Source organism: Clostridium sp. KNHs214 (assembly GCF_000744935.1).
GTDB lineage: Bacteria > Bacillota > Clostridia > Clostridiales > Clostridiaceae > Haloimpatiens.
Genome location: NZ_JQMW01000011.1, coordinates 519,043 through 576,713, shown reverse-complemented (window position 1 = coordinate 576,713; position 57,671 = coordinate 519,043). Strand labels below are relative to the sequence as shown.

The window sequence follows — 57,671 nt, the reverse complement described above, 5'->3', positions numbered from 1 at the left end:
TATAGTAAGCATTTAGTAAATTTTTTAAATAGTGAGGGTTTTCATACGGTTTTATGTGGAATTCAACATGAAGCTGGATGGTATTTAGAACATGAAAAAGGGGCAAGTATAATTGGATACAAGGAAAATTTAACTTGTGATAATAGTAAATATAGGCAAGAAGACTTGACAATTTGGGATGGAAAAAATGCAGATAACTTGGATCAATGGATAAATAATTATGATAAAAAGAAACCATTTTTTATATCCTATGGAATGTATTCAACTCATAGAAGATATCCAGATGTTATAGATGAAGAAATTAATGAGAATATGGTACAACCTCCATATCCATTGCCAAATAATGCTGAAACTCGAAAAGACCATGCTCGCTACATGACAAGCGCCAATAATGCTGATAAATGTTTTGGAAAAATTATAGAAAGCTTAAAAAGAAATGGTTTATATGAAGATACAATAATAATATTTACAACAGACCACGGATTAGCTAATCCGTTTAGTAAATGTACTCTTTTTGATAGTGGTATAGCAGTAAGTTTAATTATTAGAGTTCCAAATTCAAAAGCTAAGGGTGAAGTTGTGGATAATTTAGTATCACATATAGACGTATTTCCAACACTTTGCGATTTATTAGCTCTTGATAAACCAGAGTATTTAGAAGGTATTTCTTTTGCAAAATCATTTGAAGATACAAAGGCAATAACAAGGAATGAAATTTTTGCAGAAGTTACTTTTCACACATCTTATGAACCTATTCGTTGCATAAGAACAGAAAGATATAAGTACATAAGATATTACGATACAAAATATTTAAAAATTAATAAATCTAATATAGATGAATCTTTATCTAAGGATTATTTTTTAAATAATGATTTAGATGGACAAATAAAATTTGAAGAAGCTCTATTTGATTTATATTATGATGTTGGCGAAAGAAATAATCTTATTAACAATCCTAAATATGAGGGTATTAAAGAGAAACTTAGAAAAAAATTAGAAAAGCATCTAAAAGACACGGAAGATATAATATTAAAGGGAGAAATTCCAATTGATAAAAAATGGAAAGTGAATAAGAAAGAATGTAATTTGGCAAGTTCAAAGGATGAGAATGATTATGTAAGTTTAGGAAGATAGTGTATAAGTGGAGTGCTAAAATTTAGTGCTCCACTTAAATTATAGCATTTTTTAATGAGGATAGAGGAGGAAAGGATGATAGGAATTTATTTTTTGATTTCATTATTATCAACTACAGTTGGAGCTATGGCAGGACTTGGAGGTGGAGTGATAATAAAACCGGTATTGGATTTATTGGGGAATTATAGTTTAAGTGTAATAAGTGTATTGTCCTCCATTACGGTTTTCTCAATGGCAGTTGTTTCTATAATAAAACAAATTAAATATAAAGTTGCAATTCAATATAAAAAAACTGTACTTATTGGAATAGGGTCTGTTTTAGGTGGATTAATAGGGGAAAAAATATTAAGAATTGTATTGGGTGTTGTGGATAAAAATTTTGTGATAATTATACAAAATGGGATTCTTGCATTTTTACTTATAAATATTTATATTTATATGAATAAAAGAAATAAATTTAAAAGTTATCATTTGGAGAATTCAATAGGTTGTGTTTTAATAGGATTATTATTAGGTATCATAGCTTCTTTTTTAAGTATAGGGGGAGGACCTATTAATGTTTGTATTTTTACTATTTTCTTTTCAATGAATACCAAGGAAGCTGCTGTTAATTCTATTATTACTATATTGTTTTCGCAGTGCTCTAAAATTACAACTATTTTTTTCACTACGGGTTTTAGCAATTTAGATTTATCTATGCTTCCTTTTATGATTATTGGTGGAATTTCAGGTGGGATTATTGGTTCCAGATTTAATAAAGTATTTAGTGGTAATGTAATTTTAGTAGTATTTAATGTAGTAGTTATTTTATTGATACTATTAAACATTTATAATATGGTATCAATGATTAATATTATTAATACATAAGAGGTGAGAAGTTTGAGAAGAAATTTAAGTATGATGATAAAGCCATCCTCTAGTAAATGTAATTTAAATTGTAAATATTGCTTTTATAATTCAATTTCGCATAATAGAAATGTTAAAGATTATGGATTTATGTGTAAAGAAACTATTGGAGAAATAGTTAAAAAAGCAAAGGAATTTTGTAATGGAGGAATTTGTACTATCGGATTTCAAGGTGGGGAGCCCCTTTTAGTGGGAATAGATTTTTATAGGCATCTAGTTGACGAAATAGAAAAAAATAATAATGGAACGAAATTTAATTTGACCATTCAAACAAATGGAACATTAATAAATAAAGAGTGGGCTAGTTTTTTTAAAGATTATAATTTTCTGGTGGGTGTTTCTCTAGATGGAATTGAAGAAGTTAATGATTTAAATAGAGTTAATTATAAGGGAAATGGTACTTTTCATAGGATTATGAGAGGTATAGAATTTTTAAAAAAATATCATGTAGAATTTAATATTCTAACTGTGGTAACAGAAGAGTTAAGCAATAGAATTCAGGAATGTTATGAGTTTTATAAAAGTAGTGGTTTTAGATATATTCAATTTATAACATATTTAAATGCTTTGGAGGAAAATGAGATGGTTGCAAACAGAAATCCATTAACCCCCAAGAAGTACGGAGAATTTCTTATTGAACTTTTTAATATGTGGTATAGGGATGTTAAAAACAATAATTATATAAGTATTAGATTTTTTGATAATATTTTATCCTTGTTTCTGGGATATGAGTATGAAGCCTGTGAAATGAGAGGAATATGTTCCTGTCAAAATATAATTGAAAGTGATGGAAGTGTTTTTCCTTGCGATTTTTATACTTATGAAAAATATTCAGTAGGTAACATATTGAAAGAGAATTTTAAGGATATTCTAGAGAAACAAAAGACAATGGACTTTATAAAAGGGTCAATAAATAGCATTGATAAGTGTCATAGCTGTAAGTACAATGTAGTTTGTAGGGGTGGCTGTAGAAGACGTAGAGAGGATAGAAAAAATTTTAATTATTTATGTGAGTCATATTATAAGTTTTATGACTATTCCTTTTGTAAATTTAGGGAACTTGCTACACTTCAGCATGAATGTATTGAACATTCACATAAGCATACTCCAGATATGCATCATTTACATTCTCATTAGGTAAATGAAAAGAAATAACAAGTCAAATATACTAGCATACTGACTTGTTATTTCTTTGAATGTGCCTTAATAATACTTTAGGAGTAACTGCAATAATTATTTTGTACATGGTAGTTTCCCTTATTCTAAAATAAGAAGGTTGTTTGGAGTTTTCATAAAAGTATAGTATACTCTTATGTGGAAAAATGTATTTGTATGTAGTACATTGGTAATATTTGTGTACATATAGATACTGACAAAAAGAAATAAAATAATATAGGAGTGATAATTTGTGTTAGTTCCAAAATTAGGTACATGCTTAAAAGAATACACTAAGGAACAGTTTGTAAAGGATTTCATTGCGGGAATTATTGTTGCAATCATTGCTATACCATTGGCAATAGCTTTAGCGATAGCATCAGGGGTTTCGCCAGAAAAAGGATTATACACTGCAATTATTGGAGGTTTTATAGTATCTTTACTTGGGGGAAGTAGAGTTCAAATAGGAGGACCCACAGGTGCATTTGTGGTTATTGTATATGGAATCATACAAAAACATGGAATGGAAGGGTTAATAGTAGCAACTATAATGGCAGGTTGTTTTCTTATTATTATGGGACTTTTTAAGTTTGGTAGCCTTATAAAGTATATTCCTTCATCTATAACCACTGGATTTACAAGTGGAATAGCAATAGTTATTTTATCTACTCAGGTAAAAGATCTATTAGGATTGCAGATGAAATCAGTTCCATCTGAATTTATACATAAATGGATAGCTTATTTCAATAACATTAATACAATTAATTTTAAAAGTTTAGTTATTGCTGTATTAACACTAGCAATAATTATTTTATGGCCTAAAATAAATAAAAAGATACCAGGTACGTTTATTGCTATTGTATTAGCTACAGTAGTTACTACAATTTTTAATTTATCTGTGGATACTATAGGAAGTCAATTTTGGGAACTTTCTTCATCTCTTCCTACTTTTAATATACCTAATATAAATTTACAGATGATAAATGAATTGATGCTTCCTGCGTTAACAATTGCAATACTTGCAGGAGTGGAATCTTTATTATCTGCAGTGGTTGCAGATGGGATGATAGTCCAGCTAAGAAATGTCAATAAGAATTAAAAAAATAATTAATATTTTTATTATCTTAAAAAAGGGTAACCTTAATAAACTTTTGTTAGACTAACAAAAAACGGAAATTATATTTATGGAATTATACTACGCAGCGAAGCCGCATTTCGCTTTGAGATAATTCTTTTGGTGTTCTTCTGGTGTAATTATTTCAAATTCTTTCCCATCACGAAGAATGGCAAATAATATGTTACAAACTTTATGCATAACTGCTCCAAGAGCAATCATTTTAGGCTTACTTTGGCACTTTAAAAGATAGTATTCTCGAAGTACTTGATTTTTGGCGGAGCCATCTTTGTTTTTGCTTATGCTGATTAATGCCATAGTGTGAATTACTCTTCTGGCAATTCGAGAGCCTCGCTTTGACATACTGATTTTTGTGCCATTAAAGTTGCCAGATTGCTTTACTGCTGGATCTAAACCAAAATAAGCAAAAAGCTGTTTTGGTGAGTTGAACGCAGAGAAATCTCCGATTTCTCCCATGAGGCTTACAGCAGAAAGAAAACCTGCACCTTTAAATGTTTCAATCAAGTGAATTTGCTTTACAAAATCAGTATTTTCATTTTCATCAACAAGCTTATGCATTTCAGAGAGTATAGAAGAAATCTCTTCATCATACTTTCGAATAAAGCTTATGTATAATCTAATACGCTTAAAATTACTACTTACAGAATAACCGAAGGTCTTTGCATCATTGGCAGCCTTTATAATGGCATTATACTTATTATTAGCATATGTAAGCCCAAAACGAGCTGTAGATCTTATAGAATCAATAATCTCTTCTTTGGAAGCATTTAAAAATGCATCTGGAGATGTGTATGTTTCTAATAAGGTTAATGATGTATTAGTAGTTATTTTTGAAAAAATTTTAAGGTATTCTGGAAATACCATCCGAAGTTCACTTTGAAGTTTGTTCACATAAGCAGAACGGTTGTCCATCAAATCATAATACTCTCTTGAAAGATTTCTTAAATCAAGAGCAAGATCTGATGGCATAAGAGATACTTTTAAATCTGGCTTTAAGCCTATTAAGGCAGCTTTTTTTGAATCAAATCTGTCATTATGCACTTTTCTAATGTTAATGTTTGTGCTATTCTTAGTGATGATAGGATTAATTAGGTTAACATTAAATCCAGTATCACGAAGATAGCAGAAGAGTGGGTAATGATAAATTCCCGTGGATTCTAGGAAAATGCGACTTTCCAAAGAATACAACTCTTCTGCTTCTTTTATTTTAGAAACAGCGAGTTCAAGGGAATCAATGTTTGAATGTAGTATTTTAAAAGGCTTTCCAACAAAGGTCTGGTTAGGAAGTGCGATAGACATCCAACTGAAATCTGCACCAACATCAATACCGACCGAGATAAATAAATTTTTAAATAAAATGTTTGACATGAGCAAAAGCTCCTTTCCGATAGGAATCCATTTCCATCTAATGAGTACACAACCTTGCGAGTTATACAGGTATGGCCTGAGGCTCCCAACCAGCCGAATCATAAAACCTCATTGAATGGACTAATTGACTAAATCACGGGTATGAGTCAGCAGATACTGACTTCCCAAGGAGGAAAACATTATTTGTCCTATCCTTGAAGATTATACTTTATGAAAAGTCTGGAGTCTATATAGGAACCGTCAAGCATGATAATTAACTAAGATAACATCTGATGAAGGAAGAAATCCTTCTTCTGTTATCTATTATAGAAACAATTAAATTGAGATGAGTAGTCTTAATGACTACATCATTATTATACAAGGAGGAAAGCATCGTTCTAATATGGAGTTAATAGCAGAAGGCGTTGCTAATATTTTTTCAGGTGCCTTTGGAGGAATACCAGTAACAGGAGCTATTGCAAGAACAGCAGCTAATGTTAAGAATGGAGGAAGAACTCCTATAGCAGGGATAGTCCATTCCATCGCTATTTTAATTATTATGCTTTTATTTATGCCTTATGTAAAATTAATTCCTATGGCTTCATTGGCAGCAGTGCTAGTTGTGGTAGCCTATAATATGGGTGAATGGGAAACATTCAAGAGAATAGCTAAAGCACCTAAAAGTGACGCTCTTGTATTTATAGTTACATTTGTTTTAACTATTTTCTTAGATCTAGTAGTGGCTATAGGTGTAGGAGTTGTGCTTTCATCATTTTTATTTATGAAAAAAATGGCGGAAATTACAAATGTTAAATACATATTGGATGATATTAATGATGAAGAGGTATGTGAAATAATAGATAATTTAAAAACCTCAAATGATGTTTCAATTTATGAAATAAGTGGACCATTTTTCTTTGGGGCAGCTAACAAATTTGTTAATGCTATTAGGGAAATGGGAACGCCACCAAAAATACTAATAATAAAAATGAGTAGAGTACCGTTTATGGATTCTACTGCGTATCATTCTTTTGAAATGTTACATGATATTTGTAAAAAACATCATACTAGATTAATTATATTAAAACTTCAAGAACAACCCATGGAGATGCTTCAACAGTATGGTTATATAGATAAGATTGGAAAAGAAAATTTCTGTTATAGTATAGATGACGCTGTAGAAAGGTCTAATTCTATTTTGAAAAACCTAAAAGTATGATATAATTTTTAGATGAAATGTTAGTGCATAATTAAAGTGCTAAGGACGAAATGGGGTTGAAATTTCATGATACTTATGTTGAAAGCATTAATAATTGGTATGTTTGTTGCAATACCAGTAGGTCCTTTAGGACTTTTAGCGGTACAAAGGACAATGAGTAAAGGTAGAAAAATGGGATTTCTATCAGGTGTTGGTGCAGCAGCATCAGATATGATTTACTCAACCAGCGCAGTGTTAGGAATGGGATATATTGAACTTTTTTTACAAAGGCATAAATGTTTAATTAATTGTGTGACAGGAGTTCTATTTTTAATAGTTGGGACAAGCATTGTAATGAAGCCTAAAAAACAAAAGGATGAGAAAAAGGTAAATGATAATAAGGCACTAGCAGATGAAGAATTAATTCATCCAGCTTTTACTCATTTTATTATGGGATTGTCCAATCCTATGACATTTTTAGTATTTATGGTGATATTTGCGAAAATGGGTATAGATTCTAGGGGAAATGGAATAGTAAAAAACATGTTATTTATTATCAATATTTTTATAGGTTCATGTCTTCTATGGTTAATTACTACTACCTTTATAAAATATTCGAAGAAAAGTGTCAAACCTAAAAATATTGCATTTGTAGAAAAGTTAATAGGGGTAATAATTATTTTATTTGGTGTTGGAAGCATATTAAAAGGCATATTAAAACTTTAGACTTCATACTAAATTTAATAAAGGTGAGTTCTTTTAGGCTTGAATAAAAGTTAATAAATAATTAAATAGTTAAGTTCAATTTTGTTAATTTAAAAATGTTGACAATAAAAATAATTTATGATAAATTTTAAATGAACATGGTTCAGCTAGGAATTTGAGGTGAGTATTTTGGCTAGAATAATTAAAAATCTAAGAGAAGTGATTTTAGATAAAGCTAGCAATATACTATATAATGAAGGATATTCTAAGTTAAGTATTAGAAGAGTTGCTAAGGAATGTGATATTGCTGTTGGAACTATATATAATTATTTTCCTACTAAAAAAGATCTTGTGGTAGAGATGATGACAAACTTTTGGAAAGAGTATTTTTTTGATATTGGAACTATACTGGAATCACAAGACGAATTTTATGAAAAGCTTAGAAGTATATTTAATTCACTTTCTAAATTTATAAAGAGATTTAAAGATGTGTGGTTAAAAAGTGAGATTTATTCAACTCCAGATTATATTGAAAGTGGTTTAAAAAGAGAGAATATATATATAGATAAATTAATATTAATTATAGAAGAGTTGCTTAAGGAAAAATTAAATAATCATATAATATATAGTAATGAAGCATTAGAACAATTGGATACAAAGAAAATAGCTAGCTTTATTGTTATGAACTTTATAACCATGGTGCAAATGCCACAGTTTCAATATGAATTTTTTGAAAGTATATTAAAAAAATTATTAAAATAATTGTTAATAAAATCATATCTGAATATACAAAGAAGATATGATTTTTATATGAATCAAAGTGAACATTGTTCATTTGAATGAGGGGGATTTTAATAATGAAGTATTTTGAATCAATTTTTAATGTGTTTTATTTGACATCAGTATTTTATATGTCTATTAAAACTATTTCAGCAGGTAAGAACAGCAAACTTGTGAAATTATTTGGTTTAATGGGGCTTACATTGGGATTGGGTGATTCATTTCACTTAATACCAAGAATATATGCTCTACTAACTACTGGATTGGAGGCAAACGCGGCTGCGCTAGGTGTAGGAAAATTTATAACATCTATTACAATGACTATATTTTATGTAATGCTTATGAGAATATGGGAAATAAGATTTAATATAAAGAATGACAAAGGACTTAGGATTTTCGCTGGCATATTAGTAATATGTAGAATAGTTCTTACCTTACTTCCAGAAAACCAATGGACTTTGAGGAAAGCTCCTGCTATTTGGGGAATATATAGGAATATACCTTTCACTATTCTTGGTGTATTAGTGGTTTATTTAATTTTAAAGGAAGCTAATAGACAAAAGGATGTTATATTTAAAAAGATTGGAATAGCAGTATTAATATCTTTTGCATGTTATATACCAGTAGTATTATATTCAAATACTTATAGTTTAGTTGGAATACTTATGATACCTAAAACACTTGCATATTTATGGATAGTGTATATTGGATATAAAGAAAAGAAAAATCTACAGTAAATCTAAAGGTCTTTAAGCAAATAAGGTGCTTGGGGGCCTTTTTTTATCTAATAAATAAGGTTTTATTTCCTTATAGGAATATATTAGAAATTATAGTGCATAATATTTTGTATGATGTTATAATTAGTTTTATAAAATATAATGGAATTGAATTTGTATTATATTATAATATGAATTTATTGGTGTGCTAAGAATCACTGACTTACAGGGGGTGTATTTTGTGAAAAGCTTTTTTAAGGAGTGGATTGTACCGGTTTTAGCGGCATTAGTACTGGCTTTTTTGATAAATAGGTTTGTATTTTTCTTTATATCTGTGCCTACAGAATCTATGTATCCTACAATAAAACCTGGAGATAAAATAGGTGTTACCAGGGTTTATAATAAGGAAAAACTGCAACGAGGTGATGTGGTAGTTTTTTATTCAAAAGAGCTTAAAGTCATGCTAATCAAGAGACTTGTAGGACTACCAGGAGATAAGATAGATGTAGGAGAAGATGGAACTGTATATTTAAATGGTGAAAAAAAATCAGAAACTTATGTAAAGAATCCAGGTGGAAAAGCAAATATTTCATTCCAAGTTCCTAAGGATAAATTCTTATTTATGGGAGATAATAGAGCAAATTCTTTAGATGCTCGTTATTGGAATAATAAATATATAGATAAAGATGATATTAAGGGAAAGGCTCACTTTATTATATTTCCATTTAGTAGGGTGGGAAAATTGAAATGATACAATAAAATGTAAATCAAAGAATTCCTATAGAGTTTCTATAGAATAGTGGCAAGGAAATCACATTTGTTTATGTGAGGTACCTTGCCACTTTTCCATATTTAATATAACATTAAGATATTTTGGAGAGTGGGTACTGGGGATTAGTGATTGCTAAAAAAAATTTCTTTAGCGAACAGAGCAGCTCCAAGGGCTCCAACTATTTGAGGCTCCTCTGGAACAAATATGTTTTGGTCAGTTAGAGCTTCAAGAGATTTTACTATCCCTATATTTTTAGCAACACCGCCAGTCATCATTATTTCACCAGATTTTTGAACCCTATTTACAAGAGAAAGAACTCTTGTAGATACAGATTTACATAGACCGTGAACTATGTTTGCTGTTTCTTGGTTTTCTGCTATTAAGGAAACCACCTCAGATTCTGCAAATACAGTGCACATGCTAGTTATAGTTAAATCTTTATTCCACTTTAGGTAATGAGAACCTATGTCCTCTATAGGTATGTCAAGTATCTTACACATGTTTTCTAGAAATCTGCCGGTGCCCGCAGCACATTTATCATTCATGGCAAAATCTTTTACATTTCCATTTTCATCTAGTTTTATTACTTTACTATCTTGACCACCTATATCGATAACAGTTCTAACATCCTTTTTTAAATGATGGACCCCTTTAGCATGGCAAGTTATTTCAGTTACAGCTTCCTGAGAAAAAGGAATGTTACCCCTACCATATCCTGTGGAAACAATGTATTTTAAATCTTCTTTACTTAGGTTACATTTATATAATGCCTCATTTAAGGACTTTTTCGCTCCGTCTATACTCTTAGGACCAGTTCTAACCACAGAATATGAAATTATATTTCCTTGGCAATCCACTATTACTACATTTGTAGAGGTGGAACCACTGTCTATGCCTGCGAAAAAAGCATTAGAATCTTTAGTACTTGCCATGAGTTCTTCAGTGGTTGTTATATTTTTCTTAATGGTTACTATGTGCTTTTTAGTATTTACTGTTTTTTCAATACCACCATTTATGTTTTGAAGTTTAAGGGACTCTGCAAAGGCTTCTAATCTTGTTTTAATTTGACCTTCACTTTGTATTAAGAAATCCGTATCTATTTTTAAAATAGGTATATCTATATTGTTTTTAAAATAGGTGTAGTCAAAGGAATAATAATCACAAAATTTTATTGTATGATAAATTATTCCTTTAATATTTTCTTTATTTTTCTCTATTAAATTATATCTTTCGTTTATATCACACATTCTCATGCAAGGGAATTGGTTTAATATATCCTTACAGTAATTCATTATCAATGTTTCTTGTGATAAGGTTAGTGATTCTTTTGAGGAAGTCAATGAGTTTTTTAAGGCTAATGTTTCATTTAAAATGGATTGATTATTTGTACAAGTTATATCAAAAATTGAATAACCTTTACTTTTAATAGTTTTTAGTAGATAATTCTCCAGTCTGGCTCCAGCTATCAGTAGAGTATTCTTAGGAATTTCTTTAAAGCTTTGAGTATTGATATTTTTTTCAGCATCCAAAGCCTTTAAAAAACATTCTATGGAAAAAGGTTTATGAAGGTGATTTTCTAAAGAAGATATAAATTTAAAAACTTCATTGTTAAAAAGTCTATAGGAATTATTATTAAGTTTTCTTGGCATATCAATTAAGTATACAAATTTAAATAAAGGATCATTCTTCATTATATCGTACAATCGTCTGATACTGTCGCAGCAGTTCACTAAAACAATTTTATCTATATTTTTTTCATAGCATTCTTCTATTACAGCTTTTACATAGGAACACATATTGTTATGGGTTAAATAATTGCATTTATTAAAAGTGTGTATTTGAGGATTCAATTTATATGTGTATTCACCAAAGCTTTGTATTATGTGAATAGGTGTATATTTGCATAAATATCCTATCATAAAATCACCCCCTAAAAATTTTGCCACATTTCTAAAAAGGCTTCTAGTCTAGTTTTTATCTGTCCAGAAGAACTATTTCGTCTATCTATTCCATCCCCATCTATAGAAATAAAAGGTATGTTTTCTTTCGCAAGAGCATTTTTTAAAAGTTGCACTCCGCCACTGGATTGTTTGCATCCCCATTGACAAAAGTTTATTACTCCATCTGCATTTAGAGATTTATACATTTCTAAAATATTATCAATTTTTCTTTGAAACATTCCGTTATATTGATTGTAAATCATTTTTTTACTTAAAGAAGCTAAAGGGTTTGATATATCCATTTCTTCCATATAGTCGAAGTTTAAGTCACAAGTTAATATTTGATAATCACTGCTAAAATTAAAATAATCCCTTAAAGTTTTGTGATAAAAGGGCAACAAGTGTACCCAAAAAATTCTCTTAGTATTTTTATCACAATTAGGTGAATTCTTTACGTCTTCTAAAAGCATTTCATAGAATTTTAAAGTTTCTTCCCTGCCTATGGACACATGGGAAGCAAAAAGCTTGTACATTTCCATTGTTAATGTATTGGGAAAATATTTATATTTTAATTCTTTATAATGCTCTTTTAAAAGTTTCTTACTTCTATTTTCCCTATCTATAATTTCTTTAAGTAATTCATAATTTAAAGGTTCTCCTAATAAATCTTCCATAAATTCAATTAATTCTTTAAGCTGATCTATTACATATATTTCTGCATCTTTAGAGTACTCATAGGGAATATCTATACTGTAAAATGGAATATTATATTTAGAAGCCGCATATCTAAATGTGTTTATATTGGCATCACATATTATGGAGGAAGCGGTGGAAAATAGGGGTTTAGGTAAAACTTTTGATTCAATTGCTCCTAAAAAGGCTTTATGGTAGCTGCAGAGGGTTTCTCCTAGGCCACTAGCCTCTTCTATATTTATAAAAGTTTCTTCACATTGAAGTCCAGAGAGAAAAGAAGAAAAACCTTCTACAAATAAAGGGTATACTTTCATAGCTTGTAGAATTTCTGTAGGTGCAAATAGATTTACAAAAGCAGATCTATTTGGATTTTTTAGAGGTTCTAATATATATTTTACACAGATAGTGTTTAAGTACTGAAGCGAAGGGGGTAAATTTTTATCAGGAAATAAACGAGTTCTTTTTTCCTCTAGAGTTAATCCAAATTTAATTAAACCTGAAGATAGATTAGGATTAGTTTGTACATTTTTTTTAATTATATTTCCGTAAAAGCTTATTATATCCAATTAAATCGCCCCTTTAGATTAGTATTCATAATATAAAAAAAGGGGGGGAGCCCCTTATTTAAAAATTTGAAAGAGAATTATACAAAACTCTTACAAAATATGAATAACTTCCATTTTATTTTACTATTAATTTTTTGAAATGTCAAAAAATTAATGTAATAGTTTGTATATTCAAATAATTGATTTAAATGTAATTTATGTATTATTTCCAATAATATGCTTGCTATAAAATTTATTTCTTTAAGCAAAATAAATATAAATATGATTAAAGGATAAAACTTAAGTAAGTACAATTTAGAGTATTTTTTATTTTAGAAAAATTTTAATTTGAATAAATAGTTTATAAAAATATTGGATACAAGAAAGACAAAAAAACAAAAATGTTTTGAAATAAAAGAAAAAACTAAAAAAATGACGAAAAAATTAATAAAATAAGTAGTATTTTCAATAATCGACTTATTTCGAGATTGATATTTTGTTAAATTTATGATATTATAAAATAGCTTAAGAACTAGAAATTTCAAGAATATTTCCAACTGATTATTAGTTCTAAAAGTGCTGAAAACAATTACCTAATAAGGGAGGATAAAAGAAATGGAACAAAAGAGAAAACTTTCTCACACTGCTTATGGTGGAATAAAAGGCGAAGATTATGTTCCTTTTGTACCTACTAGTGAAGCAATGCCAGAGACGACTTTAGTTTCTATAGCAATAGGTTGTATATTTGCAATCGTTTTTGCTGCGGCAAATGTTTACTTAGGTTTGCAGGTTGGACTTACAATAGCGGCAGGAATTCCAGCATCGATATTAGGTGCAGGTATGCTAAAAATAGTTTTTAAAAGAAACAATATTTTAGAAGCAAATATGATACAGTCTATAGCATCTATGGGAGAGTCTATAGCCGGGGGTATTATATTTACACTTCCAGCAATTATAATGTGGGGAATGAAATTAAGCCTTACAACTATAGTTGTATGTACATCTATAGGAGGACTTTTGGGTATACTATTTGTTGTCCCTTTTAGAAAATACTTGATAGTAGAACAACATGGGGAATTAGTGTTCCCAGAGGGAATGGCAGCATCAGAAGTTCTTGTTACAGGAATGGAAGGTGGATCAGGCTTTAAGACAGTTATGACTGGTTTACTAGGTGGAGGAGTATTTAAATTCTTCTCTAGTGGTTTAGCATTATGGAAAGAGGCACCAGAATGGACCATAGCACCAATGCAGAATACAATATTTGGGTTTAATGCTATGGCGTCAATAGCTGGTGTTGGATATATAGTTGGTATAGAAGTAGCTTTATACATGTTTGGTGGAGCACTAGTGGCTTGGTTTGGACTTATACCTTTAATAAAATACGTTGGAGCAGGACTTGCAGCGCCACTATTTCCATCAACAGAATTAATAGCAAATATGGATGCTTGGGCAATATGGAGTAAATATATTAGATATATAGGAGCTGGTGCTGTTGCAGCAGGGGGATTTATAAGTCTTGGCAGATCACTTCCTACTATAATAAAATCCTTTAAAACAGCTATGGCAGGAGTAGGCGGAGCACAAGATGAAAATGAAAATATTAAGAGAACAGATATAGATACACCGATGTCTTGGGTATTAGGTGGGGCAGTGTTAGTATTTTTATTATGCTGGTTATTGCCAATGCTAAGATTAGGCATTATTGGATCAATACTTGTAGTGTTATTCTCATTTTTCTTTGCAGTTGTGTCAGCTAGAATGGCTGGTATAATTGGAGTTTCAAATAACCCGGTATCTGGTATGACCATTGCTACATTGCTATTTGTAACAGCAGTGTTAAAAGCTACTGGATATACTGGAAATGCAGGAATGCTTGTAGCTATTACAGCTGGTGCTATAGTTTGTATAGGAATAGCAGTTGCTGGTGGAGCTGCTCAAAGTTTAAAGACAACTTATATAATAGGTGGAACACCAAAAAGAGTTGAGTGGGGTATGTATGCAGGAGTTGTTATATCATCTGCAGCAGCTGGTGGAGTATTATTAATGTTAAATGCTACTTATGGTATGGGAACAAAAGCAATACCAGCACCACAAGCTATGCTTATGTCTATGGTTGTTAAAGGAGTTATGACGGCACAGCTTCCATGGGCTCTAGTATTTGTTGGAGCTATAATAGGAATATTCTGTGCACTAGCAGATCTTCCAATACTTCCAGTGGCATTAGGTTTATACCTTCCAATACATTTAAGTGCAGCAGTATTGTTTGGTGGAATAATAAGAACTCTTGTAGATAAAAAGTTTAAAAATAACGAAGCACAAGGGAAAATTCAAACAGAAAGAGGAATTCTTCTTTCTTCAGGACTTGTGGCAGGAGATGCTCTTATGGGCATAGTTATAGCAGTGTTAACAGCTATAAAAGTTGGAGGAGTTACTATAGCATCAAGGATTATGGTGGGACCAAAGATTATACCTGCTTTTGCAGAAAGTTCATGGACAGCTTTAGTTGCATTCTTGATTTTAGGATTATGGATATATAGATTCTCATCTAAAGTAGAAGAAGTTGCTAAATAATATTATAATGTAAATAAAAGAGCTATTGGCTATAAGGTATAATATTATAGCCAATATGCTCTTTATAATTCATCCCGTAAAACCTCGTACTCTTGTGGCTAGGGCAAGTTTACAATCTTATAATTCGTAATATATAATTACATATGAAAAAATATTAATTCAATTTTTGTGGATATAAAATAAAAATATAAGATTTAAAATGAAGGATAAAACTTCAAAAGGAGTTTTTAAATATAATATTGAGGAAATTCCTTGCGAATTTCAATCTACATTCCGCGTTATATATTGAAGTTACAATCATAAGAGAGGGTATAAATTTTGAATAATAATAATATTATTAATGAAGATAAAAAATTAAATGATAATTTTTTGCTATATATTCCAATAAAAAAACATAAACATTGGGAAAAAAGAAATGGGAATATATATTTAATATTTTATCATAATAAGATAATTGAGAGGTTTTTAAGATGGCTTGTTAAAAAGCCTGCGGTCAGTGATATTAAGTTAGATAAACTTGGAACAATAGTATGGGAATCTATGGATGGTAATAATACTATATATGATATAGGAAAGATATTACTGAATATCTCTGAAATTAAAGCAGAATATAAAAATTTAAATGAAGAGGATTTCAAGGAAACTTGTCATCCTATTTATGAAAGGCTTATAATGTACATGAGATATTTAAATAAAAAAGGATGGATTTATTTTAAAAATTAAAATATATAGGGGGTAATACAGTGGAAATTAATAAAAGAATTGACCAAATGAAAGATGAACTTATAGCATCAACTCAAGAATTACTTAAAATTAAAAGTGTTGAAGGAAAAGCTAAACCAGGAATGCCCTTTGGAGAAGGCCCAGCAAAGGCTTTAGAATGTGCACTTAAAATAAGTGAAAAATTAGGATTTAAAACAGTTAACTTAGATAACTATGTAGGATATGCTGAGTATGGTGAAGGTGAAGATTATGTAGCTGTACTAGGACACTTAGATGTAGTTCCAGAAGGAGATGGCTGGATGTATCCTCCATATGCAGCTGAAATACATGATGGAAAAATGTATGCAAGAGGAACTTTAGATGATAAAGGACCTATAATGGCAGCGCTTTATGGATTAAAAGCTATAAAGGATGCAGGATTAAAATTAAATAAAAGAGTAAGAATAATTTATGGAACAAATGAAGAAACAGGAAGCAAGGAAATTGAACATTATTTAGAGAAGGAAAAAGCACCAGCGGCTGGATTTACCCCTGATGCTCAATATCCAATAATCAATGGCGAAAAGGGAATAACTATATTCAACATAGTTAAAGATTTAAATAACAAATCTACAGGAGATATAGTTATAAAGAACATAAAAGGTGGAAATGCTGCTAATATGGTTCCAGATAAATGTAGTGCTGAGCTTGTAGCTAAAGATACTGAGGCTATAATTAAATCTGTAGAAGAATTTGCTAAAAAAACAGGATATGAAATGACTGTAGAAGTTAATGGAAATAACGTAATAATTAAATCTATAGGTATGTCAGCTCATGGAAGTTTACCACACTTAGGAAAAAATGCTATAATGCAGTTATTTGCATTTCTTTCAACATTGGAATTCGATAAATGTGATGCAATAGATTTTGTAAGATTTATGAATGAAAATGTTGGTATGGAGACTCATGGAGAGTCTTTTGGAATATGCTTAGAAGACGAGGCATCAGGAAAACTTTCATTTAATGTAGGAGTAGTAGATATAACTGAAGAAAAAGCAATGATTACTTTAAATTTAAGATATCCAGTTACTAGCAAGCTAGAAGATATGATGAATCCGTTTAATACTAAAATAGAAGGTACTGGAATTAGAGTAGAAAACTTTGGTCATCAAGAGCCACTATACTTTGATCCAAATCATTCTTTAATAAAATCACTACAAAAGGTTTATGCTGAGCAAACTGGTGAAGAGGCTAAACTTATATCTATAGGTGGAGGTACTTATGCAAAAGAGATGCCTAATATAGTTGCATATGGACCTATATTCCCAGGAAAGCCTGATCTTGATCATCAACCAAATGAATATATAGAAATAGAAGATTTAATTTTAAATGCTAAAATATATGCTCATTCTATATATGAATTAGCAAAATAATGATAAAATAATTAAGGAGTCTATTCGGTTTGAATAGGCTCTTATTTTTATATTTTTCATATTATAAAGCTTGTTTAAAAAATATTAAAAAAAACTAAATACATAGTACATAATATTAGTTGAAAATACAATGAGTAAAAGGTAGAATAGTTTTAGACCGTTTTTAAAAGGGATAGTGTGAGGAGGAGAAAATGATAGATAAGAAAAAGAAATATATAATTGGATATATAATAGGGGCAATATTACTTATAACTATTGGCAATTATATCTTGGATTCTTTAAGAGTTCAAGAAATAGGGTATGATAAGCTATTAAAGTTAGCTAATGAAAATAAAATTGAGAGTGTGAGAATAAAATCAGACAGAATAATGATTGTTCCTAAAAAAGATAGCGGAATAAATAAAGAAATGCTTTATACTGGTAGGATACCAAATTCATCATTAGAAAATACTTTTTTAGAAACTATTGCCAAAAATAAAGACGTTAAATTTTTATCGCCAATTCAAAATAATAGTTTTATAATAGATTTTTTATTGTGGTGGATAGGGCCATTGTTTTTTATCTTCTTTATAGGAAAAATGCTTTTTGGAAGATTAGACAAGAAAATGGGTAATGGAGTTATGTCTTTTGGGAAGAATAATGCAAAGATATATGGAGAAGATGAAACGGGAGTTAATTTTTCGGATGTGGCAGGAGAAGATGAAGCTAAAGAATCTCTTATAGAAATAGTGGATTTTCTTCATAATACTGAAAAGTATACTAAAATAGGTGCAAGGCTTCCTAAAGGAGCACTATTAGTAGGGCCTCCAGGTACAGGAAAAACTTTACTTGCTAAAGCAGTAGCTGGGGAAGCAAAAGTTCCTTTCTTTTCAATGTCAGGTTCTGAATTTGTTGAGATGTTTGTAGGCATGGGAGCTGCTAGGGTTAGAGATTTATTTAAGCAAGCAGAAGAAAAAGCTCCTTGTATAATATTTATAGATGAAATTGATGCTATAGGAAAGAGTAGAGATAATTCTATATCCACTAATGATGAGAGGGAACAAACATTAAATCAGCTTTTAACTGAGATGGATGGTTTTGATTCATCAAAGGGAGTGGTTATATTAGGAGCTACCAATAGACCAGAAATATTGGATAAGGCTCTTTTAAGACCAGGAAGATTTGATAGAAGAGTTATTGTAGATAGACCAGATTTAAAAGGAAGGGAAGCTATTTTAAAAGTTCACACTAAAGATGTTAAAATTTCTTCTGAAGTAGATTTGAATGAAATAGCTAAATCTACCCCAGGAGCTGTAGGGGCAGATCTTGCTAATATGGTTAATGAAGCAGCTCTTTTAGCAGTTAAGAATGGAAGAGAAGAAGTTGCACAGGAAGATTTGCAGGAAGCTGTGGAAATAATAATAGCTGGAAAGGAAAAGAAAGATAGAATTTTATCTGACAAAGAAAAGAAAGCTGTGGCATTCCACGAAGTTGGTCATGCACTAGTGGCAGCTCTTCTAAAGAATACAGATCCAGTGCATAAGATAACTATAGTTCCAAGAACTATGGGAGCTTTAGGATACACTATGCAGCTTCCGGAGGAAGAAAAGTATTTAGTTTCAAAAGAAGAGATGCACGATGAAATAACAGTGCTTTTAGCAGGTAGATCAGCAGAAGAAATACAATTTAATATGGTATCTACTGGAGCATCTAATGATATAGAAAAAGCAACTCAAACTGCTAGAAATATGATAACTGTATATGGAATGAGCGAAAAATTCGACATGGTTGGATTAGAATCTCCAAGTAATAGATATCTTGATGGAAAACCAGTTCAAAATTGTAGTCAGCAAACAGCAACGCTTATTGATGAAGAGACTTTAAAAATAATAAAGGAAAGTCATGAAAGAGCTAAAAAACTTCTGCTTGAAAATAAGGAACTTTTAGAAAAAATAGCAGCAGTACTTCTAGAAAAGGAAACTTTGATGGGAGAAGAGTTCATGGGAATAATTAATGAATATATGGGAATAAGAAAAGATGAACAGGTAATTGTAAGTGAATAAAAAAGTATAAGAAAAATATTATAAACATAAAATGCGACTTTGTCGCATTTTTATTCTATAAATGTTTTTTATCACATATATTGTGAAAGTCAAAATTTATCCAAGGATGTACAGTTCTTATACATAGCATCAAGTAATTCTAATACTCAACGGAGTTTATTTATAAGAAATAGCTCTTGCACTTGAGCGTTAGAATAACTTATTCAGAGGTGTAGTTAAAGCTATTTACTGATTTGATTAAATGCAGAATTATTACGGTAGGTAGGCACAGAATAAGATTTTTACACTTAGGCACATTTAAATAAATAACAAGTCAGTATGCTAGTCTATTTTTCTACATACTGCGTCATCAGAACCCGCCGATAATCCTACCAAAGGCGGAACCTGCTTTCTTGTCTGACACAAAATATACCAGCATCTTTGACTTGTTATTTCTTTTCGTGTATCTAAAGTATTGGAATTAAAGGTATAAGGAGAGGATAGTGTGAAAAAAGAAGAAAAGGCAATAAGAAATGAAATGGATTTGCAGATTGAAAAACAACATGTAGCAGACGTTATTAAATCAATAAGAGAAGAAATATTGAATTATATAAATAAAAGAAATAAGATAACTGAAAGTTTATTAAACTATAGAAAAAAAGTTGTAGAAGAATACAAAGACGATGAAGATAAGTTGATAGAGTATTTTGATCATGAAAGATTTGTAGAGGAAGAGACTTATAAAACTATAGATAAAAAAATAAAGGAAATGTCCATTTTACAAACTTCGCCATATTTCGGTAGAGTGGATTTTTTAGATAAGGAATATAATGAAGAGGATAAAATATATGTAGGTAGATTTGGATTCACTAGGGAAGAGGATTATGAGCCAGTGGTGGTGGATTGGAGAGCTCCTATAGCTTCATTATTTTATGCGGGTAAATTAGGGGAAACAGAGTATGTAGCGCCTTCTGGGAAGGTCCCTGTGGATATACTTAATAAAAGACAATATGTGATAAAACATGAAAATTTAGTAGGCATGTTTGATTCAACTATAGATATAAAAGATGAAATATTGCAAATGGTTTTAAGTAAAAATGCAGAGGAAAAGTTAAAAGATATAATAATGACCATACAACAAGAACAGGATGAAATCATAAGGAAATCTAGGGAAAAAACTGTAGTAGTAGATGGTGTAGCAGGTAGTGGAAAAACCACAATAGCTCTTCATAGAGTTGCTTATTTGCTTTATAACTATAGAAAGTCTCTTCAAGACAAAGTTATGATATTTGGGCCGAATAATGTTTTTATGGAGTATATTTCCATGGTTTTGCCTAGTCTTGGAGAAACGGGAGTTAAACAAAGTACTTTTTCAGACTTTGCTTGTACATTGTTAGATATAAATGAATTGATGGATTTAGGAACTTATATGGAAAAAATAATTAGTGGCAATGAAGAATTTATAAAAGAAGTTAAGTATAAAACATCTTTAGAGTACAAAAACAAGCTGGATTCGGTAGTTGAAGAAATGAACAGAGAGTTATTTAAAGTAAAAGATGTTAAATTAGCTGGAGAAATAGTATTAAAAGAAGAGGAGATAAAAGAGTTATTTTATAAATATTATAAAGATATGCCGTTATTTAGAAGAAGTAAAAAGATAAGAAGAATAATTTTTTCTAAAATAAGAGATGTAAGGGATGAAATAGTAAGGAAAATAAATTTAGAATATAAAAAGTCCATTGAAAAGTTAAATAAAGATCAATTAGAATTAGAAGGAAGTTTTTTAGAACTTAAGAGAAAGATAAAAATAAGACAATGTATTAAGGAAGTAATTATAGTTAAAAAATCATTGAGTTGGTTAAGTACTAGAGATTGCATGGATATATATAATGATATAAATGAAAATAAAGAGTTTACCATAGACGACTTAGCTCCAATGCTTTATTTGAAGATAAAATTAGAAGGTTTTAAGTATCAGGAAGAAGTTAAACATGTGGTTATAGATGAGGCTCAAGATTATAGCTATTTACAATTTATAGTTATAAAGGAATTATTAAATCCAAGTTCTATAACTGTAGTTGGAGATGCTAACCAAAGATTGATACCTGTAGAAGGAGAAATACCTATGGGTAACATAGGACAATTTGTACAAGGATTAGATGTGGAATATTTTAAATTAAAGAAGAGTTACAGGTCTACAGCTAGAATTATGCAATATGCAAATAAATATTTAGGAGACACTAGTATTGTACCTATGGTTAGAGAAGGAAGAATGATAGTGGAGGAAGAATATATTAATAAGGAAGAAATGATGGAGTTACTTATATCTAATATAGAAGAAATTAAAAGTCGAGAGTGTGAAAGCATAGGGATTATATGTAAGGACTTATCAGGAGCTTTAAAAGTATATGATTTATTAAAAGATAAAATATATATCAAATTAATTGATAAGGAAGATAGTATATATAAAGGTGGGGTGGTAATAATACCATCTTATTATGCTAAGGGTTTGGAATTTGATGGAGTAATTTTAGTGGATGAGGGATTAAAACTTAAACAAATGAATAAAATTAAATATGTAATGTCAACTAGAGCTTTGCATGAATTAGTAGTTTTAAAGGAAAAATAGTTAGTTATTTCAAAAAAGAGCTGTATTAATAAAAAAGAAAAAATAGTACAGTTCCTTTTTTTTATGAAACACAGAGAGAAAAATGCAAATAGATAAAGAGACATTTATATAAATGTTAAATAATAATCATTTTTAACGTCTAAAAGAAGTAAAAAGTTTCAAAAAAAATTTTCAGATGTAGAAAAAAATCATATACACATTAAGCTAAATGAATAGTGAAATCTCCAAAAAACTGCATAAATGAAAAGAATTTTAGGGAAAACTGCGTAAAATTCTAAAGAATAAACTCTGAATATTCTGAAAAATGAAATAAAAATATTCTGTTGAATTTGTTAAAAAAATATCTTTTTAGTGTTTCTTTTTTTGAGTAAAAATACTATAATTAAAATGAAAGAATAAAACTAATTTTCAGTTTTGTTCAAAGTATTGTAGAAAATATTTAAGAGAGTGGGGGTAAAACTGTGGAGGAGAAAATATTAAATATTCAAACTGCACAAAATGAATTATTAGAAAAGGCCAAGAAGGATGGCGTAAAGACAGCTTGGGATAGAAAGGTTGATTTAAAAGCACAATGCGGATTCGGTTTAGCTGGAGTTTGCTGTAGAATTTGTGCTATGGGACCTTGCAGAGTTAGTCCAGTACCAGGAAAAGGCGCTGACAGAGGAATATGTGGTGCCACAGCTGATGTTATTGTAGCAAGAAACTTTGCTAGAATGGTAGCTGGTGGAGCGGCAGCTCACTCAGATCACGGCAGAAGTATAGTTTTAACTCTTCTTAACGCAAGTAAAGATGGTGATTTTAAAGTAAAAGACGAAAAGAAATTAATTAAAGTTGCAAAAAGATTTGGTGTTGAGACAGAAGGAAGAGACATTTATGATATAGCTCATGATTTAGCAAAAGCTGGATTAGAACAATTTAGTAAACAAATTGGAACATTGACGTTACCACCTACAGTTCCAGAAAAAAGAGCAGAAATTTGGAATAATCTAAAAATAATGCCAAGAAATATAGATAGAGATATAGTATCTATAATGCATTCAACTCATATAGGGTGTGCAGCAGATGCTGAAAGTTTAATAAAAATGTCAATGAGAGCAGCTATAGCAGATGGCTGGGGGGGCTCTTATATGGCAACAGAATTCAGTGACATCATGTTTGAAACTCCAAAGGAAATAAATACAGAAGCAAACCTTGGAGTACTAGAAGGAAATTCAGTTAACGTAGTTCTTCATGGACACGAACCAACTCTTTCAGAAATGATAATTTTAGCATCAGAAGATCCAGAGCTTATTGAGTTAGCAAAAGCGCAAGGAGCAGATGGAATTAATCTTGTTGGTATGTGTTGTACAGCTAATGAAGCTACTATGAGACATGGACTTAAATTAGCAGGAAACTTCCTACAACAAGAATTAGCAGTAGTTACAGGCGCTGTAGAAGCAGTAATAGTTGACGTACAATGTATAATGCCTGCACTTGCTCAGTTATCAGAAAAATATCATACTAAATTCATAACAACATCTCCAAAAGCAGAAATTACAGGTTCAACTCATATTGAATTTGATGAAGAACATGCATACGAATCAGCTAAGGAAATATTAAAACAAGCTATATTGAACTTTAAAAATAGAGATAAATCTAAAGTTTATATTCCAAATGAAAAGAGTACAGCAGTAGTTGGATACAGTACAGAAAGTATAGTGTCAGCTTTAGATAAAGTAACTAATTCAAATATAGGAGTAGCAGGTACAGTTAAGCCATTGGCAGATTGTATCGTTTCAGGAGTTTTAAGAGGTGCTGCTGGAGTTGTTGGATGTAACAACCCTAAGACACCACATGATAATGGACACGTAGAAATAATTAAAAACTTAATTGCTAATGATGTAATAGTAGTTGCTACTGGTTGTGCAGCTCAAGCAGCAGCTAAGGCTGGATTATTACAAAAAGAAGCTAGAAATTATGCTGGTGCTGGACTTAAAAAAGTATGTGAACTTGTGGATATACCACCAGTATTGCACATGGGTTCATGTGTTGACATAAGCCGTATATTAGAACTTGTAGGAACAGTTGCGAATCACCTAGGAGTTGACATATCAGATTTACCAGTAGTTGGTGTTGCACCAGAGTGGATGTCTGAAAAAGCAGTTTCCATAGGAACTTATGTAGTATCATCTGGTATAGATACATGGCTAGGAGTAGTTCCTCCAGTAACAGGTGGACCAGAAGTTGTAGACATACTAACTAATAAGATTGAGGGCATGGTAGGAGCTAAATTCTTCATAGAAACAGATCCTAAGAAGGCTTCTGAACAAATGGTTGAAAGAATGGAAGAAAAACGTAAAAAACTAGGAATATAAATTCGACATATCGACAGGTGCCTGGCACCTGTCAATATAAAAACGACAAAGTTCGGTAAAGTTCGGTAGGTGCCAGGCACCTATTAAAAAAAGGGGGAATCAATAATGAAAATGAAAATAGCTATAACAGGCAAAGGTGGAGTAGGAAAAACAACTTTTTCTGCAATATTAAGCAGAATATATGCAGAGGAAGGATACAATGTTTTAGCAGTAGATGCAGATCCAGATCCAAACTTAGCATTGGCGCTTGGTTTCCCAGAGGAAATGATAAATGAAATAATTCCCATATCAGAAATGAAGACTATGATATCAGAAAGAACGTCTTCTACTCCTGAAACTTTTGGGAAAATGTTTAAAATAAATCCTAAAGTAGATGATATACCAGAAAAATTCTGTAAAAAGCATAATGGTGTTAAATTGTTAACTATGGGCACTGTGGACAAAGCTGGCATGGGGTGCTTTTGTCCAGAAAATGTACTTTTAAAGAAATTAACATCTCATTTAATCCTTCAAAATAAAGATATAGTTATAATGGATATGGAAGCTGGTATAGAACATTTAGGAAGAGGTACAGCTCAGGGAGTAGATTTATTTATTGTGGTTATTGAACCAGGAATAAGAAGTATTAAGACTTATGAGCATGTTAAGAAGTTAGCAGAGCAATTAGGAATAAATAGGGTTTTAGTTGTAGCTAATAAAGTTAGAAATATGGATGATGAAAATTATGTATTAGAGCATGTGGGAGAAGAAAATTGTTTAGGATTTATACATTACAGAGAAAATGTTGGCGATTCTGACAGAGTTAATCATTCTCCTTACGATTCTGAAGAAACCGTTGGGGAGGTTAAAAAAATAAAAGAGAAATTGGAGAAGGGGGCATAAAAATGGGTTTTAAATCCGATATAGAAATTGCACAGGAGGCTAAGCTAGAACATATTAAAGAAATAGCTGCAAAGTTAGGATTAACAGAAGATGACATAGAATACTATGGAAAGTACAAGGCTAAAGTAGATTACAATTTATTAAAGAAAGACAATGGAACTAAGCCAGGAAAGCTTATATTAACAACAGCTATTAATCCAACTCCAGCTGGAGAAGGAAAAACAACTACAGCTATAGGGGTGGCAGATGCCTTATCAAAACTAGGTAAAAATACAGTAGTAGCGTTAAGAGAACCATCATTAGGACCAGTATTTGGTATTAAGGGTGGAGCTGCAGGTGGAGGATATGCACAAGTAGTTCCTATGGAAGATATAAATCTTCATTTTACAGGAGATTTACATGCTATGACAGCTGCAAACAACTTATTAGCAGCAATGATAGACAATCATATTTATCAAGGCAATAAGTTAAACATAGACCCAAGAAGAATTACTTGGAGAAGATGTATAGACATGAATGATAGACAATTAAGGTTCGTTGTAGATGGACTTGGTGGAAAAGCTAACGGTGCTCCAAGAGAAGATGGATTTGATATAACTGTTGCATCAGAAATAATGGCTATATTCTGTTTGGCAAACAATATTACTGATTTAAAAGAAAGACTTTCTAGAATAGTTATTGGCTATACTTACGCTGGAGATCCAGTTACAGCTGGACAATTAAATGCTCATGGAGCTATGGCAGCTCTATTAAAAGATGCATTAAAACCAAATCTTGTACAAACATTAGAAGGAACACCAGCATTTGTACATGGAGGACCATTTGCTAATATAGCTCATGGATGTAACTCAGTAATAGCTACTAAAATGGCTATGCACTTTGGAGATTATGTAGTTACTGAAGCAGGTTTTGGTGCTGACCTTGGGGCAGAAAAATTCTTAGACATTAAATGTAGAATGGCTGGTTTAAAACCAGATGCTGTTATAATAGTTGCTACAGTTAGAGCGTTAAAATATAATGGTGGAGTTCCAAAGACTGAGCTTAATGAAGAAAACTTAGAAGCTCTAGAAAAGGGCTTACCAAATTTATTAAAGCATGTTGAGAATATAACTAAAGTATATAAGTTACCAGCAGTAGTTGCTTTAAATAGATTTCCAACTGACACAGAAGCAGAACTTAAATTAGTTTCTGAAAAATGTAAGGAATTGGGCGTGAATGTTACTTTATCAGAAGTTTGGGCAAAAGGCGGAGAAGGCGGAATAGAAGTTGCTAAAGAAGCTATAAGATTGATTGACGAAGCTGAAAACAATTTTACATTCTCTTATGAAACTAACCTACCAATAAAAGAAAAAATAAGAGCTGTTGCACAGAAGATATATGGTGCTGATGATGTAGAATTTACAGCTGGTGCATCAAAACAAATAGCTGAATTAGAAAAGAATGGTTTTGGAGATGTTCCAGTATGTATAGCTAAGACTCAATATTCACTAACAGATGATCAAACTAAACTTGGAAGACCAACAGGATTCAAGATAACTGTAAGAGAAGTTACAATTTCAGCAGGAGCTGGATTTGCAGTAGCTGTTACAGGACAAATAATGAAAATGCCAGGACTTCCAAAACTTCCAGCAGCAGAGAGAATAGATGTAAATGAAAATGGAGTAATAAGTGGATTGTTCTAAAATTTTTAGGAGGTAGGAGATATGGAATTAGCAGATAAGACTTGCATGGATTTTACAGAAGTGCTAGCTTCTAAAGAACCAGTACCAGGTGGTGGTGGAGCAGCAGCATTAGTTGGTGCTATAGGCACAGCATTAGGTAGTATGGTTTGCAACTTAACCATTGGAAAGAAAAAATATGCTCAATATGAAGAAGAAATTAAGGGCATATTAAGTGAAGCTGGAGAAATTCAAAAGGAACTCCTAAAAATGATAGATGATGATGCGGAAAATTTTCTTCCTCTTTCAAAAGCTTATGGCATGAAGAAAGATACTGAAGAAGAAAGAAAATTAAAAGAAGAAACTTTAGAAAAAGCACTTAAACAAGCCTGTGAAGTTCCAGTTTCTATAGTAAAAAAGGCTTATGAAGCTATAAAATTGCATGAAAACCTAGTTAATAAATGTTCAAAATTAGCTATAAGTGATGTAGGTGTGGGGGTGCAATGTTTAAGAACAGCCATCATAAGTGCTCAACTAAACGTTATAATTAACATAAATTCTATTAAAGATCAGAATTATGTATCCAAAGTTAAAGAGGAAACTGAAAAACTGGTAAAAGACGGAACGGAAATAGCGGATAAGGTTTATGAAGAAGTGGTAAAAGCTCTTTGTAAATAATATATACATCCTCATGCCCTCATTATTTAATGGGGGCTATAGGAATGTATAGTAAAATAGTATATTCCTTGGTCTTTAGTACTTAGTATTTTTATAAGAGGCTGAGAAATATATAATAATATTTCTATAATAGAATTTATTAAATGAGGAGGCTTTGAAATGGGACAAATTATTAAAGGTAAACCCGTGGCTGATGCAATTACAGAACAGTTAGCAGAAGATGTTAACAAACTTAAAGACATGGGAATAACTCCTAAGTTAACTATAATGAGAGTGGGAGAAAACCCAAGTGACCTTTCTTATGAAAGAGGAGCGTTAAAAAGATACGCGAAGGTTGGAATAGATACAGAAGTTAAGGCTTATCCAAAAGACATATCACAAGAACAATTCATAGAGGAAATTAAAAAAGTAAATGAAGATAAGAAAACTCACGGTATTTTAATTTTTAGACCTTTACCAAAACAAATGGATGAAGATGTAATTAAGCACGTTATATCTCCAGAAAAGGATATGGATTGTTTCAGTCCAATAAATGTAGCAAAGTTAATGAGCGGGGATAAGACGGGATTTCCACCATGTACACCAACTGCAGTTATAGAAATGTTAAAGCATTATAATGTAGAAATGAAAGGTAAAAATGCTGTAGTTATAGGAAGATCCATGGTAGTTGGAAAACCAGTATCAATGCTTTTGTTAGATGAAAATGCCACAGTAACTATATGTCACTCTAGAACAAAAAACATGGCAGAAATAGCCTCTAAAGCTGATATATTAGTAGTTGGAATAGGAAAAGCAAAAATGATTACAAAGGACTATGTAGGTAAAGATGCTGTAGTAGTTGATGTAGGCATAAATGTAGATGAAGAAGGAAAACTATGTGGCGATGTAAATACAGAAGATTGTTTAGAAAGAGCTTCATTAATAACACCAGTACCTGCGGGAGTAGGTTCAGTTACTACTTCAATACTAGGAAAACATGTAATTAAGGCATGTAAAGCTCAAAACAATTTATAATATAAAAACTTTATAGTTACTAATAATTAAATGGGGGAAGAAATATGGTTATTTCAGAAAAAAAGCCTTTAGAAGAAATTCTTAAATACCTTGAAGGTAGTAAAAAAGTAGTACTTACAGGATGTTCTTTATGTGCTAGCTCTTGTCAAGTAGGCGGAGAAGAACAATTAGTAGAGATGAAAGCTAAGCTAGAAGAGAATGGAAAAGAAGTATTGGGATTTAAAGTTTTAGATCCATCTTGCAATTTCCTAAAAGCAAAAAAAGACTTAAAAGAATTAAAAGAAGCTATAAAGGAAGCAGATGCAGTTCTTTCATTAGCATGTGGCGATGGTGTACAAACTGTAGCTAAACTTGTTAAAGTTCCAGTATATCCTGCAAATAACACAAGATTTATAGGAGAGGTCGAAAGAGTAGGCAAATTTGATGAAGCTTGTAGAGCTTGTGGACAGTGCCAACTAGGGTGGACTGGAGGAATTTGTCCAGTAACTAAATGTGCTAAAGGACTTTTAAATGGACCATGCGGAGGCGCAAGGGATGGAAAATGTGAAGTAGATCCAAATAATGATTGTGCATGGATACTTATATATGAAAAACTTAAAGAATTAAATAAACTTGATAATTTAACAGAAATAAGAGAACCAAGAGATTATCAATTAGATATGCATCCATCAAAAATGGATATAAGAAATAGATAAAAGCTAGAGGGGGATTATTATGAGTTTATTACAGCAGGCCTTTGAAAAAAAAGAGTTTGCAATAACAGCGGAGATGGCTCCTCCAAAGGGAACAGACCTTTCTCACTTAATAGAGTGTGCTAAGGCTATAAAAGGAAGAGCTCATGGAGTCAATGTTACTGATTTCCAAGCAGCTACAGTGAAAGCTACATCTTTAGCAACTTGTAAAATGCTCAAAGATGCAGGATTAGAGCCAGTGTTACAAATAACAGGTAGAGATAGAAATAGAATTGCTATAGAGGGTGAACTTCTATCAGCAGGTATTTTTGGAATTGAAAACGTATTAGCTCTAACAGGAGATTATACAGTGCTTGGTGACCACCCAGGTGCAAAACCAGTGTATGACTTAGATAGTGTAGATATACTTAAGGTAGCATCTACTATAAGTTCTGGTGTAGATATGATGGGAAATGAATTAAAAGGAACACCAAACTTCTATTTAGGAGCTTGTGTATCTCCAAAATATGACCCATTAGAACTACAAATATTAAAGATGAAAAAGAAAATTGAAGCAGGCGCAAAATTTTTCCAAACACAAGCTGTTTATGATATAGATACTTTAAGAAAATTTAGAGAAATGACAAAAGATTTAAATACAAATGTGATGGTTGGAATTATACCATTAAAGTCAGCTGGTATGGCAAAATACATGAATGCTAATGTAGCAGGTGTATACGTTCCAGATGAAATTATTGACAGAATGAAGGGTGCAGAAAACAAAGTACAAGAGGGAATAAACATAGCTGCAGAATTCATAAAACAAGCTAGAGAAGAGGGATTATGTGAAGGAGTTCACATAATGGCTATAGGAGCAGAAGAAAATGTTCCAGTAATACTAGATAGAGCAGGACTTTAATTTACAGTAAAATCATAAAATTCAAAAGGTAGACTAGTATTATTAAATAGGGGAATTTTAATTTACGGTAAAACTATAAAATTAATGAGAGAGGCGATTGGGATGAAAATAGTAGTTATAGGTGGAGGCCCAGGAGGATATGTAGCAGCATTAAAAGCAGCTATGAAAGGGGCAGAAGTTACTGTAGTTGAAAAAGAACACGTAGGAGGAACTTGCTTAAATGTAGGCTGTATACCAACTAAAGCATTAATAGCTTGTTCGGAGGCTCTAGAAACTATAAAAAATGCAGATAAATATGGAATAAAAGTAGAAGGGGAAGTAAAGGCAGATTTTGATGCAATTGTAGCAAGAAAACGAAAAGTTACAGACCAATTAGTAAAAGGTATAGAATTCCTTTTTAATGAAAAAGGAGTAAAACTAGTTAGAGGTACTGGTAAAATAGTAGATAAAAATAATGTAGAAGTAGAAAAAAATGATGGAACAAAGGAGATAATTAAAGCAGACAAAATAATTATAGCTACAGGTTCTGTTCCAGTAGTTCCACCAATGTTTCCATACGACGGAAAAAGAGTTATAATAAGTGATGAGGTACTAGAATTAGAAAAACTTCCAGAATCCATGATAATTGTAGGAGGAGGTCCAATAGGTTGTGAAATTGGACAATTTTACAATGAATTAGGAACAAAGGTTCAAATAGTTGAAATGGTAGATCATTTGATTCCATTTGAAGATGAAGATGTAGCTAAAATACTTCAAAGATCATTTAAGCAAAGTAAAATAAAATTCTTTGTTAAAGATGGTATATCTAAAGTAGATGTAAAAGAGGACAAGGTTGTAGCTACTTTAGGAAGTGGCAAAGAACTAGAAGCTGAAATGATGCTAGTTTCAGTAGGTAGAAGACCATATACTCAAGGCTTAGGACTAGAAGAACTTGGAGTTAATATGGAAAGAGGAAGAATAGTAGTAAATGAAAAAATGGAAACAAATGTTGAAGGCATATATGCTATAGGTGATACAGTAAGTACTCCAGCATTAGCTCATGTAGCTTCTAAAGAAGGAATTATTGCAGTAGAAAATGCATTAGGTGGAGATAAAAAAATGGACTACAGAGCTGTTCCAAGATGTGTATTTACTAGTGTAGAAGTAGCAGGAGTAGGGGCAACAGAAAAAGCTCTTAAAGATCAAGGAGTAGAATATAAAGTTGGAAAATTCGACTTTAGAGGACTAGGAAAAGCACAAGCTATGGGTAAATTCCAGGGCTTTGTAAAAGTGATAACAGACATGAACGACAAAATATTAGGAGCTGCAGTTATAGGTCCTAATGCAACAGATTTACTTACAGAACTTACATTAGCAGTACATTTAGGATTAACTGCTGAACAAGTGGGCGATGCAATACATCCACATCCAACACTATCAGAAGCACTAATGGAAGCCGTTCATGATGTAAATAAAGAAAGTGTTCACGCAGTTTAAAGCATAGGGTTTTTCTAACCCTATGCACTAAATAAAGGAGGTTATACTATGGGATATAAAATAGCTGTAGCAGGTAAAGGTGGCACTGGAAAAACTACATTGACAGGATTATTGATGGATTATTTGGTGAAACAAGGGAAAGGCCCTATATTAGCAGTAGATGCAGATGCTAATGCTAACTTAAACGAAGTTCTAGGCGTAGAAGTAGAGGAAACTTTAGGTACAATAAGGGAAGAAGTTAGTCAAATGTCCCTTAAAGGCGACGGCTTTCCAGGAGGAATGCTAAAAGCTGATTATCTAAAATATAGATTAAACACAGGATTAACCGAAGGTAATGGCTTTGATTTATTGGTAATGGGAAGATCACAGGGTGAAGGTTGTTATTGCTACGTAAACGGTGTTTTAAAAAATCAAATAGATACATTAGCTAATAATTACGATTACATAGTTATAGACAATGAAGCTGGAATGGAACATTTAAGTAGAAAAGTTGTAGATGATATTGATTTATTGTTCTTAGTAAGTGATTGTTCAAGGAGAGGAATACAAGCTGTAGGAAGAATAAATAAATTAGTAAAGGAATTGAAATTGAAAGTTTCTGAGACCTACCTTATAGTGAATAGGGCGCCTGAAGAAAAACTAAAGGATGGAATATTAGAAGAAATAGAGAATCAAGAATTAAACTTAGTAGGTGTTGTTCCAATGGATCCTATGGTATATGAATACGATTGTGCAGGAAAACCATTAGTTAAATTACCTGAAGATAGTGTATCCAAGAAAGCTTTAAATGATATATTATCTAAGGTTGGATTAAATAAGTAAAAACAAGGAGGCTACCAGTTATGTTCAAAAAAACAGTACAAAAATACTCAGGTAAAATCAACGAAGTTCAAATGGGAACAGGAGAAAAGGCAATAAAAATAGGAGGACAAAACGCACTTCCTTTTTACACTTTTGATGGGGATACAGGAAATACCCCTAAAATGGGAATGGAAATAATAGATGTATATCCAGAAAATTGGATAGATGCATTAAAAGAAATATACAAAGATGTATGTAACGATCCAGTTCAATGGGCAAAATTTATAGAAGAAAAATATAACCCAGATTTTATATGTTTGAGACTAGAGGGAGCAGATCCAAGTGGAGCAAATAAATCTGTTGAAGAATGTACAAAAATAGCTAAGGATGTAGCAGAAGCTATAAAAATTCCTCTAGCTGTAGCAGGTACAGGAAATCATGATAAAGATGCAAAATTATTTGAAAGCTTAGCAAAGGAATTAGATGGACATAACGTATTGTTATTATCAGCAGTAGAAGAAAACTATAAAACTGTAGCAGCGGCAGGTGCATTAGCTTATAGTCATAAAGTTGGAGCAGAATCTTCAGTTGATATTAACCTTGCAAAACAATTGAATATATTAATAAACCAACTAGGTGTTAAGACTGAAAATATAGTATCAAATGTAGGATGTTCAGCGGCTGGTTATGGTTATGAATATGTTATATCAACTATGGATAGAATCAGACTTGCAGCATTAGGACAAGATGATAAAACTCTTCAAACTCCAATAATAACACCAGTTTCTTTTGAAACATGGAAAGTTAAAGAAGCTGTAGAATCAGAAAAAGATTCTCCACAATGGGGTTCTCAAGAAGAAAGAGCAATATCTATGGAAATAGCTACTGCAACAGGTGTTTTATCAGCTGGAACAGATGCTTTAGTATTAAGACATCCAAAATCAATAGAGACTTTAAGAAGCTTAGTAGAAGGGTTACTAGCATAATTTGTCTAAATACTTAATTTAGTCTAAATTGTTTATAAGTTTTGGTATTTTAAGATGGTAAGATAAAAAATTCGGAAAAATATTTGTAGATAGGTAAATTCGAATTGTTAGAGGAGGATAAAAAATGGCTTTAAAAGGATTAGATATATTTAAATTAACACCAAAAAAGAATTGTAAAGATTGTGGTTTCCCAACATGCTTAGCATTCTCAATGAAAGTAGCTGCAGGAGCGGTAGAAATAAGTAAATGTCCTCATATGGATTCATCAGCATTAGAAAAGTTATCAGAGGCTACTGCACCACTTATGAAAACAATAACAGTTGGAAAAGGTGAAAATGAATATAAATTGGGAGGAGAAACAGTTCTTTTCCGTCACAGTAAAACTTTTGTAAATAGAAATAGATTTGCTATCATGTTCTGTGATTGCATGTCTGATGAAGAAATAGATAGAAAAATAGAAAATATGAAAAAGGTTAATTATGTAAGAATCGGTGAAGAAATGAAAGCTGAAATTGCTGCAATAAACTACAGTGGCAATAAAGATAGATATATAGAAATAATAAATAAAATTAAAAATAGCGGATTAAAAGTAGCTTACATGTTAACTTGTGAAGATGTATCTGTTATGAAAGAAGCTTTAGCACTAGTAAAAGATGAAAATCCTATAGTTTATGGTGCAAACAAAGACAACTATAAAGAAATGGTTGAATTAGTTAAAGCTGATAAGTTAGTTTTAGGAGTTAAGGCTCCATCATTAGAAGAATTATATGCATTAGTAGAAGAAATACACAAAGAAGGTTATAAAGAATTGATACTTGACCCAGGTTCTTCTTCAATTAAAGAAGCTTTCCAAAATACAGTTCAAATAAGAAGAATAAATTTAGATGGACAAGATAGAGTATTTGGATATCCATCAGTGATATTTGCTAATAAACTTGCTAATAATGACAAGTTTATGGAAGTAGCATTAAGTACATTATTTACAATGAAATATGGTTCAATCATTGTACTTGATGATATGGATTATGCAAGAGCACTTCCACTATTTGCTCTAAGACAAAACATATTCACTGACCCACAAAGACCAATGAGAGTTGAACCAAATGTTTATCCAATAAATAACCCAGATGACAACTCACCAGTAATGGTAACAGTTGACTTTGCTTTAACTTACTTCATAGTATCTGGCGAAGTTGAAAGATCAAAAGTTCCAGTATGGATGTTGATTCCTGATGCAGGCGGATATTCAGTTCTTACATCTTGGGCAGCAGGTAAATTTACAGCATCAAGCATAGCTAAATTCGTAAAAGAAAGTGGAGTAGAGGAAAAGACTAAATCAAGAAAACTTATAATTCCAGGTAAAGTTGCTGTACTTAAGGGTGACTTAGAAGAAAATCTACCAGGCTGGGAAATAGTTGTTGGAACTAATGAAGCTCTACACATTCCAAAATTCTTAAAGGAATTTAAATAGGCAATACACTTCTTACATAAAGGGGAGCCCCCCTTTATGTAAGGGTTTAAAATAAAAAAATTGAAAAGGGGAGAAAAGCCATGGAAAAATTCATGATTATAGGGGAAAGAATTCACTGTATATCACCAACTATAAGAAAAGCATTAGCAGAAAGAAATCCTGAACCAATATTTAAAAGAGCAAAAGAACAACTTGATGCAGGGGCTCATTACTTAGATTTAAATATAGGACCTGCTGAAAAAGATGGCGAAGAAGTAATGCCATGGGCTATTCAATTACTACAAAAAGAATTTGACAACGTTCCTCTTGCTTTAGATACAACTAATAAAAAAGCAATAGAAGCTGGAATAAAAGTTTATAACAGAGAAAAGGGAAAACCAATAATAAACTCAGCAGATGCTGGAGAAAGAATAGAAATGATAGACTTAGCAGCTGCTAACGATGCAATGGTAATAGCTCTATGTGCTAAAGAAGGTATAACAAGAGATAACGACGAAAGAATGGCATATTGTACAGAAATGCTTGAAAGAGGTATGTCATTAGGATTAGAGCCAACTGATATGTTATTTGATCCGTTATTCTTAGTTATAAAAGGAATGCAAGAAAAACAAAAAGAAGTTCTAGAAGCTGTTAGATTAATAAGTGAAATGGAACTTAAAACTGTTTGCGGATTAAGTAATATATCTAATGGAGCACCAAAACAATTAAGACCAATAATGGATGCTAATTTCTGTGCTATGGCAATGCAAGCAGGTTTAACATCAGCAATAATGAATCCATGTGATCAAAGATTAATGGAAACTATAAAAACTTGTGATATTATCAATGGAGCAGTTTTATACGCAGACTCTTATTTAGATCTATAAAAGGGGGCAAGGGAAGATGAATTTATTTCAAACCATATTTACAGGCTCAAATCAAGCTTTAGAAGCAGCAAAAGGGATAGTTGCTCAAGCTATAAATGAAAAAGGTAAGGATTGCAAAGTTGCTTTTCCTGATACTGCTTATGGACTTCCAATAATTTTTGCAGCTACAGGAAAGAAAATAACTACTCTTGAAGAATTAGAAGGCGCTTTAGCCGTAGTAGAGAGTTTAATAGTTCAAGAAGAAAGATTAGAAAAGGCTCTAAATGCAGGTCTTGCTACTGCAGTGGCAGCAGAAATAATTGAAGCTGCTAAATATGTATTAAGTGAAACACCTTATACAGAACCTTGTATAGGATTCGTACCAGACCCAGTTATTCGTTCACTAGGAGTTCCTCTAGTTACTGGAGATATTCCAGGAATAGCAGTTGTTTTAGGAGAATGTCCAGATAGTGAATCAGCAGCAAAAGTTATAAAAGACTATCAATCAAAAGGATTACTTACTTTCTTAATAGGAAAAGTGATAGACCAGGCTATAGAAGCTAACGTAAAAATGGGTCTTGACTTAAGAGTTATACCAGTAGGCTATGATGTAACAGCAGTAATTCATGTTGTATCAGTAGCTATAAGAGCTGGATTAATATTTGGTGGACTTGAAGGCGGTAAATTCCCTGACTTCTTAGAATACACAGACAAGAGAATTCTTGCTTTCGTAAATGCTTTTGGACCACTTAGTGAATTAGTAGTTTCTGCAGGAGCTGGTGCTATAGCACTTGGATTCCCAGTAATTACTGACCAAGACGTTCAAGAGGTTCCAACTTTATTATTAACTCAAAAGGATTACGATAAAGTAGCTAAAACTTCACTAGAAGCTAGACACATAAAGATAAAAATAACTGAAATTCCAATACCAGTAGCTTTTGCAGCAGCATTTGAAGGTGAAAGAATAAGAAAAAATGATATGTTTGCTGAATTTGGTGGAGGAAAAACTGATGCTTGGGAACTTGTAATGCAAAGGGAACTTTCAGAAGTTGAAGACCACAAGATAACATTAATAGGACCAGATGTAGATACAATAACAGAAGCACCAGGAAGACTTCCATTAGGAGTATTTATAGAAGTGGCAGGAGCTAACATGCAAAAAGACTTCGAGCCAGTTCTTGAAAGAAGACTTCACTATTTCTTAAACTATATAGAAGGTGTAATGCATGTTGGTCAAAGAAACTTAACTTGGGTTAGAATAGGTAAAGAAGCTTATGAAAAAGGCTTTAGATTAAACCACATAGGAGAAGTTATTTATGCTAAGATATTAGATGAGTTTGGTTCAGTTGTGGATAAATGTCAAGTTACTATAGTAACTGACCCAGATAAATGTGGAGAACTAAGAGAAAAATATGCTATGACAAGATACATGGAAAGAGATGAAAGATTAGAGTCTCTAATAGATGAAAATGTAGATACATTCTACACTTGTAATTTATGCCAATCTTTCGCTCCAGCTCACGTATGTGTTGTAACACCTGAAAGACTTGGGCTTTGCGGAGCAGTTAGTTGGTTAGACGCTAAAGCTACACTAGAATTAAATCCAACTGGACCATGTCAAGCAATACCAAAAGAAGGAGTTATAGACGAAAACTTAGGTATTTGGGAAACAGTAAATGAAACTGTTGATAAAATATCTCAAGGTGCAGTAAGCCAAGTTACACTATACAGCTTACTTCAAGACCCTATGACATCTTGTGGATGTTTTGAATGTATCTGTGGTATAATGCCAGAAGCTAATGGTGTTGTAATAGTAAACAGAGAATATGCTTCAATTTCTCCTCTAGGAATGACATTTGGTGAACTTGCATCAATGACAGGTGGTGGAATTCAAACACCAGGATTTATGGGACATGGAAGACCATTTATATCTTCTAAGAAATTCTTAAAGGCTGAAGGCGGAGTTGGAAGAATCGTTTGGATGCCAAAAGAATTAAAAGAATTCGTTAGAGAAAAATTAAATAAAACAGCTAAAGAATTATATGATATAGATAATTTTGTAGATATGATTTGTGATGAAACTGTATCTACAGAGTCAGAGGGCGTATTAGCATTCTTAGAAGAAAAAGGACATCCAGCATTAACTATGGATCCTATTATGTAATTCTAAATTTAGAATTTAAAATAATAATTGATAGTTAAGATTTAAAAATTGTAATTATGTAGTTAAGTATAGTTATAGTGGGTTTAAATAGTATTTAAATCCGCTATAACTACAAATATGGTAATTTACGTTTAAAATATTTTAGGGAGGGCATATATATGAATCATCCAGAAAATTTATATTACAGCAAAGAACATACTTGGGCAAAAGTTGAGGGAGATACAGCTTATGTTGGAATAACTGATTTTGCTCAAAGTCAATTGGGAGAAATATTGTTTGTTGAAATGCCAGAAGTAGACGATGAAATAACTCAAGACGAAACTTTTGGAGTGGTTGAATCTTCTAAAAAAGCTTCAGATTTATTTGCACCAGTTTCAGGGACTGTATTAGAAATAAATGAAAAGCTAGATGATGAGCCAGAATATATAAATGAAGATGCATATGATGCTTGGATTATAAAAGTTCAATTAAGTGATAAAGGTGAGCTAGATAACTTATTAAGCTCTGCTGATTACCAATCAAGTATAAAATAATATAGTCTTTCTCGGCCTAGGCCGAGAAAGCTTTTATCACAGGGGGTATTGATTTATGGCTAAAGTTAATTTTACTTCTCACGGAGTGCAGGTAGAAGCAAAAAACGGAGAAAGCTTGCTTACAGTAATAAGGGGAGCTGGAATATTTATAGATGCACCTTGTAATGGTAATGGCTCTTGTGGAAAATGCAAGGTTAAAATACTTCAAGGGCAAGTAAATTCAAGTAAAAGTAACCATATAACTGAAGAAGAATTGGCACAAGGCTATGTATTAGCTTGTTGTTCTACTATAACAGGAGATGTGGAAGTGGAAATTCCATCTACTGCTGATGATGCTATGCATAATATGAAAATAGAAGATTTAGGTGGAGAAAAGGAAAAGAAAATATTTAATGAAGCGAGAGAAATATTAAAAAATAACGGCATAGAATTGGGAATAGACATTAAAAAGAGTTTTTTAGAAATTCCAGAGCCAACATTAGATGACAACATATCAGATGTAGATAGGTTAATTAGACAGGTTAGAAACACATTGGGATGTGGGAATGTTCAGTGTGGGCTTTCAGTAATAAAAAAAATACCTCATACTTTAAGAGAATACAATTTTAAAATTACTATAACTTATATTGAAGAAGAAAATAACATAAATATAATAAATATAGAGGGAAATGATAATACAAATAAACTGTATGGAGTAGCTATAGATATTGGTACTACTTCAGTTGCAGCATGTATCATAAATTTAAAATCTGGGGAGATAATAGCTAAAGCTTCCTCAGGAAATGCTCAAATACAATATGGAGCAGATGTAATAAATAGAATAATATATTCAGGAAAGAAAGATGGACTTAAAAAATTAAATGAAGCCATTATAAAGTACACCATAAATCCATTATTGCAAAAGATGTATGCAGAAAGTGACATAGAAGCTCATGAGATTGCATCCTTTGTAGTGGCAGGAAATACTACTATGAGCCATTTATTTTTGGGAATTCAACCAGATTACATAAGAATGGAACCGTACATACCAGCGTTTTTAAGTTCTCCTCACATAAAGGCTTATGAATTGGGAATAAACATAAATCCTGAGACTACTGTATATTTGGCGCCTTCTGTGGCAAGCTATGTTGGAGGAGATATTACAGCTGGAGCTTTAGCATCAGGTATTTGGAATTCAGAGGAAAATGTTTTATTCATAGATTTAGGAACTAATGGAGAAATAGTTTTTGGAAATAAGGAATTTTTAATGAGCTGCGCATGTTCGGCAGGACCAGCTTTTGAAGGTGGAGAAATAAGCTGCGGCATGAGAGCTTCTAGTGGAGCCATTGAAAAGCTAGAAATAGATAAAAATACCTATGAGCCAAAGATACAAATCATAGGAGAAGAAAAGCCTGTAGGCATATGTGGTTCTGGTATAATAGATTTAATATATCAATTAATGGCCACTAAAATAATAGATAGGAGAGGAAAAATAGTTAAAGGACTAAATACACCTAGAGTTAGGTTTGATGAACATGGCATGGGAGAGTATGTATTAGCCTTTAAAGAAGAGTATAATATAGATAAGGATATAACCATAAATGAGGTTGACATAGATAATTTTATAAGAGCTAAGGGAGCCGTTTATTCTGGAGTATCATCAATGATATCTAGTGTTGGGATGGACTTTGATTGCATAGACAGGCTATACATAGCTGGTGGTATTGGAAACAACCTAGATGTAGAGAGCTCTATAATGATAGGTATGCTTCCAGATATACCTAGAGAAAAAGTAAAATATATAGGTAACAGCTCACTAATAGGATGTTATTTAACTATAATGAGTAAAGAGGCTAAGAAAAAATTGGAGGAAATATCCAGTGGCATAACTTATTTAGAATTAAGTGTGGAACCAAGTTATATGGATGAATTTGTATCAGCATGTTTTTTACCGCATACTGATATAGATAGATTTCCAACGGTAAAGGAACTGCTGGGAGAATAAATTATTAAAAGGAGGAATTTGCTATGTGTGAATCAACAGCTTATTTAATAACTCCTAAGGGAGAAGAAAAAATAATGGAGTATGTGGTAGAAGTGTTGCCTAAGGAAGACGGAAAGATATTTTTAGCAGACCTTCTAGGAGATGAAAAAATAGTAGATGGGGTATTAAAAGAAATAAAACTATTAGATCATAAAATCATAATTCAAGGAAAGTAATACTTAAATAAAGTTAATTTAACTGCTAGGTTCTTTGCAAGTTAAAAGCTAAAGTTGCAATTTGTGACTTGCAAAGAACTACAAATTAAATACTAAGGCTATATAAAAATACAAATATATGGAGGTAATAAAAATGTGTAAAGATTTAAAACATGAACATACACATGAGCATTGTCATGAACATGCCCATGAACATTTTGATGGAGAACACACTCATGAACATTGCCATGAGCATACACATGAGCATTCTCACGGGGATGATCACTGCCATGAACATTCACATGACCACGGTGAATGCTGTTGTGATGGAAATTCTACATTAGATAAAGACCAAAAAACTTTGAAAATTTTATTATCTCATTGGATAGACCATAATAAATCTCATGAAGACGGATTTAAAGAATGGGTAGAAAAATCTAAAAAAATGGGTAAAACTGAAACCGCAAAATATATAGAAGAAGCTATAAAATATATGGAAAAAGCAAATGAAATGTTAAAAGAAGCTGGAGAAAACATTTAACCTTAAAATGAAAGGATGAAATAGGGCTAATGGATAAAAAAGCTGTAGAAGAAAAAAGAAAAGATAAAATACCATATGATTACTATAAAGATACATTAAAGAATTACAATCCACAGGAAATAGTTAAAAATACTGGTTGTAAATACGATGAGGATAAAAAAGAGTTCACTGTAAAGATTATGGGACAAGACTATATAGTTAAATATCCATTAGGTGAAGTATTAAATGGGGATTACTCCGAAATAGAAAAGTATCCAACTAAGACATTAATACTTAGATACCTAATAAATGCCAAGGGAGTAGCTCCGATTAATCATGACATAACATATAGAGATGTGCCAGGTGGAGAGGTATATTACAATAATTTTTATGGAAGATGTATTTTAAGATTAATAAGAACCTTTGGAAAAGATTTGGACAAGTTCCGTAAGGCATTCCAAAACATCCCTAAGGAAGAAGTGCACATGGGAGACATAGCTTATAAATTTCAGTTTATAAATAATGTATATGTGACCTTTGCCCTATGGGAGGGGGATGATGAATTTCCTCCTTCAGCTCAAATACTTTTTGATAAAAATGCGGCCTTTTACTTTACAGCAGAAGATTTAGCTGTAGTAGGTGATGTTTCTATAGGTATTTTGACTAAACTAGCATATGCAAAATAACAGACATATATGTACTATAAATAGTAGATATTTTGCAAAATCTAATATGGTTTATATATAAGCTGCAGATTTCATGACAGAAAAGTTTGAAAGCCCTCATATTAACGCTAATAAAGAAAAGGTGGTATCTAATGAGAGTAGCAGTAATTGATGGATTAGGCGGAGGATTAGGAAAAGTTATAATTGAAAAGATTAGGGAACAATACAAAGAAGGTTTTGAAATTATTGCATTAGGCACAAATTCTTTAGCCACCGCTAATATGATAAAAGGTGGAGCTCATGCAGCAGCTACAGGCGAGAATTCTATAAAGGTTATGTCATCGGAAGTGGATGTGATCATAGGGCCTATAGCTATTCTAGTAGCAAATTCAATGATGGGGGAAATAACTCCAGTTATGTCTGAAGCTATTGCTAATAGTAAGGCAAGAAAAATAATTTTACCTTTAAATAAATGTAATGTAATTACTGTAGGTACTAGACAGTTATCTATGAATCAAATGGTAAATTTGGTTATTGAAGAGTTGAGTATTTGTTAGTATAAAAAAACAAAAAACCATGAAAGATGCTTATTTATATATGCATCTTTCATGGTTTTTTGTCTCGACCCATTAATCTCCAATATCCAATTCTTAATCCGTAATCTCTAATTATTTAGATATTAAGTTAATATGTTAGGCTTTATTCAGGATTTAATTTCTAGAAATAAATTCTAGGTACTTAGTACTAAAATAAAGTCTTTAATGAGGATTGGAGAGCGGTGATTAGGGATTAATAGCTATCTTATAAAAGTATAATTTTTATCTACAGTTATTACGCAATTGTAAGCAGGGTTTATAGCTTTTAATTTTTTATTAAATTGGAGTATGATTTCATTTTCCTTTTGTTGGTCTATATGAATATCATGGTCAATTACCACGTCAAATATTAAGTTAATATAATTATTTTCTCCTACCATTCTAAAATCGTGCATGGATTCTATTTCCGGTATAGTAGGGATTACAGACAACACATCTTCTTTACACTTTTTAACTGCTTCATCGTTTGTATTAATAGGATCCATGTGTATAACTAATAAAATATTATGTTTTTTAGAAATTTCTTTTTCAGCCTTGTCTATTATTTCATGTATTTTTAATACAGAAATATCACAAGGAACTTCTGCATGTAGAGATACCATAAATTTAGAAGGGCCATAGTTATGAACTATTATGTCATGTACACCAGTTATATATTCATAGCTAAGTAAATCTTTTTCTATATTCTCTACCAATTCAGCATCAGGAGCCTCACCCAAGAGAGGATTTATGGTTTCCTTTACAAGGCTAAAGCCAGAGTAAATTATGAAAAGTGCTACTAAAATACCTATATATCCGTCTATAGGTAAAGATGTAAAGTTCGATAAAACAAAGGACAAAGCAACTACACTGGTGGTTATTACATCACTAAAAGCATCCATGGAAGTAGCGCTTAAAGTGGTAGAATTTATTCTTTTTCCAAGTTTTTTATTAAAGAATCCAAGCCATACCTTTACTAATATTGAGAAAAGCAAAAGAACAAAGGGAATTATATGAAAATTTATTTTTGTAGGATTTACAATTCTATCAAATGAGGTTTTGACAAATTGAAAGCCTACCATCATAACAAAAAAGGAAACTACAAGAGCCGCTAAATATTCTACACGCCCATGCCCAAAGGGATGTTCCTTATCTGCAGGCTTATTTGCTAATTTAAAGGATACTACGGTTATAAGTGATGAAGCAGCATCGGATAAGTTGTTAAAAGCATCAGCAGTTATAGCAATGCTATGGGATATAAATCCCACTGTAAGCTTTATGGATGATAAAAGTATATTTGCAATTATTCCTATCACTCCCGCAAGATATCCATATTTCTGCCTAACATTTTCATCATCTGTATTATTGTGGTCTTTTATAAAGTGTGAAATTAAAAAATTAGTTAACAAACCAAAACACCGTCCTTAAAATAAAAAAATAAATAGATTATTAATAAGTATATTATACCACTTTATAATAAAATCCAAGGGGTATTAATTTACATAAAAATAGAGCTTGACTATTTTTTTACATAGGTGTAAAATTATTTTGTTGAATAAAATATTTGTGTCTTAAAAACGAATTTTGAGACATATGAATAAATCGATATATAACCACGAAGGTTATCCATAATTATGGAGCTTTTGTGGTTTTTATTTTTATAAAATTAAGTTGGGGGGATAATAATGCATATACCAGACAATTATTTAAGTCCATCGACCTGTGCTGTAATGGGGGTGGCAATGGTTCCAGTTTGGAAAAGAACAGTTACAAAAGTAAAGAATGAACTGAGTAAAAAGAAAATGCCACTGCTTGGAGTTTGTGCAGCTTTTTCATTCTTAATAATGATGTTCAATGTACCAGCACTAGGGGGAACTACAGCTCATGCTGTAGGAGCTGCTTTAATCGCAATTATTTTAGGACCTTATGCTGCATGTATAGCAGTAACTATTGCACTATTAATACAGGCTTTGTTTTTCGGAGATGGTGGAATACTAGCATTTGGAGCAAATACTTTTAACATGGCTTTTGTTATGCCATTTGTAGCTCACTACGTATTTAATTCTATAAAGAGAAAAATAAAAAGTGAAAAGGGTGAATATGTAGCTGCATTTATAGCAGGATACATATCGCTAATTATGGCAGCTTTATGCGCAGCTATAGAATTTGGTATTCAACCTATGATTTTTAAAGATGCAGCAGGGGCGGCACTGTATTGTCCATATGCTTTAAACGTAGCAATTCCAGCAATGATTTTGCCACATTTAATCATAGGATTATTAGAAGGTGCAGTTACTGCGGGAGTTTATGCTTATATTAAGAAATTATCCCCAGGAACTATATATGAGGGAAAAAAGGAAAATAGTAAGTCTTTAACTGGACTTATAATAGCAATGATTGTTTTAAGTCCAGTAGGATTATTAGCTTCAGGTACTGCATGGGGAGAATGGGGAACAGATGAAATAAAAGAATTAACTGGTTTTGTTCCAAAGGGCATGGAAAAAGGATTTGAATTTAGTTCTATGGCGCCAGATTACAGTATAAGTGGACTTCCAGAAATAGCAGGGTACATATTGTCTGCTATAGCAGGAGTAGCACTTATAGTTATAATTTTTAAAATTATAGGAGCTTTGAAAAAAGATAGTAATATTGATATGAAGGATAAAACTGTTGAGAGCTAATTTTATATGTCTAAAAGATTAGAATTTCTTAAATTAAATTTATTGTTTCGAGCTCTTATGCAAGTTATTGAGGAGAAATTTTATAATTCCACTATATTGTATCTTTTTATGGTTGAATCATAATATATATAACAGATGATAATAAATAAGTAAATATTGAATTTTACAACCATCCATATTTTCTTTCTAGCTTTAGAAGGAATGTAATGGATGGTTGTTGAATTTATGCTTGTATCTAATATTAGCAAAATAGGAAAAAGTGAGAGGGTGGATTATTGGAGATTAAGGATTGGCTTTTAAATAAGGAGGATTATAAACCACCAAAAGACAAGGATGGATTTATAAATAAAACCATAATAGCAATTATTAAAATATTATCAAGGATTAAAAGAGATAAGACTTGTGGAAATGGGATGCTATATAAAATCAATCCACTGATAAAATTAATATTTACCGTATTATTTATAATTTTTTTATCTATGTCTAGAAATTTGTTTTATTTATACACTATAGGCACATATTTTTTGCTATGCTTAAGTACTTTGGATGGTGATACATTGAAAAAAATATTAGGTGTAAGTTTAATAGTGCCTATTTTTACAGTAATCATACTTATACCATCAATAATTATGGGAAATTTATATAATAGCTTAGTGCTAATTTTAAAGGTGCTTATAACGGTTGTAGCCGTTAATTTATTATCATACACTACTAAATGGCATCACATAACTAAATCTTTAAAAATGCTCTTTATTCCAGATATATTTATATTAGTTTTTGATATTACAATAAAATATATATACATATTAGGAGAGTTTTCTTTAGAAATGTTGTATGCCTTAAAACTCAGATCTATAGGTAAGAATAATAAAAAATACACGTCTATATCTAGGATTATGGGAAATTTATTTTTCAAATCAAAAACCATGGGAGAAGAAATGTATTCAGCTATGGAATGCAGAGGCTTTACTGGAGAGTATGTAAGTTATTCTAAATTTAAATTTACACTATTAGATTTAGCGTATACTTCTGTAAATATATTTATCATAGTCTTGTATTTTGTTTTATCTAAATAAAGAACTTTATCTGCAATTTAAAAATATATTATGAGGAAGTGAAAATATGATACGGCTTAATAATGTTTATTTTGCATATAAGAATAATGTGGCTCTTAGAGATATAAATATTAATATAAATGAAGGGGAAGCTGTAGCTTTAATTGGACCTAATGGCAGTGGTAAGTCCACAATGTTAAAAATTATAAATGGTATTGTAAATCCGGTACAGGGAAAGTACATATTTAATGAAGAAGAAATTACAGGAAAAAAATTAGAAAATAGTAGTTTTTCTAAAAGTTTTCATAAAAAAGTAGGATTTGTATTTCAAAACTCAGATGCGCAGCTTTTTTGTTCTACGGTTTATGAGGAGATTGCATTTGGACCAAGACAAATGGGATTGAGTGAAGATATGGTAAATTCAAGGGTTTATGATTGCATGGAACTGCTTAATATTATGGACTTAAAACATAGAGAACCCTATAATTTAAGCGGCGGAGAAAAAAAGAAGGTTGCCATAGCTAGTGTGCTTGCGTTAAATCCAGAGGTACTTGTATTAGATGAGCCTATGAATGGAATAGATCCAAAGGGAAAGAAATTTTTGAGAGATTTTTTAATAAAACTAAGGGAGTGTGGAAAAACCATAATATGCTCTACTCATGAATTCGGTTATGTAGAAGGTGTTTTTAAAAGGGCTATAGTCTTTTCAGAGGATCATAGAATTATTAAAGATGGAGATTATGAAGAAATAATAAATGATAAAAAATTCTTGGAACAAAATAATATTTTATAATTATGAAGTTGACCAATATTTAATTTCAGTTTTTAGTCTCAAATTTTTAGTTTTAGCATTCGATACCTATTAGACACATTCAAATAAATAATAAGTCAGCATGCTAGTCTATTTTGCGTCATACTGCTTCAATAGAACCCGCCGATAGTTATACTAGTGATGGAAAATACTTCCTTGTATGACACAAAATATACCAGCATATTTAACTTTTTATTTCTTTTCATGTACTTTACGCAATCCCCAATCATCAGTTTTAAAATTATTATATTTACATTTAAGGTGTTAGGGGCTGTGTAATAGGAATTAGCAATAAGTCAGTTCAGCATTTAAAAAAATAAAAATTATAAAAAGCTTTCTTGATTTAAGGCTATAATTTGTGGCTTTTATGGTCTTTAGACAAAAAATATATCACTTTTTATTTGTTTAAATGCATTATCTGCAGTATTTTTATTTTCGTATTCTAGAAATTCATTTAGGACCTTTTTATATTTTTCATTTACCTTGTCAAAATTCATTGCAGGTATATAGTAAGATTCTAACTGGTCATGCAACTCTTTTGCGCCAGAGATTATATCTAAGCCTTTATTTAAAAGAAGATAAAAAGTTTCCCTTTCATCATGTGTTTTTGAGAGATTTCTATTTAGTATATTTTGATTTTGCAGTTCATTTGTGTATATTTGTGTTCCAGAAAATTCTTTTCTATTTATTTCATTAGAGGTTAACAAGGCTATGCTTAAATCAGGAATTAGAATATGCTCAATTTCCTCAGGAATAAGGGGTTTATGAAATATTTCTACATAATGTCCCCTATTAATAGCTTCTTTACTTAAAAAGTTCAATATATCAGATTTACAGGTGCCGGGTTCGCCGTTTAATACATATATATTTTTATAATTTTCCTGCAAGTTCTCTATATAGGTGACTATTCCATTAGGAGTAAAGGCAGTGGCAAATAAGTGTCTTTCCTTTCCTAATGAGCTTACTTTAGCGTTAAAAAGCTCTCCTTTTAAGTTCTCTTTTAATATATTTAATTTTGAAAAATCCATAGCTTCTAAGTTTAAATTGCTCCAACCGTCATGTATAATTTTAGATGCTTCAATGTATTTATAAGCTCTTTTAAAGGTGTTTCCGATAGCTTTATTAATAGAAATTATTTCATTTTTATTATTTTGGAGTTTTTTTTCATTCCAGCAGTCACTTAAATTTAAAACTTCATCCACAGCGCCTGGATTTTTAGGGTCTACTACATGAGGAGCAGTGCCATCTAATATAGCAACTTTTAAAGATGGTATTAATACTGCATCTAGGGAATTATTATCTGATGAACAGTGGTGATATTCTATGTCATATCCGTTACAGTTAAAGTATTCTCCAAGTTTTTTCATCATGGAAGATTTGCCAGTTCCAGGTCCGCCCTTAATGCAAATGATTTTATTGGCTTCTTCCTGAGATAAAATATAATGGTAATAGGAATAAAAACCCTGTGATGTATTTCCGCCAGGGAATAAGTGCCTTATAGTTCCTTTCATAATAAATCACGCTCCATTAAATTACTAAAATTTTACTTAATAATATAATACTCATAATTTAGGGTTTTAATACATTTTTTATATTGTAATTGTAATTTGTAGTATATAATTGTATATTAAATATTAATACTAAATTGAAAATTTAATCATTGCCAATTGTAAAGTGAAATTTGGAGTTGGAGTATTATATATGTTATAATTAAACATGTAAATAAATCAAAATTATCATAAAATTTCGGGGGGATTAATAATGACAAAGGAATTAGAATTAGCCCAAAATCTTATAGACTTTATTTATGAAAGTCCAACAGCTTTTCATGCAGTGGAGAATGTAAAGAAAGAATTAACTGCTAATGGATTTAAGGAAATAAAGGAAAGTGAAAAATGGAATTTAGAAAAAGGCGGAAAGTACTATGTAACTAAAAATGATTCAGCTTTAACAGCCTTTGTAGTGGGAAATGGAGAAATTGAAGAAGACGGATTTAAATTAATAGGAGCTCATACAGATTCCCCAACATTTAGAATTAAGCCATCAGCAGAAATGGTTTCAGAAAAAACATATGTAAAATTAAACACTGAAGTATATGGAGGACCTATACTTAATACATGGTTAGATAGACCTCTTTCAGTGGCTGGTAGAGTAGCATTAAAGAGCGAAAATCCATTATACCCAGAAATAAGATTAGTAAACATAAAAAAACCTATACTTATAATACCTAATCTTGCAATACACATGAATCGTGAAGTAAATAGCGGTGTAGAATTAAATAAGCAAAAGGATACATTGCCATTACTATCATTAGTAAATGAAAATTTAGAAAAGGGAAATTATCTTTTAAATGCAGTAGCTAAGGAGCTAGGCGTTAAGGGTGAAGATATAATAGACTTTGATTTATTCCTATATGAATTTGAAAAAGGAAGCATAATAGGACTTAACGATGAATTCATATCCTGTGGAAGATTAGATGACCTAGCTATGGTTCATGCAGGAATAAAAGCTTTGATTAATAGTAAAACTACAAAAGGAACAAATGTAATGGTTTGTTTTGATAATGAAGAAGTAGGAAGTTCTACAAAACAAGGTGCAGATTCTCAAATGCTTGCTAATGTACTAGAAAGAATAGCATTATCTATGGGAAAAGGTAGAGAAGATTTCCTTAGAGCTTTATCAAAATCATTTATAATTTCTGGAGACTTAGCACATGCAGTTCATCCAAATGTAGGAGAAAAACATGATCCAACTAATAGACCAGTAATAAACAAAGGACCAGTAATAAAAGTAAATGCAAATCAAAGCTATACTACAGATAGTGATTCATCTGCTGTTTATGAAGTGGTATGTAAAAATGCAGGAGTGCCTTATCAAAAATTTGTTAATCGTTCAGATTCAAGAGGAGGCTCCACTATAGGACCTATATCTTCAACTCATTTAGATATAAGATCCGTAGACATGGGAACTCCAGTGCTTGCAATGCACTCTGTACGTGAATTTGGAGGAGTTCAAGATCACACTTATGTATTGAAGTCATTTGAAGAATTTTATAACATTTAAAATAAATTGTGAGGTAAGTGCCGTAAGAAAAATCTGTCTTTAAGTTCACAATAAATATATTTTTTAGACTGCTCGCAATACGCCAAGAAATTCTAATGTTTTCAAATTTGAATACCCTAAAGCTTTCAAACTCGCTTCTAACGGCGCTCAAACATGAAAGCTTCTTAACGGATATTGAAATTTGAAAACAAAGAATTTCTAAGGCTAGCTCAATAGTCTAAGAAAATATATTTATTGTTACCTTAAAGACAGATTTTTCGGTTAATGCATAGTTTATCTAGGGGAGAATACGGCCTACTAAAGGATGATCTTCCTCCACTATGTTACGGAAAATCTTTAATTAAATAAATGGGATAGCAAACAAGCTATATTTATTTCATTATTAAATTCATCAAATAAATTTTCAAATAGTTTTTTATACCATTTTGAATTTAAAATTCCTTCTAAAATTATAATATTGCAATGTTTTTTTCCGTATATTGCAAGTTCATTTAATAATTGAATGGCCTCTGTATTGGGTCCATCCTTCACAAATAGCATTTCTCTCCTAATAACATCTTGTGAAATTAGCATTGTACCATGTCCAAATTTTCTTTGTAAAGCCTTTCCCGTAGTAGTCTTGCCACTTCCGGAGTTGCCTCTTAGTAGTATTAACTTCGCTACTCTATCCATCAAATATCTCCCCATTCTAAATTAAAAATTTTTATATCCTTTAATATAATTTTCAATGAAATCGCTTAATGGATTTTGTATCAGGCTTTCTTCCACACCCAATCATACTCATTTCACAAACACTAAATTTAATAAAATTTCTTTGTGCTTGTCTTAAAGAAACAGTATTTGCACCTCCTTGAAGGTCAACTTCTTCAAATTGAAGGGGAGCATCTTCCTAGTAGCCGATAGGACATATCTCCCAACTAAATTGTTCATCTAATGTTTTATATCCACAACAAGGACAAGTAAATTTCTTCAAAATCTTATAACCGTTTTGCTTTAGATTAGTATTACCATAACTTAAGAAGAATACGCTATCCCTCAAGCTATAATTATATTACTTCAATTCTGCAAATTAGAATTTGTAGTCTTAAAAATAAGTTAATATGACCTCTTAATTAACCAAAACATCCTGTTAGTTTGGTTATATTCTGGATAATAAATTTCTTCATATTGGATTATATTAAATTCTCTTTCAAAAAAATTTTTCCATTCATCTGTTGTGTTGTTTAACAAAATTAATCCATCATCAAGTAAATTGTCTTTTATAACTTTTATATCCCATTCTATTATTTGTTCTCTTGTTATATAAGGATTTAACTTTACTAAAACTTTACCATTATCTTTTAAAACTCTTTCTACTTCTCTAATTAAAGCTTCTGCATCGTCTGGATATAAATTATCAATAATGTTAGATAAAATTACGGCATCAAAAGATGAATTGTCTATATTTTTTAATGCATCGATACTGCCTTGGACAAAATGAAATTCTCCTTTAATCATTTGTTTAGATCTTATCTGTGCACTTTCAATTCCTTTTTCTGACAAATCGATTCCTACATTATACTTTGTTCCATTTATAGCACATAAAAATATCATAGTGCCATTTCCACATCCAAAATCAAGAACATTTGTCGTCCCATTACAAATCCACTCAATTCCTTTATCTAGAGCATTATTTCCAGAACCCGACTTTATTAGAGTTTTAGGAACTTCTTTTGAAAATATATTATTCCACTTATTTAAGCATTTATCATATTTTCTATTCATATTTATTTTCCCCTTAACTTTTAATATACAAATTATTATTTCTCAATCAGTTCTATAACTTGGAATTTGTTGTTTCAAGATACTGATTCTTCACTAAAATAATCATCAGCCATTATCGCATAAATTACTTTATCAAATATGCCATTGTTGCATTTACACGCTTGTCTCAACGTTCCTTCCCACTTCATTCCGGCTTTTTTCTGCATCTTTCCAGAAGCAGGATCCTCACTTGCATGCCAAGCGTATACCCGATTAAAGCCCACCTCTTTAAAGAAAAATTCTATTATTTTTTTGTTGCTTCAGTCATAAGACCTTGGTTCCACCATGCTTGCCCAATTTCACATACCAACTCAACCTGACGTAATTCATCGTTTGGATGCATTCCAAAATATCGTCCTATCACTTCACCAGTCTCTTCAAGTTGAATTGCCCAACTATAACGATTCTTTGTTTCATATGCATCCATCCAATTATCGGTAAACATATCTGCATTCGTCATTACATCATCAATGCAGTCCATTGGTGCATAATTAGTCCATTTCTATACTTCTTTATCACTCCAACAATTATAGTAAATTTGTTTTATATCTTCTTTTTTTGAATCGTCTTAATATAAGTCGTTCTGTTTCGAGATAAACCGTTCCTTTATGTATCATACTTTTCTCCTCCAACAAAATAATATTATGTAAATAACTTGTAGTTCAAAACTGCCTGATAAATTACTATTTATTGAACCAATAATACTTGTTATATTATAATAGTTTACTATTACAAATTAACTTATTTTTCAATTATATCATACTTTTAGAAATGATTATCATAAAAATGTTTGCAATCTTATTATTTATTCTATACTTAAAGTGGCATGCGCTATTATAATTATTCAATATTATTAGTAACCAGGAATTAGAGGCTACGAACGGCTCCGCCTAAAAAATATTATGAGCCCTTTTTTATAAATTAAAGATTTTCCATAGCAAAGCGGAGGAAAATCCTCCTTTAGTAGGTTGTTCTCTCCCCGTGACGATATACGAATGACCTGAAAAATCTGTCTTTAAGGTAACAATAAATATATTTTTTAAGACTATTGAGCTAGGCTTAGAAATTCTTTGTTTTCAAATTTCAATACCCGTTAAGAAGCTTTCATGTTTGAGCGCCGTCAGAAGCGAGTTTGAAAGCCTTAGGGTATTGAAATTTGAAAACATTAGAATTTCTTGGCGTATTGCGAACAGTCTAAAAAAATATATTTATTGTGGACTTAAAGACAAATTTATCTTATTGCACTTACGTCATAATTTTCTTATGTTTTGAATTAATTCAGTTAATTTTGGAAATAATACATTAAGGTCCCTTAAAAGCAAAACCTTATTTCCATAGCAAATTAACTGAGAGGTGAATAGATACATGGATTACTTTTATACAGTGATAGTTACAATAATTTCTATAGCTCTTATAGCTTTTTTTAGGTATATGTTAACTAAAAGAAGAGCTAAAGAAGAAGAATCACCAATAGATGCAGTGCCTAAAATAATTGTTAATATAGAGGATTTAGAAAAGCATGCAGAAGAAATATCTAGAGAGTATTCTTCCGTGGATAAAAAGGGATATAATAAAACTTTAATAGAAAGTTTAGATAGAAGTTTTAATAATATAGTAGAAGCTCATGAAAAGATAGAAATGCATCAAAAGAATAGCAGTGATAGACTTTATGCAGCGGAATGGATTTTGGACAACATGTTTTTAATTCAAAAGGAATATAAATATGTAAAAAATAATGTACCCAAAAAAAATTATAGAAATTTACCTATTTTGACCAAGGGTATAATGAAAGACTATCCTAGGGTTTATCATATAGCTGTGGAAATTGTGTCTCATACAGATGGGCGAATAGATGAAGAAATTATAGAAATATTTGTAAGGGCATATGAGAGAAATACTGTGCTTAGCAGTAAGGAATTATGGATGCTTCCAGTAATGCTTAGAATAGCTCTAATTCAAAATATAAGCAATGTGGCTAAAAATATACTCTTTGCTCAAGAAGAAAAAATAAAAGGGGATTTAATAGCTGAAAGAATAATAGATGCTTGCCATAGTTCTAATTGTGAACAGGAATTAGAGGATATTTTTAAGGGAGAAATAGAATTTACTTATTTTTTTGGTGAAAGGTTATTTAAAATACTAAAAGACAATGGTATTGAAAATAACAAGATTTATAACTGGATAAATGATAATTTAGAAATGAGAGAAATTAATTACCAAAAATTAATTATAGAAGAGCATAAAAAAGAAGCAGCTATGCAGTTATCCATGGGTAATTCCATAAATAGCATAAGAACTTTAGATGGTATTAACTGGAGAAAGTACTTTAAGAAGCTTAGCTATGTGGAAAGTTTACTTATGAAAGATCCTATAGAAGTGTATCCTAATATGGATTTTGACTCTCAAGATTATTACAGATATAATATTGAAAAACTATCTAAAAAGTTTAATTTGCCTGAATCATTTATAGTTAAAAAAGCCTTAGAATGTGCCCAGGAGTGTGATGCACAGAAGTGCTATGAAACCCATGAAGAATATAAAAGACATGTAGGTTATTATTTAATAGATGATGGAGTTAAATGTTTAATAAAAAAGCTTAATTTAAAGGAAAAGCCTATAGAGAGGATATTTCGTAATTTAAATGATAAAAAAGTTGCATTATATATAGGAAGTATAGTATTTGGAACTATTTTAGTTATGTCTATATTTATTTCTTTAAGCCTTAGAAATGATAGAAATATATTTCTTTGGAAATATATTTTAGCATTTATTATACTAATAGTGCCTTGCAGTGAGATAGTGATTTCTATTTTAAATTGGAGTATTAACTATTTGTCAACGCCTAGATTTATACCTAAGATGGAACTTAAAGATGGAATAGACAAAAAAAACAGCACTGTGGTTATAATTCCTACCATAGTAAACAATAAGAAAAGAGCTAAAGAATTAGTAGAACATATGGAGATATATTATTTAGCTAATAAGTTAGATAATCTGTATTTTGCATTATTAGGAGATTTAAAGGATAGCCAAAAGGAAAAAGAAGAGGAAGATGAAGAAATAATAAAATTCACACTAGATGAGGTGAAAAAACTTAATAAAAGTTATTGTACTGGTAAGGGGGATATATTTTATTATTTTTGTAGACCTAGAAAATACAATGAAAAAGAAGGAAAATGGCTGGCTTGGGAGAGAAAACGTGGAAAAATAATGGAATTTAATAATCTCTTAAGGGGAGAAGAAAATACCAGCTTTAATTTTATAAGTGGAAATATAGAACAACTAAAAGAATGTAAATACGTAATAACATTAGATGCAGATACAAAATTGCCTAGAAATGCTGCAAAAAAATTAATAGGAGCTATGACACATGTGCTTAATGAACCTGTCATTGACCAGAAGAAAAAAAGTGTGGTAAGAGGCTATGGACTTTTACAACCTAGAATAAGTGTAGATGTTATAAGTGCTAATAAAACGCTTTATTCAAAGATATTCTCTGGAGAAGTGGGCATCGACGTGTACACAAAAGCTATATCTGATGTATATCAAGACTTGTTTGGAGAAGGTATATTTACTGGAAAAGGCATATATAATATAGACGTTTTTAACCATATGTTAAAGGATAAGATACCGGAAAATGCGGTTTTGAGCCATGATCTTTTGGAAGGTTCTTATGTTAAAGCGGGATTAGTTACGGATATAGAGCTTATAGATGGTTATCCTGCTTATTATAATTCCAGCAGTAAAAGACTTCATAGATGGGCAAGAGGAGACTGGCAGTTACTTCCATGGGTGTTTAAAGGCAATGGGTTAAATGCTTTATCTAGATGGAAACTTATAGATAATTTAAGAAGAAGTTTATTAGCGCCTTCTATAATGTTATTGGTAGCCTTATCATTTAATGTGCTTCCTGATGGCACTGATAAGTGGATAGTAGCAGCTATATTAGCTAGTATAAGTCCTATTTTATTTGACGTTACCGAATTTGTAACATCACCTATAAAAGGTATAAGTTTATCTGGAAGAATATCTAGCATAAAAACTGTTTTTTATCAAGTGTTTTTAATATTATGTTTTATTCCATATCAAGCTTGCCTGATGGTAGATGCCATAATTAAAACACTATATAGATTAGTCATAAGTAAAAAAAATTTATTAGAATGGCAAACTGCTGAAGATGCAGAGAGAAAATCGGGTAAGACATTAACAAGCTATATAAGTTTTATGTGGAAGGGAAGTTTTCTAGTTAGTGTTATATGTGTATTGGCATTTCTTAAATCTACTGATGCAGGCATAGCTATTCTTCCTTTTACTATGGTATGGTTTTTAAGTCCTGCCATAGCATATTACATAAGTAAAGATATTAAAATAGAGGAAGAAAAGTTGGAAGAACATGAAATAAGGTATATAAGAAGCATATCCAGAAGAACCTGGGCTTATTTTGAGGATTTTGTAAATGATAAAAATAACTGGCTTGCTCCAGATAATTATCAGGAATATCCTCATAGGGGAGTAGCGCCAAGAACATCTCCTACTAATTTAGGCATGGGATTAATATCAAATATCGTGGCCTATGACTTAGGATATATAGGTATTCTTCAGTTGATTTATAGAATGAAAAATTCAATGGAAGGCATGAATAAGCTAGAAAAGTTAAGAGGACATTTTTATAATTGGTATAACACTAAAGCAGGGAAACCTTTGAATCCAAAATATATATCCACAGTTGATAGTGGCAATCTTGTGGGTTATCTGTGGGTAATTCAGGAAGCTCTTAAAGAATATGTGGATAATTTTAAGAATTCAGATAATTTAGATAGATATATTAAAGGATTAGAGGATACTGCTTTACTAGCCGAAGAGGAAATAGCAGAAAAAACAGGAGAAAAAAATTACTATAATGATATATTTAAGGTATATACAAGCCAAAAAATAAATGCAAGTAAGTTTATAGAATTATTGGAAGTTTTAAAGGCTAAATGTGAAAAGATAAATTCGGAGGACAATTTATATTGGAACAATAAATTAAAGATTTCTATGGAGATGTTTAATATAGAAGTAAGAAAGCTATTTTTGGAAGGTGAACAGAATAAAATAAAGCAGTTGGAAGGAAAACAAATTTCTCAGGAGCAAGGAGAAGGTCAAGGAAGCATTGAAAAAACAGTAGAAAGCAAACAAACTACTCAGGAGCAGGTAAAAGAAGATATAGAAGATTTGATAGAACAAATAAACCATATAGCGGAAAATACAGACTTCACTATGGTATTTCATAAAAATAGGGAACTTTTCTCCATAGGTTATGATGTAGAAAAGAATAGTATAGGAAATAGTTATTATGATCTATTGGCTTCTGAGGCTAGGCAGGCTACTTTTGTAGCTATAGCAAAGGGAGATATTAGTGAAGTAGTTTGGTTTAAACTAGGAAGGGCTCTTACCAAAATAAAAGGTAACAGAGCTTTAGTTTCTTGGAGTGGAACCATGTTTGA

Annotated in this window: 46 protein-coding genes and 2 pseudogenes (2 of these 48 only partly in view); 38 read left to right on the top strand and 10 right to left on the bottom strand. The window is 31.2% G+C overall.

All coding sequences use genetic code 11. From position 1 onward, the window contains the following. From CC89_RS11220 to CC89_RS11205, 4 genes and pseudogenes are all read left to right on the top strand, one after another. A protein-coding gene (locus CC89_RS11220) for a sulfatase family protein (RefSeq protein ID WP_035292179.1) crosses the window boundary here: on the top strand, positions 1–1,134 show its 3' portion. It extends 228 nt beyond the left edge of the window; 1,134 of the gene's 1,362 nt are visible here — the last part of the coding sequence; the start codon falls outside the window, past its left edge; the stop codon is at positions 1,132–1,134. 75 nt (positions 1,135–1,209) lie between these two features. Continuing rightward, positions 1,210–2,001 (top strand): sulfite exporter TauE/SafE family protein, encoded by a 792-nt coding sequence (locus CC89_RS11215; protein WP_035292177.1) that lies wholly within the window; start codon positions 1,210–1,212, stop codon positions 1,999–2,001. Between the two features lie 12 nt (positions 2,002–2,013). Next, entirely contained in the window at positions 2,014–3,177 is a 1,164-nt protein-coding gene (locus tag CC89_RS11210; RefSeq protein WP_185750746.1) for an anaerobic sulfatase maturase, read from the top strand. A gap of 271 nt (positions 3,178–3,448) precedes the next feature. Continuing rightward, positions 3,449–4,264, top strand: a pseudogene (locus CC89_RS11205) (SulP family inorganic anion transporter); the annotation flags it as partial. A 126-nt stretch (positions 4,265–4,390) separates the two neighbouring features. Here the strand turns inward: CC89_RS11205 and CC89_RS11200 are convergent. Continuing rightward, a complete protein-coding gene (locus CC89_RS11200; protein WP_035287686.1) occupies positions 4,391–5,698 on the bottom strand; it encodes an IS110 family RNA-guided transposase in 1,308 nt (435 codons plus the stop codon). A 325-nt stretch (positions 5,699–6,023) separates the two neighbouring features. Here CC89_RS11200 and CC89_RS11195 point away from each other — a divergent pair, with 325 nt between their 5' ends. The 5 genes from CC89_RS11195 to lepB all read left to right on the top strand — a co-directional run bounded on the left by CC89_RS11195 (position 6,024) and on the right by lepB (position 9,827). After that, positions 6,024–6,896 carry a SulP family inorganic anion transporter gene (locus CC89_RS11195; protein ID WP_035292175.1) on the top strand — a complete coding sequence of 291 codons (873 nt, stop codon included), beginning with the start codon at positions 6,024–6,026 and terminating at the stop codon, positions 6,894–6,896. A gap of 66 nt (positions 6,897–6,962) precedes the next feature. Then, positions 6,963–7,601 carry a LysE family transporter gene (locus CC89_RS11190; RefSeq protein WP_035292173.1) on the top strand — a complete coding sequence of 213 codons (639 nt, stop codon included), beginning with the start codon at positions 6,963–6,965 and terminating at the stop codon, positions 7,599–7,601. A gap of 168 nt (positions 7,602–7,769) precedes the next feature. After that, entirely contained in the window at positions 7,770–8,342 is a 573-nt protein-coding gene (locus CC89_RS11185) for a TetR/AcrR family transcriptional regulator (protein ID WP_035292171.1), read from the top strand. Between the two features lie 95 nt (positions 8,343–8,437). Further along, the gene (locus CC89_RS11180; RefSeq protein ID WP_035292169.1) at positions 8,438–9,097 is read left to right on the top strand and encodes a hypothetical protein; all 660 of its coding nucleotides are present in this window, start codon (positions 8,438–8,440) and stop codon (positions 9,095–9,097) included. A gap of 220 nt (positions 9,098–9,317) precedes the next feature. Continuing rightward, entirely contained in the window at positions 9,318–9,827 is a 510-nt protein-coding gene (lepB, locus tag CC89_RS11175; protein WP_035292167.1) for a signal peptidase I, read from the top strand. Positions 9,828–9,970: 143 nt separating this feature from the next. On the opposite strand, the gene CC89_RS11170 is transcribed toward lepB, so the two are convergent. Together CC89_RS11170 and CC89_RS11165 are read right to left on the bottom strand one after the other, a co-directional pair. Next, positions 9,971–11,767 carry an acyl-CoA dehydratase activase gene (locus CC89_RS11170; RefSeq protein ID WP_035292166.1) on the bottom strand — a complete coding sequence of 599 codons (1,797 nt, stop codon included), beginning with the start codon at positions 11,765–11,767 and terminating at the stop codon, positions 9,971–9,973. Positions 11,768–11,778: 11 nt separating this feature from the next. Next, positions 11,779–13,047 carry a 2-hydroxyacyl-CoA dehydratase subunit D gene (locus CC89_RS11165; protein WP_035292165.1) on the bottom strand — a complete coding sequence of 423 codons (1,269 nt, stop codon included), beginning with the start codon at positions 13,045–13,047 and terminating at the stop codon, positions 11,779–11,781. A 594-nt stretch (positions 13,048–13,641) separates the two neighbouring features. Between CC89_RS11165 and CC89_RS11160 the strand changes: the two genes are divergently transcribed. The 24 genes from CC89_RS11160 to CC89_RS11045 all read left to right on the top strand — a co-directional run bounded on the left by CC89_RS11160 (position 13,642) and on the right by CC89_RS11045 (position 42,754). After that, on the top strand, positions 13,642–15,597 hold the full coding sequence (locus CC89_RS11160; protein ID WP_035292164.1) for an OPT family oligopeptide transporter: 1,956 nt from the start codon (positions 13,642–13,644) through the stop codon (positions 15,595–15,597). A 318-nt stretch (positions 15,598–15,915) separates the two neighbouring features. Then, positions 15,916–16,320, top strand: coding sequence for a PqqD family peptide modification chaperone (locus CC89_RS11155; protein ID WP_286161345.1), 405 nt, complete (start codon positions 15,916–15,918; stop codon positions 16,318–16,320). 20 nt (positions 16,321–16,340) lie between these two features. Beyond that, positions 16,341–17,732 carry a dipeptidase PepV gene (gene pepV / locus CC89_RS11150; RefSeq protein WP_035292163.1) on the top strand — a complete coding sequence of 464 codons (1,392 nt, stop codon included), beginning with the start codon at positions 16,341–16,343 and terminating at the stop codon, positions 17,730–17,732. Between the two features lie 191 nt (positions 17,733–17,923). After that, positions 17,924–19,774 carry an ATP-dependent zinc metalloprotease FtsH gene (gene ftsH, locus CC89_RS11145; protein WP_035292162.1) on the top strand — a complete coding sequence of 617 codons (1,851 nt, stop codon included), beginning with the start codon at positions 17,924–17,926 and terminating at the stop codon, positions 19,772–19,774. Between the two features lie 517 nt (positions 19,775–20,291). Beyond that, entirely contained in the window at positions 20,292–22,382 is a 2,091-nt protein-coding gene (locus tag CC89_RS11140) for a HelD family protein (protein WP_051931848.1), read from the top strand. Positions 22,383–22,843: 461 nt separating this feature from the next. Further along, on the top strand, positions 22,844–24,736 hold the full coding sequence (cooS, locus tag CC89_RS11135; RefSeq protein ID WP_035292160.1) for an anaerobic carbon-monoxide dehydrogenase catalytic subunit: 1,893 nt from the start codon (positions 22,844–22,846) through the stop codon (positions 24,734–24,736). 111 nt (positions 24,737–24,847) lie between these two features. Then, positions 24,848–25,618 carry an ATP-binding protein gene (locus tag CC89_RS11130; protein ID WP_180963973.1) on the top strand — a complete coding sequence of 257 codons (771 nt, stop codon included), beginning with the start codon at positions 24,848–24,850 and terminating at the stop codon, positions 25,616–25,618. A gap of 2 nt (positions 25,619–25,620) precedes the next feature. Then, positions 25,621–27,300 carry a formate--tetrahydrofolate ligase gene (locus CC89_RS11125; protein ID WP_035292158.1) on the top strand — a complete coding sequence of 560 codons (1,680 nt, stop codon included), beginning with the start codon at positions 25,621–25,623 and terminating at the stop codon, positions 27,298–27,300. A gap of 21 nt (positions 27,301–27,321) precedes the next feature. Continuing rightward, complete coding sequence (locus CC89_RS11120) at positions 27,322–27,954, top strand: cyclodeaminase/cyclohydrolase family protein (protein ID WP_035292157.1); 633 nt, start codon at positions 27,322–27,324, stop codon at positions 27,952–27,954. A gap of 159 nt (positions 27,955–28,113) precedes the next feature. After that, a complete protein-coding gene (locus tag CC89_RS11115; RefSeq protein WP_035292155.1) occupies positions 28,114–28,968 on the top strand; it encodes a bifunctional 5,10-methylenetetrahydrofolate dehydrogenase/5,10-methenyltetrahydrofolate cyclohydrolase in 855 nt (284 codons plus the stop codon). Positions 28,969–29,012: 44 nt separating this feature from the next. Then, on the top strand, positions 29,013–29,663 hold the full coding sequence (locus CC89_RS11110; protein WP_035292153.1) for a methylenetetrahydrofolate reductase C-terminal domain-containing protein: 651 nt from the start codon (positions 29,013–29,015) through the stop codon (positions 29,661–29,663). Between the two features lie 19 nt (positions 29,664–29,682). Continuing rightward, positions 29,683–30,558 carry a methylenetetrahydrofolate reductase gene (locus CC89_RS11105; protein ID WP_035292151.1) on the top strand — a complete coding sequence of 292 codons (876 nt, stop codon included), beginning with the start codon at positions 29,683–29,685 and terminating at the stop codon, positions 30,556–30,558. Between the two features lie 102 nt (positions 30,559–30,660). Continuing rightward, positions 30,661–32,034 (top strand): dihydrolipoyl dehydrogenase, encoded by a 1,374-nt coding sequence (gene lpdA / locus CC89_RS11100; protein ID WP_035292149.1) that lies wholly within the window; start codon positions 30,661–30,663, stop codon positions 32,032–32,034. 48 nt (positions 32,035–32,082) lie between these two features. Next, the gene (locus CC89_RS11095; protein WP_035292148.1) at positions 32,083–32,856 is read left to right on the top strand and encodes an ATP-binding protein; all 774 of its coding nucleotides are present in this window, start codon (positions 32,083–32,085) and stop codon (positions 32,854–32,856) included. 20 nt (positions 32,857–32,876) lie between these two features. Further along, positions 32,877–33,821, top strand: a complete 945-nt coding sequence (gene acsD, locus CC89_RS11090) for an acetyl-CoA decarbonylase/synthase complex subunit delta (protein ID WP_035292146.1) — start codon at positions 32,877–32,879, stop codon at positions 33,819–33,821. 124 nt (positions 33,822–33,945) lie between these two features. Then, the gene (gene acsC, locus CC89_RS11085; RefSeq protein WP_035292144.1) at positions 33,946–35,292 is read left to right on the top strand and encodes an acetyl-CoA decarbonylase/synthase complex subunit gamma; all 1,347 of its coding nucleotides are present in this window, start codon (positions 33,946–33,948) and stop codon (positions 35,290–35,292) included. 80 nt (positions 35,293–35,372) lie between these two features. After that, positions 35,373–36,158: a carbon monoxide dehydrogenase/acetyl-CoA synthase methytransferase subunit gene (acsE, locus tag CC89_RS11080; protein WP_035292142.1), complete on the top strand. Its 786-nt coding sequence runs from the start codon at positions 35,373–35,375 to the stop codon at positions 36,156–36,158. A gap of 16 nt (positions 36,159–36,174) precedes the next feature. Then, positions 36,175–38,301, top strand: coding sequence for an acetyl-CoA decarbonylase/synthase complex subunit alpha/beta (gene acsB, locus CC89_RS11075; RefSeq protein ID WP_035292140.1), 2,127 nt, complete (start codon positions 36,175–36,177; stop codon positions 38,299–38,301). Between the two features lie 158 nt (positions 38,302–38,459). Further along, positions 38,460–38,834 (top strand): glycine cleavage system protein GcvH, encoded by a 375-nt coding sequence (gcvH, locus tag CC89_RS11070; RefSeq protein ID WP_035292138.1) that lies wholly within the window; start codon positions 38,460–38,462, stop codon positions 38,832–38,834. Between the two features lie 55 nt (positions 38,835–38,889). Then, positions 38,890–40,818 carry a corrinoid activation/regeneration protein AcsV gene (gene acsV, locus CC89_RS11065; RefSeq protein ID WP_035292136.1) on the top strand — a complete coding sequence of 643 codons (1,929 nt, stop codon included), beginning with the start codon at positions 38,890–38,892 and terminating at the stop codon, positions 40,816–40,818. A gap of 23 nt (positions 40,819–40,841) precedes the next feature. After that, a complete protein-coding gene (locus tag CC89_RS11060; RefSeq protein WP_035292134.1) occupies positions 40,842–41,033 on the top strand; it encodes a CooT family nickel-binding protein in 192 nt (63 codons plus the stop codon). A gap of 133 nt (positions 41,034–41,166) precedes the next feature. Then, positions 41,167–41,553: a DUF8180 domain-containing protein gene (locus tag CC89_RS11055; RefSeq protein WP_286161344.1), complete on the top strand. Its 387-nt coding sequence runs from the start codon at positions 41,167–41,169 to the stop codon at positions 41,551–41,553. Between the two features lie 29 nt (positions 41,554–41,582). Then, positions 41,583–42,218 carry a DUF3786 domain-containing protein gene (locus tag CC89_RS11050; protein ID WP_035292131.1) on the top strand — a complete coding sequence of 212 codons (636 nt, stop codon included), beginning with the start codon at positions 41,583–41,585 and terminating at the stop codon, positions 42,216–42,218. Between the two features lie 131 nt (positions 42,219–42,349). Next, positions 42,350–42,754 carry a DUF3842 family protein gene (locus CC89_RS11045; RefSeq protein ID WP_035292130.1) on the top strand — a complete coding sequence of 135 codons (405 nt, stop codon included), beginning with the start codon at positions 42,350–42,352 and terminating at the stop codon, positions 42,752–42,754. A 239-nt stretch (positions 42,755–42,993) separates the two neighbouring features. Here the strand turns inward: CC89_RS11045 and CC89_RS11040 are convergent, their stop codons facing one another. Continuing rightward, positions 42,994–44,181: a cation diffusion facilitator family transporter gene (locus tag CC89_RS11040; protein WP_035292128.1), complete on the bottom strand. Its 1,188-nt coding sequence runs from the start codon at positions 44,179–44,181 to the stop codon at positions 42,994–42,996. 276 nt (positions 44,182–44,457) lie between these two features. Between CC89_RS11040 and cbiM the strand changes: the two genes are divergently transcribed. The 3 genes from cbiM to CC89_RS11025 all read left to right on the top strand — a co-directional run bounded on the left by cbiM (position 44,458) and on the right by CC89_RS11025 (position 47,301). Continuing rightward, complete coding sequence (gene cbiM / locus CC89_RS11035; RefSeq protein WP_035292127.1) at positions 44,458–45,453, top strand: cobalt transporter CbiM; 996 nt, start codon at positions 44,458–44,460, stop codon at positions 45,451–45,453. A 275-nt stretch (positions 45,454–45,728) separates the two neighbouring features. Then, a complete protein-coding gene (locus CC89_RS11030) occupies positions 45,729–46,529 on the top strand; it encodes an energy-coupling factor transporter transmembrane component T family protein (RefSeq protein ID WP_286161343.1) in 801 nt (266 codons plus the stop codon). 46 nt (positions 46,530–46,575) lie between these two features. After that, complete coding sequence (locus CC89_RS11025) at positions 46,576–47,301, top strand: energy-coupling factor ABC transporter ATP-binding protein (RefSeq protein ID WP_035292125.1); 726 nt, start codon at positions 46,576–46,578, stop codon at positions 47,299–47,301. Between the two features lie 392 nt (positions 47,302–47,693). Here the strand turns inward: CC89_RS11025 and CC89_RS11020 are convergent, their stop codons facing one another. Next, on the bottom strand, positions 47,694–48,830 hold the full coding sequence (locus tag CC89_RS11020) for a PRK06851 family protein (protein ID WP_051931733.1): 1,137 nt from the start codon (positions 48,828–48,830) through the stop codon (positions 47,694–47,696). 250 nt (positions 48,831–49,080) lie between these two features. Here CC89_RS11020 and CC89_RS11015 point away from each other — a divergent pair, with 250 nt between their 5' ends. Beyond that, on the top strand, positions 49,081–50,382 hold the full coding sequence (locus tag CC89_RS11015; RefSeq protein ID WP_035292123.1) for a M18 family aminopeptidase: 1,302 nt from the start codon (positions 49,081–49,083) through the stop codon (positions 50,380–50,382). 336 nt (positions 50,383–50,718) lie between these two features. Here CC89_RS11015 and CC89_RS11010 read toward each other — a convergent pair whose 3' ends face one another. The 5 genes and pseudogenes from CC89_RS11010 to CC89_RS19575 form a co-directional block, all read right to left on the bottom strand. Further along, positions 50,719–51,054, bottom strand: a complete 336-nt coding sequence (locus CC89_RS11010) for an AAA family ATPase (RefSeq protein ID WP_081897039.1) — start codon at positions 51,052–51,054, stop codon at positions 50,719–50,721. Positions 51,055–51,106: 52 nt separating this feature from the next. Continuing rightward, positions 51,107–51,355: pseudogene (locus CC89_RS20000) on the bottom strand (CPCC family cysteine-rich protein). Positions 51,356–51,477: 122 nt separating this feature from the next. Beyond that, on the bottom strand, positions 51,478–52,146 hold the full coding sequence (locus CC89_RS11005) for a class I SAM-dependent methyltransferase (protein WP_051931731.1): 669 nt from the start codon (positions 52,144–52,146) through the stop codon (positions 51,478–51,480). Positions 52,147–52,220: 74 nt separating this feature from the next. Next, positions 52,221–52,352: a hypothetical protein gene (locus tag CC89_RS21140; protein WP_286161342.1), complete on the bottom strand. Its 132-nt coding sequence runs from the start codon at positions 52,350–52,352 to the stop codon at positions 52,221–52,223. Between the two features lie 77 nt (positions 52,353–52,429). Further along, complete coding sequence (locus tag CC89_RS19575) at positions 52,430–52,666, bottom strand: GNAT family N-acetyltransferase (protein WP_051931729.1); 237 nt, start codon at positions 52,664–52,666, stop codon at positions 52,430–52,432. A gap of 884 nt (positions 52,667–53,550) precedes the next feature. Here CC89_RS19575 and CC89_RS10995 point away from each other — a divergent pair. Then, positions 53,551–57,671 carry the 5' end (the start) of a glycoside hydrolase family 94 protein gene (locus CC89_RS10995; RefSeq protein WP_035292121.1) on the top strand. It continues 4,450 nt past the right edge of the window, so only the first 4,121 of its 8,571 coding nucleotides appear in the window; its start codon is at positions 53,551–53,553; the stop codon falls past the right edge of the window.

What these genes read in the sequence shown, in the direction of transcription:
- CC89_RS11215 (WP_035292177.1), top strand. Translation starts at nt 1,210, where the DNA reads ATGATAGGAATTTATTTTTTGATTTCATTATTATCAACTACAGTTGGA.
- CC89_RS11200 (WP_035287686.1), bottom strand. Translation starts at nt 5,698, where the DNA reads ATGTCAAACATTTTATTTAAAAATTTATTTATCTCGGTCGGTATTGAT.
- CC89_RS11195 (WP_035292175.1), top strand. Translation starts at nt 6,024, where the DNA reads ATGAGTAGTCTTAATGACTACATCATTATTATACAAGGAGGAAAGCAT.
- CC89_RS11190 (WP_035292173.1), top strand. Translation starts at nt 6,963, where the DNA reads ATGATACTTATGTTGAAAGCATTAATAATTGGTATGTTTGTTGCAATA.
- CC89_RS11180 (WP_035292169.1), top strand. Translation starts at nt 8,438, where the DNA reads ATGAAGTATTTTGAATCAATTTTTAATGTGTTTTATTTGACATCAGTA.
- CC89_RS11170 (WP_035292166.1), bottom strand. Translation starts at nt 11,767, where the DNA reads ATGATAGGATATTTATGCAAATATACACCTATTCACATAATACAAAGC.
- CC89_RS11160 (WP_035292164.1), top strand. Translation starts at nt 13,642, where the DNA reads ATGGAACAAAAGAGAAAACTTTCTCACACTGCTTATGGTGGAATAAAA.
- ftsH (WP_035292162.1), top strand. Translation starts at nt 17,924, where the DNA reads ATGATAGATAAGAAAAAGAAATATATAATTGGATATATAATAGGGGCA.
- CC89_RS11140 (WP_051931848.1), top strand. Translation starts at nt 20,292, where the DNA reads ATGGATTTGCAGATTGAAAAACAACATGTAGCAGACGTTATTAAATCA.
- CC89_RS11130 (WP_180963973.1), top strand. Translation starts at nt 24,848, where the DNA reads ATGAAAATAGCTATAACAGGCAAAGGTGGAGTAGGAAAAACAACTTTT.
- CC89_RS11125 (WP_035292158.1), top strand. Translation starts at nt 25,621, where the DNA reads ATGGGTTTTAAATCCGATATAGAAATTGCACAGGAGGCTAAGCTAGAA.
- CC89_RS11120 (WP_035292157.1), top strand. Translation starts at nt 27,322, where the DNA reads ATGGAATTAGCAGATAAGACTTGCATGGATTTTACAGAAGTGCTAGCT.
- CC89_RS11115 (WP_035292155.1), top strand. Translation starts at nt 28,114, where the DNA reads ATGGGACAAATTATTAAAGGTAAACCCGTGGCTGATGCAATTACAGAA.
- CC89_RS11110 (WP_035292153.1), top strand. Translation starts at nt 29,013, where the DNA reads ATGGTTATTTCAGAAAAAAAGCCTTTAGAAGAAATTCTTAAATACCTT.
- CC89_RS11105 (WP_035292151.1), top strand. Translation starts at nt 29,683, where the DNA reads ATGAGTTTATTACAGCAGGCCTTTGAAAAAAAAGAGTTTGCAATAACA.
- lpdA (WP_035292149.1), top strand. Translation starts at nt 30,661, where the DNA reads ATGAAAATAGTAGTTATAGGTGGAGGCCCAGGAGGATATGTAGCAGCA.
- CC89_RS11095 (WP_035292148.1), top strand. Translation starts at nt 32,083, where the DNA reads ATGGGATATAAAATAGCTGTAGCAGGTAAAGGTGGCACTGGAAAAACT.
- acsD (WP_035292146.1), top strand. Translation starts at nt 32,877, where the DNA reads ATGTTCAAAAAAACAGTACAAAAATACTCAGGTAAAATCAACGAAGTT.
- acsC (WP_035292144.1), top strand. Translation starts at nt 33,946, where the DNA reads ATGGCTTTAAAAGGATTAGATATATTTAAATTAACACCAAAAAAGAAT.
- acsE (WP_035292142.1), top strand. Translation starts at nt 35,373, where the DNA reads ATGGAAAAATTCATGATTATAGGGGAAAGAATTCACTGTATATCACCA.
- acsB (WP_035292140.1), top strand. Translation starts at nt 36,175, where the DNA reads ATGAATTTATTTCAAACCATATTTACAGGCTCAAATCAAGCTTTAGAA.
- gcvH (WP_035292138.1), top strand. Translation starts at nt 38,460, where the DNA reads ATGAATCATCCAGAAAATTTATATTACAGCAAAGAACATACTTGGGCA.
- acsV (WP_035292136.1), top strand. Translation starts at nt 38,890, where the DNA reads ATGGCTAAAGTTAATTTTACTTCTCACGGAGTGCAGGTAGAAGCAAAA.
- CC89_RS11060 (WP_035292134.1), top strand. Translation starts at nt 40,842, where the DNA reads ATGTGTGAATCAACAGCTTATTTAATAACTCCTAAGGGAGAAGAAAAA.
- CC89_RS11055 (WP_286161344.1), top strand. Translation starts at nt 41,167, where the DNA reads ATGTGTAAAGATTTAAAACATGAACATACACATGAGCATTGTCATGAA.
- CC89_RS11050 (WP_035292131.1), top strand. Translation starts at nt 41,583, where the DNA reads ATGGATAAAAAAGCTGTAGAAGAAAAAAGAAAAGATAAAATACCATAT.
- CC89_RS11045 (WP_035292130.1), top strand. Translation starts at nt 42,350, where the DNA reads ATGAGAGTAGCAGTAATTGATGGATTAGGCGGAGGATTAGGAAAAGTT.
- cbiM (WP_035292127.1), top strand. Translation starts at nt 44,458, where the DNA reads ATGCATATACCAGACAATTATTTAAGTCCATCGACCTGTGCTGTAATG.
- CC89_RS11025 (WP_035292125.1), top strand. Translation starts at nt 46,576, where the DNA reads ATGATACGGCTTAATAATGTTTATTTTGCATATAAGAATAATGTGGCT.
- CC89_RS11020 (WP_051931733.1), bottom strand. Translation starts at nt 48,830, where the DNA reads ATGAAAGGAACTATAAGGCACTTATTCCCTGGCGGAAATACATCACAG.
- CC89_RS11015 (WP_035292123.1), top strand. Translation starts at nt 49,081, where the DNA reads ATGACAAAGGAATTAGAATTAGCCCAAAATCTTATAGACTTTATTTAT.
- CC89_RS11010 (WP_081897039.1), bottom strand. Translation starts at nt 51,054, where the DNA reads ATGGATAGAGTAGCGAAGTTAATACTACTAAGAGGCAACTCCGGAAGT.
- CC89_RS11005 (WP_051931731.1), bottom strand. Translation starts at nt 52,146, where the DNA reads ATGAATAGAAAATATGATAAATGCTTAAATAAGTGGAATAATATATTT.
- CC89_RS21140 (WP_286161342.1), bottom strand. Translation starts at nt 52,352, where the DNA reads ATGCAGAAAAAAGCCGGAATGAAGTGGGAAGGAACGTTGAGACAAGCG.
- CC89_RS19575 (WP_051931729.1), bottom strand. Translation starts at nt 52,666, where the DNA reads ATGGACTGCATTGATGATGTAATGACGAATGCAGATATGTTTACCGAT.